The organism is Nocardia abscessus NBRC 100374 (assembly GCF_000308455.1).
Taxonomy (GTDB): domain Bacteria; phylum Actinomycetota; class Actinomycetes; order Mycobacteriales; family Mycobacteriaceae; genus Nocardia; species Nocardia abscessus.
The window spans coordinates 1-55419 of the sequence record NZ_BAFP01000019.1; the positions used below are offsets into that span (position 1 = coordinate 1).

48 protein-coding genes and 1 pseudogene are annotated in these 55419 nt (G+C 68.9%); 33 read left to right on the forward strand and 16 right to left on the reverse strand.

Translation table 11 applies throughout. The annotated features are described in order from the left end of the window. The first annotated feature begins 682 nt into the window (after positions 1-682). The gene (locus ON19_RS39905) at positions 683-2392 is read left to right on the forward strand and encodes a glycoside hydrolase domain-containing protein (protein ID WP_083899107.1); all 1710 of its coding nucleotides are present in this window, start codon (positions 683-685) and stop codon (positions 2390-2392) included. Positions 2393-2507: 115 nt separating this feature from the next. Here the strand turns inward: ON19_RS39905 and ON19_RS03190 are convergent, their stop codons facing one another. Next, entirely contained in the window at positions 2508-2933 is a 426-nt protein-coding gene (locus ON19_RS03190) for an HIT family protein (protein WP_043686439.1), read from the reverse strand. Between the two features lie 50 nt (positions 2934-2983). Further along, positions 2984-3361, reverse strand: a complete 378-nt coding sequence (locus tag ON19_RS03195) for a PH domain-containing protein (protein WP_043686442.1) — start codon at positions 3359-3361, stop codon at positions 2984-2986. 180 nt (positions 3362-3541) lie between these two features. Here ON19_RS03195 and purD point away from each other — a divergent pair, with 180 nt between their 5' ends. Then, positions 3542-4813 (forward strand): phosphoribosylamine--glycine ligase, encoded by a 1272-nt coding sequence (gene purD / locus ON19_RS03200; protein WP_043686446.1) that lies wholly within the window; start codon positions 3542-3544, stop codon positions 4811-4813. Positions 4814-4921: 108 nt separating this feature from the next. On the opposite strand, the gene ON19_RS03205 is transcribed toward purD, so the two are convergent. Then, positions 4922-5905 (reverse strand): M23 family metallopeptidase, encoded by a 984-nt coding sequence (locus ON19_RS03205; RefSeq protein ID WP_043686558.1) that lies wholly within the window; start codon positions 5903-5905, stop codon positions 4922-4924. Between the two features lie 53 nt (positions 5906-5958). On the opposite strand from ON19_RS03205, the gene ON19_RS03210 reads away from it, so the two are divergent. From ON19_RS03210 to purB, 3 genes are all read left to right on the forward strand, one after another. Beyond that, positions 5959-7128 carry a pyridoxal phosphate-dependent aminotransferase gene (locus ON19_RS03210; protein ID WP_086006585.1) on the forward strand — a complete coding sequence of 390 codons (1170 nt, stop codon included), beginning with the start codon at positions 5959-5961 and terminating at the stop codon, positions 7126-7128. 128 nt (positions 7129-7256) lie between these two features. Next, positions 7257-7955, forward strand: coding sequence for a TetR/AcrR family transcriptional regulator (locus ON19_RS03215; protein ID WP_043686453.1), 699 nt, complete (start codon positions 7257-7259; stop codon positions 7953-7955). A 6-nt stretch (positions 7956-7961) separates the two neighbouring features. Continuing rightward, complete coding sequence (purB, locus tag ON19_RS03220; RefSeq protein ID WP_043686458.1) at positions 7962-9383, forward strand: adenylosuccinate lyase; 1422 nt, start codon at positions 7962-7964, stop codon at positions 9381-9383. A 199-nt stretch (positions 9384-9582) separates the two neighbouring features. Here purB and ON19_RS41610 read toward each other — a convergent pair whose 3' ends face one another. Beyond that, positions 9583-9882 (reverse strand): hypothetical protein, encoded by a 300-nt coding sequence (locus ON19_RS41610; RefSeq protein WP_157229575.1) that lies wholly within the window; start codon positions 9880-9882, stop codon positions 9583-9585. A gap of 9 nt (positions 9883-9891) precedes the next feature. Then, on the reverse strand, positions 9892-10368 hold the full coding sequence (locus ON19_RS41615; RefSeq protein WP_157229576.1) for a hypothetical protein: 477 nt from the start codon (positions 10366-10368) through the stop codon (positions 9892-9894). 801 nt (positions 10369-11169) lie between these two features. Here ON19_RS41615 and ON19_RS43550 point away from each other — a divergent pair. From ON19_RS43550 to ON19_RS03240, 4 genes are all read left to right on the forward strand, one after another. Then, positions 11170-11382, forward strand: coding sequence for a hypothetical protein (locus ON19_RS43550; RefSeq protein WP_227954589.1), 213 nt, complete (start codon positions 11170-11172; stop codon positions 11380-11382). Continuing rightward, entirely contained in the window at positions 11363-11896 is a 534-nt protein-coding gene (locus tag ON19_RS03230; protein WP_043686461.1) for a DUF6879 family protein, read from the forward strand. Before ON19_RS43550 ends, ON19_RS03230 begins: the two co-directional genes overlap by 20 nt. Then, entirely contained in the window at positions 11893-12750 is an 858-nt protein-coding gene (locus ON19_RS03235; RefSeq protein ID WP_043686465.1) for a helix-turn-helix domain-containing protein, read from the forward strand. The genes ON19_RS03230 and ON19_RS03235 overlap by 4 nt, the downstream gene beginning before the upstream one ends. A 141-nt stretch (positions 12751-12891) precedes the next feature. Continuing rightward, positions 12892-13314, forward strand: a complete 423-nt coding sequence (locus ON19_RS03240; protein ID WP_043686468.1) for an HIT family protein — start codon at positions 12892-12894, stop codon at positions 13312-13314. Between the two features lie 259 nt (positions 13315-13573). On the opposite strand, the gene ON19_RS03245 is transcribed toward ON19_RS03240, so the two are convergent. Further along, the gene (locus ON19_RS03245; RefSeq protein ID WP_043686471.1) at positions 13574-14662 is read right to left on the reverse strand and encodes an alkene reductase; all 1089 of its coding nucleotides are present in this window, start codon (positions 14660-14662) and stop codon (positions 13574-13576) included. Positions 14663-14708: 46 nt separating this feature from the next. On the opposite strand from ON19_RS03245, the gene ON19_RS03250 reads away from it, so the two are divergent. The 3 genes from ON19_RS03250 to ON19_RS03260 all read left to right on the forward strand — a co-directional run bounded on the left by ON19_RS03250 (position 14709) and on the right by ON19_RS03260 (position 18109). Continuing rightward, a complete protein-coding gene (locus ON19_RS03250) occupies positions 14709-15080 on the forward strand; it encodes a MerR family transcriptional regulator (RefSeq protein WP_043686475.1) in 372 nt (123 codons plus the stop codon). A 10-nt stretch (positions 15081-15090) separates the two neighbouring features. Beyond that, positions 15091-17253, forward strand: coding sequence for a S9 family peptidase (locus ON19_RS03255; protein WP_227954590.1), 2163 nt, complete (start codon positions 15091-15093; stop codon positions 17251-17253). Positions 17254-17407: 154 nt separating this feature from the next. Then, positions 17408-18109 carry a DUF2334 domain-containing protein gene (locus ON19_RS03260; protein WP_043686563.1) on the forward strand — a complete coding sequence of 234 codons (702 nt, stop codon included), beginning with the start codon at positions 17408-17410 and terminating at the stop codon, positions 18107-18109. A 114-nt stretch (positions 18110-18223) separates the two neighbouring features. On the opposite strand, the gene gad is transcribed toward ON19_RS03260, so the two are convergent. Beyond that, entirely contained in the window at positions 18224-19621 is a 1398-nt protein-coding gene (gad, locus tag ON19_RS03265; protein ID WP_043686477.1) for a glutamate decarboxylase, read from the reverse strand. A 212-nt stretch (positions 19622-19833) separates the two neighbouring features. Here gad and ON19_RS03270 point away from each other — a divergent pair, with 212 nt between their 5' ends. Then, positions 19834-21189, forward strand: coding sequence for a dipeptidase (locus ON19_RS03270; RefSeq protein WP_043686479.1), 1356 nt, complete (start codon positions 19834-19836; stop codon positions 21187-21189). Between the two features lie 2 nt (positions 21190-21191). Here ON19_RS03270 and ON19_RS03275 read toward each other — a convergent pair whose 3' ends face one another. Then, positions 21192-21836: an MBL fold metallo-hydrolase gene (locus ON19_RS03275; RefSeq protein ID WP_043686483.1), complete on the reverse strand. Its 645-nt coding sequence runs from the start codon at positions 21834-21836 to the stop codon at positions 21192-21194. A gap of 131 nt (positions 21837-21967) precedes the next feature. Between ON19_RS03275 and purS the strand changes: the two genes are divergently transcribed. Both purS and purQ read left to right on the forward strand, forming a co-directional pair. Continuing rightward, the gene (gene purS / locus ON19_RS03280; RefSeq protein ID WP_043686485.1) at positions 21968-22204 is read left to right on the forward strand and encodes a phosphoribosylformylglycinamidine synthase subunit PurS; all 237 of its coding nucleotides are present in this window, start codon (positions 21968-21970) and stop codon (positions 22202-22204) included. Continuing rightward, positions 22201-22878, forward strand: a complete 678-nt coding sequence (gene purQ / locus ON19_RS03285) for a phosphoribosylformylglycinamidine synthase subunit PurQ (RefSeq protein WP_043686488.1) — start codon at positions 22201-22203, stop codon at positions 22876-22878. Before purS ends, purQ begins: the two co-directional genes overlap by 4 nt. 141 nt (positions 22879-23019) lie before the next feature. Here purQ and ON19_RS03290 read toward each other — a convergent pair whose 3' ends face one another. Further along, complete coding sequence (locus ON19_RS03290) at positions 23020-24096, reverse strand: substrate-binding domain-containing protein (RefSeq protein ID WP_043686491.1); 1077 nt, start codon at positions 24094-24096, stop codon at positions 23020-23022. Between the two features lie 49 nt (positions 24097-24145). Here ON19_RS03290 and ON19_RS03295 point away from each other — a divergent pair, with 49 nt between their 5' ends. Together ON19_RS03295 and ON19_RS03300 are read left to right on the forward strand one after the other, a co-directional pair. Next, on the forward strand, positions 24146-24577 hold the full coding sequence (locus ON19_RS03295) for a MarR family winged helix-turn-helix transcriptional regulator (protein WP_043686496.1): 432 nt from the start codon (positions 24146-24148) through the stop codon (positions 24575-24577). Positions 24578-24816: 239 nt separating this feature from the next. Next, positions 24817-26115, forward strand: coding sequence for a M18 family aminopeptidase (locus ON19_RS03300; protein WP_043686499.1), 1299 nt, complete (start codon positions 24817-24819; stop codon positions 26113-26115). Here ON19_RS03300 and ON19_RS03305 read toward each other — a convergent pair. Then, complete coding sequence (locus ON19_RS03305; RefSeq protein ID WP_227954591.1) at positions 26064-27377, reverse strand: glycosyltransferase 87 family protein; 1314 nt, start codon at positions 27375-27377, stop codon at positions 26064-26066. The two genes, ON19_RS03300 and ON19_RS03305, sit on opposite strands and share 52 nt — an antisense overlap. A 127-nt stretch (positions 27378-27504) precedes the next feature. Between ON19_RS03305 and purL the strand changes: the two genes are divergently transcribed. Next, a complete protein-coding gene (purL, locus tag ON19_RS03310; RefSeq protein WP_043686502.1) occupies positions 27505-29799 on the forward strand; it encodes a phosphoribosylformylglycinamidine synthase subunit PurL in 2295 nt (764 codons plus the stop codon). Between the two features lie 62 nt (positions 29800-29861). Here purL and ON19_RS03315 read toward each other — a convergent pair whose 3' ends face one another. Next, entirely contained in the window at positions 29862-30152 is a 291-nt protein-coding gene (locus ON19_RS03315) for a YiaA/YiaB family inner membrane protein (protein ID WP_043686506.1), read from the reverse strand. A 190-nt stretch (positions 30153-30342) separates the two neighbouring features. Between ON19_RS03315 and ON19_RS03320 the strand changes: the two genes are divergently transcribed. From ON19_RS03320 to ON19_RS03335, 4 genes are all read left to right on the forward strand, one after another. Next, positions 30343-32076: an alpha/beta hydrolase gene (locus ON19_RS03320; protein WP_043686567.1), complete on the forward strand. Its 1734-nt coding sequence runs from the start codon at positions 30343-30345 to the stop codon at positions 32074-32076. A gap of 32 nt (positions 32077-32108) precedes the next feature. After that, positions 32109-32753: a CPBP family intramembrane glutamic endopeptidase gene (locus ON19_RS03325; RefSeq protein ID WP_227954592.1), complete on the forward strand. Its 645-nt coding sequence runs from the start codon at positions 32109-32111 to the stop codon at positions 32751-32753. A 256-nt stretch (positions 32754-33009) separates the two neighbouring features. Continuing rightward, positions 33010-34464, forward strand: a complete 1455-nt coding sequence (locus ON19_RS03330) for a serine hydrolase domain-containing protein (protein ID WP_043686572.1) — start codon at positions 33010-33012, stop codon at positions 34462-34464. Positions 34465-34596: 132 nt separating this feature from the next. Next, a complete protein-coding gene (locus ON19_RS03335) occupies positions 34597-34959 on the forward strand; it encodes a sterol carrier family protein (RefSeq protein ID WP_083899108.1) in 363 nt (120 codons plus the stop codon). Positions 34960-35154: 195 nt separating this feature from the next. Here ON19_RS03335 and ON19_RS03340 read toward each other — a convergent pair whose 3' ends face one another. Beyond that, entirely contained in the window at positions 35155-36423 is a 1269-nt protein-coding gene (locus ON19_RS03340) for a YhgE/Pip domain-containing protein (RefSeq protein ID WP_043686513.1), read from the reverse strand. Positions 36424-36638: 215 nt separating this feature from the next. Here ON19_RS03340 and purF point away from each other — a divergent pair, with 215 nt between their 5' ends. The 6 genes from purF to purM all read left to right on the forward strand — a co-directional run bounded on the left by purF (position 36639) and on the right by purM (position 45178). After that, entirely contained in the window at positions 36639-38228 is a 1590-nt protein-coding gene (purF, locus tag ON19_RS03345; protein WP_043686516.1) for an amidophosphoribosyltransferase, read from the forward strand. A gap of 265 nt (positions 38229-38493) precedes the next feature. Then, the gene (locus tag ON19_RS03350) at positions 38494-40107 is read left to right on the forward strand and encodes an ABC transporter substrate-binding protein (protein ID WP_083899109.1); all 1614 of its coding nucleotides are present in this window, start codon (positions 38494-38496) and stop codon (positions 40105-40107) included. Between the two features lie 119 nt (positions 40108-40226). Further along, complete coding sequence (locus tag ON19_RS03355; RefSeq protein ID WP_043686579.1) at positions 40227-41243, forward strand: ABC transporter permease; 1017 nt, start codon at positions 40227-40229, stop codon at positions 41241-41243. Then, the gene (locus ON19_RS03360; RefSeq protein WP_083899110.1) at positions 41243-42286 is read left to right on the forward strand and encodes an ABC transporter permease; all 1044 of its coding nucleotides are present in this window, start codon (positions 41243-41245) and stop codon (positions 42284-42286) included. The genes ON19_RS03355 and ON19_RS03360 overlap by 1 nt, the downstream gene beginning before the upstream one ends. Then, a complete protein-coding gene (locus ON19_RS03365) occupies positions 42279-43970 on the forward strand; it encodes an ABC transporter ATP-binding protein (RefSeq protein WP_051168487.1) in 1692 nt (563 codons plus the stop codon). Before ON19_RS03360 ends, ON19_RS03365 begins: the two co-directional genes overlap by 8 nt. A gap of 131 nt (positions 43971-44101) precedes the next feature. Next, a complete protein-coding gene (purM, locus tag ON19_RS03370) occupies positions 44102-45178 on the forward strand; it encodes a phosphoribosylformylglycinamidine cyclo-ligase (RefSeq protein ID WP_043686520.1) in 1077 nt (358 codons plus the stop codon). Between the two features lie 148 nt (positions 45179-45326). On the opposite strand, the gene ON19_RS03375 is transcribed toward purM, so the two are convergent. The 4 genes from ON19_RS03375 to ygfZ form a co-directional block, all read right to left on the reverse strand. Further along, the gene (locus tag ON19_RS03375) at positions 45327-45536 is read right to left on the reverse strand and encodes a DUF3073 domain-containing protein (protein WP_043686525.1); all 210 of its coding nucleotides are present in this window, start codon (positions 45534-45536) and stop codon (positions 45327-45329) included. 174 nt (positions 45537-45710) lie between these two features. Next, positions 45711-46664, reverse strand: coding sequence for an asparaginase (locus ON19_RS03380; protein WP_043686529.1), 954 nt, complete (start codon positions 46662-46664; stop codon positions 45711-45713). After that, entirely contained in the window at positions 46661-47377 is a 717-nt protein-coding gene (locus ON19_RS03385) for an MOSC domain-containing protein (protein ID WP_043686532.1), read from the reverse strand. The genes ON19_RS03380 and ON19_RS03385 overlap by 4 nt, the downstream gene beginning before the upstream one ends. 101 nt (positions 47378-47478) lie before the next feature. After that, positions 47479-48594 carry a CAF17-like 4Fe-4S cluster assembly/insertion protein YgfZ gene (ygfZ, locus tag ON19_RS03390; protein WP_043686588.1) on the reverse strand — a complete coding sequence of 372 codons (1116 nt, stop codon included), beginning with the start codon at positions 48592-48594 and terminating at the stop codon, positions 47479-47481. 182 nt (positions 48595-48776) lie between these two features. Between ygfZ and ON19_RS03395 the strand changes: the two genes are divergently transcribed. The 5 genes and pseudogenes from ON19_RS03395 to ON19_RS03415 all read left to right on the forward strand — a co-directional run. After that, positions 48777-49697: an aminodeoxychorismate lyase gene (locus ON19_RS03395; RefSeq protein ID WP_043686536.1), complete on the forward strand. Its 921-nt coding sequence runs from the start codon at positions 48777-48779 to the stop codon at positions 49695-49697. Between the two features lie 388 nt (positions 49698-50085). Continuing rightward, positions 50086-51579, forward strand: a complete 1494-nt coding sequence (locus tag ON19_RS03400) for a cytochrome ubiquinol oxidase subunit I (protein WP_043686540.1) — start codon at positions 50086-50088, stop codon at positions 51577-51579. A 9-nt stretch (positions 51580-51588) separates the two neighbouring features. Beyond that, positions 51589-52620 (forward strand): cytochrome d ubiquinol oxidase subunit II, encoded by a 1032-nt coding sequence (gene cydB, locus ON19_RS03405; RefSeq protein WP_043686544.1) that lies wholly within the window; start codon positions 51589-51591, stop codon positions 52618-52620. 4 nt (positions 52621-52624) lie between these two features. Next, a complete protein-coding gene (cydD, locus tag ON19_RS03410) occupies positions 52625-54424 on the forward strand; it encodes a thiol reductant ABC exporter subunit CydD (protein WP_083899112.1) in 1800 nt (599 codons plus the stop codon). A gap of 378 nt (positions 54425-54802) precedes the next feature. After that, a pseudogene (locus ON19_RS03415) lies at positions 54803-55419 on the forward strand (ABC transporter ATP-binding protein); the annotation flags it as partial.

The following is a 55419-nucleotide window of genomic DNA, read 5'->3' on the forward strand; positions in this document are numbered from 1 at the left end:
AGACAGGGGGCTGTTCGGGCGCTGTGCGTCGACCACTGGTAGGGCCGTGTCAAGTCAGCTGGATGATGTCGGCTGGATCATCGTGCGACCGGTGGGATCCGTTGCGAGCGTGGTGCGGCGCGCTGGGCCCGAGGGTGGCTGGGCGCCTCGGTCGTGTGGAGGGCTCGGGTGGGAAGTCTCACGTTCGGCAGTCGGCGAGGGCCGAGGTGGTTCGCATGAACCGCTCCCGCTGTCGGTGGGCCAATCCAGGGCTGCGGCTCGGGGCGGTGGGCAGCTGTTGCCGTGTACGGCGAACGGCGTGCCGTCGAATGGGTTCCCTCGAATTCCATAGGTGCTTCGATGAATTCGTCACGGTATCCCGACCGGAATGGCGGAGCGAAGCGGCCGACCAGTATGGCGGGCGGTAGCGAACTACCAGCAGATCTGATTACCGACCGACGAGCATGTTTTCGGATGCGAGTCTGTTTGTAGTCTGGTGTGCGCAAACAGGTCTCGCGATGGCCTGTTCTGGTCACGCGCAAACACCGGATGAGCTACAAACGAAACATACTGGCATACTTCGCGCATACGCGGGAAAATCAACTGTGTCGGGTTCTCCATCTGCCGAAAGTTGCTGAGATGTACGAATACAACGCGTTGCCACCGACCGATACGCGGGCTCGTACGAACCAGGGGGTGCGCGATGACTGAGCTGATCGACTTCTCCGCCGCGCTCATCGAGCCGCAAGCGATCAAGGACGCCGGATACGCGGGCGTCATAGGCTACTTCAGCGATTCCCGTCCGGGCACGAATTTCGGTGCGAAGCCGCTGCGGCGGGATTACTGCGACAGATTGCGCGCCATCGGACTGGAAATAGTGACCAATTACCAGTACGGCAAGGGCGAGACGTCGGACTGGAAAGGCGGTTACGACGCGGGTGTGCATCATGCGCGGATCGCGCTCGATTACCACTTCGCGGCCGGTGGCCCCGGCTTCCGTCCGCTGTATGCCCCCGTTGACGCGAATCCGTCGCTGAACGAGTGGAATTCGCTGATCGCACCGTTTCTGCGGGGCTGGGCATCGGTCGTCGGGTTGGAATGGACCGGCATGTACGGCAATGCCCGATGCATCGAGTGGGCGCTCGAGGACGGCGTCGCCACCTGGTTCTGGCAACACAACTGGTCCGGCGATGCCTCGATCAACGGCGACCATCCGGCCGCGCACCTCCATCAGATCCGCATCGACCGCGATTGGGTCGCCGGCGTCGTGGTGGATGTCAACAAAGTTCTCGCCGACGACTACGGCCAGTGGTCGAAGGCCGTCCCGAATCAAGGGGGAACGATGCAGAAGCCGGACTACGTCGAATTGGACCGAATGGGCAACTCCGCGTCCAGCCGTCACGGGGCGCGCATCGAGAACTTCCTGCTGCACACCCAGGAAGGCAACGGAACGGCCGAGAGCCTGGCCAACTATCTGAACAATCCGGCGAATGGGGTGAGCTACCACTACACGGTGCGCGATCGTGTGGTGGTCGACGTGGTCGACACCGATCTGGCCAGCTGGTCGGTGCTGGACGCGAACCCGTTCACGATCAATCTCTGCTTCGCGGGCAGCCGCGTGGCGTGGAGCCGGAACGACTGGCTGCGCATCCGCGACGACATTCGGATCGCGGCCTGGCTCGCGGTGCAGGACGCGCGCAAATATGGGTTCGACACGCATGTCATCGCGCCGCCTTACCAGCGGCGCCAGGGCATCTCCGACCACAAGTACGTCACCGAGTGTCTCGGCATCGGCACGCACACCGACGTCGGGCCGAATTTCCCCTGGGACGTGTTCGCCGACGACGTGCGCGGCTTCGCCACCGGCGAGCCGGGCGGGTCGGAGCCGAACGCCATCAATGATTGCGCGGCCGCGAATCCGTGGCTCGGCGTCCGGATCACGGAGGGCGAGATCACGACGCCCGACGGCGCGGGCCGCTTCGCCCAATTCGAACACGGATACATCTATTGGCATCCGGACACCGGTGCGCACGCCATCCCGGAGACGCTGTGGGGAAAATTCGAGGAATTGGGCTGGGAGGCCGGTCCGCTCGGCTACCCGATCACCGATCGCGCCGTCCTGTCCGAGAACGGCCAGGTGGCGGGTGAGGCGCAAGGCTTCCAGGGCGGCGCGCTCTACCGGCGGCAATCGAGCGCCAGCGTGTACTGGGTGCACGGCGCGATCCGCGACCGCTGGAACCGCTCGGGTTACGAGACCGGGCCGCTGGGCTGGCCGATGAGCGACGAGATCCCCTGGGACACCGGCGCCTACCAAGATTTCGAGCACGGCCGGATCTATTGGACACCCAGCCAGACTTTGGCCACGGTCGCGGTCGGCGGAGTCGATACACCGCTGCGCGACGTTGCGAGCTGACCGCGATAGAAAAGAGAAGTAAGGGTCGACCGCGACGAGCGGCGACCCTTACCGGAACCGAGGCGACTACTGATTTCGTACGAACTGGTATGGCCTGAAGACTCGGAGAGGCGGGCTAGTCGGGAACGTTGGCGCTGTGGCCGAGCTCGCGCAGCGCCTGCTTGATCTTGGCCTGGGCCTCGTTCAGGGACTCGGGGCTCGGATTCGGGTCGGCGCCGGAGATGTCGAAGTCGCCGAGCGAGAAGGCCGGGAACACGTGCACGTGCAGGTGCGGCACTTCCAGTCCGGCGATCAGCAGACCGGCCCGCGGGGCGTCCCAGGCCGCGCGCACGGCCTGGCCGATCTTCTGGGCGACGGCGGTCAACCTGGCGAAGGTGTCGCCGTCGACGTCCTGCCAGTGGTCGATCTCCTTGCGAGGCACCACGAGCGTGTGACCGGGTGTGACCGGGGCGATGGTGAGGAACCCGACGAACTCGTCGTCCTCCCAGACGAAACGGCCCGGAAGCTGACCGGCGATGATCGCGCTGAAGACAGAAGCCATGTTCCGCAGCGTAGACCGGCCGGTGCGCCGAGGCGCCGGACCGGCCCGCGCTACACCGCGACGAAGTGCGACAGAATGCCCTGCACCTCGTAGATGTCCACCTGCCGGTTGAACCGCTTCAACAGGGGCTCGGTGGTGCCCGCGATCCAGATGGCCAGCTCGGCGTCCAGATCGAAGGTGCCCGCGGTCTCCACCGAGAAATGGGTGATCGCGCGATAGGGAACGCTGTGGTAGCTCACCTTGCGGCCGGTGACGCCCTGTTTGTCGATCAGGATCAGGCGGCGGTTGGTGAACAGCATCGCGTCGCGGACCAGCAAGTACGCTGCGTAGACCTGTTCGCCGTTGCCCAGGAGCTTGGCGTACTCCTGTTGCGCCTGGCCCGGCTCGATCCGGCCGGCGTTGCCCATCAGTCCGTCGATCAGACCCATTTGTCAGCACTTCCTTCGGTGCTCCGGTGGCAGGAGCGCTCACGCCCCCGCGCATGCCGGAAAGGACACAGTGGTCGGGTGTGGGCCCGATGCGCCCACACCCGTTGTCTCCATTCATCATCCCCTTCCCGCGCACCGGCAGCGGCGAAGACGGACAACGGCTCGTTTAGGCTGTCTGCCGTGCGTGTACTCGTCATCGGTTCCGGAGCCCGTGAACATGCCCTCGTCCTGGCGCTGCGCCGGGACCCCGCGGTGACCGCGCTCTTCGCCGCTCCCGGCAATGCCGGGATCGCCCAGCACGCGCAGGTGCACCCGGTCGACCCGTGCGCCGCCGAGGACGTGGTCGCGCTGGCCACCGAGGTGGACGCCGACCTGGTGGTGATCGGCCCCGAAGTCCCGCTGGTGCTCGGCGTCGCCGACGCGGTGCGCGTGGCGGGCATCGCCTGTTTCGGCCCGTCGGCCGCCGCCGCCCGGATCGAGGGCTCCAAGGCCTTCGCCAAGGACGTGATGGCCGCCGCGGGTGTGCGCACCGCGCACAGCGAGGTCGTGGACAACCCCGCCGAGCTGGACGACGCGCTCGACCGGTTCGGCCCCACCTGGGTGGTGAAGGACGACGGGCTCGCCGCGGGCAAGGGTGTGGTGGTGACCGCCGACCGCTCCGCCGCGCGCGACCACGGCGCCGAACTGCTCGAGCAGGGCCACCCGGTGCTGCTGGAATCGTTCCTGGACGGCCCCGAAGTGTCGCTGTTCTGCCTGGTGGACGGCGAGACGGTGGTTCCGCTGTTGCCCGCGCAGGACCACAAGCGCGTCGGTGACGGCGACACCGGACCCAACACCGGCGGCATGGGCGCCTACACCCCGCTGCCCTGGCTGCCCGAATCGACCGTCACCGCGATCGTCGAGGATGTGGTGAAACCCGTTGCCGCCGAATTGGTGCGGCGCGGCAGCGGATTCTCGGGCCTGCTCTACGCCGGGCTGGCGATCGGCGCGGCCGGTCCCGCCGTGGTCGAATTCAATTGCCGTTTCGGCGATCCCGAGACGCAGGCGGTGCTCGCGCTGCTGGACAGCCCGATCGGCGAGCTGCTGCACGCCACGGCCACCGGCACGCTGGCCCAGGTCGCCCCGCCGCGCTGGCGCGACGGCTCGGCGATCACCGTGGTGCTCGCCGCGGAGAACTACCCGGGCCGCCCGCGGCTCGGCGACGCCATCTCGGGCGCGGGCGAGGGAGCGTTGGACGAGCACGCGACGGTCCTGCACGCCGGCACCGCGCAGCGCGAAGACGGCGCCCTGGTCTCCGCGGGCGGACGGGTGCTGAACGTGGTCGGCGTCGGCGCCGACCTCGTCGAGGCGCGTACGCGCGCCTACGACCGCATCGCCGCGATCAAACTGCCGGGCAGCCACTACCGCACGGACATCGGCTTGGCCGCCGTCGAGGACCGCATCGAGGTCTGAGCGCCGGGACGGGCCGCCCAGCGGCTGAGCGCGCCCGTCGATGCGATCCTCGGCAGTACGCCGCACGGGGTTCCCGCAGCTCCGGGAACCCGCCGCGTGCGTTCCGGCTCAGCCGAAAGTGAGTCCGCGCAGCGCCAGCCACTGCTGCGGGTCCACGTGCTGTCCGCCGACGATCACCTCGAAGTGCAGGTGCGGGCCGGTCGAGTCGCCGCGGTTGCCCATGCGGGCGATCTGCATTCCCGCGGGCACCCGCTCGCCGACCGAGACGAAGAAGTCGTACATGTGCCCGTAGACGGTGATGCTGCCGTCGTCGTGGCGGATCCGTACCCACAGCCCGAAGCCTTGCGCCGGTCCCGCGTCGATGACCGTGCCGTTGGCGACCGCGTAGATCGGGGTGCCGAGCGGACCCGCGATATCGATGCCGTTGTGGAACGTGCCCCAGCGGGACCCGAAGCCCGAGGTGAAGATGCCGCGGGCGGGCAGGGCGAAGCCGGTGGTGCCCGGGATGGTCCCCGGCTGCACCGGAGCGGTTCCGGTCATCCACGGCTGACGCTCGCCCGCGACGGCGGCGGCAGCCTCGGCCTTGGCGCGGTCCAGCGTCGCGCGCGCGGCAGCCGCGACCACCGCTTGCTCGCGCAGCCGTTCACCGTTGGCGATCGCGTTCAGCAACCGGGTCACCGAGGGCGGGGTGTTCTGCATCTGGAGCGGATACGCGACGGCGACGCGCTGTGCGCGATCCGGAGCCGGAGTGCGATCGGTGACCGTTCCGGCGAAGGACGTGTCGCCCGCGGCGAACACCGCGGCCGCGGTGAGCCCGGCCAAGAGCACCTTGTGCTTGCGCGCCAGCGCGAGCAACTCGTCGCCGGTGGGTTTTCGCCGCCACAGGTCGCGGGCGTCCGGCCTGCGCCCCCACCAGGCCCGCAGGTCGCGGCGGCGTGCCCACAGGGCGCGCGGATCGATCCTGCCGCCGCGCCCGAACAGCTGCTTGCGCGCCCGTCGCGGCAAGCGCGCGCGCCAATCGCGCGGAATGACGCCGATGCCGCCAACTCCGCGCACTCGGTCGAGCCCGTCTCGTCGAGACCTATCGAGCATCAGGCCGACCATAACCGCGACTGTGCGGTTGCGCGTGCTCTACCGTCTGTCGAGTGTCCAGAGAATCCCGCCGGTCGACCATTCCACCTTTCTACGTGATGGATGTCTGGAAAGCCGCCGCGGAACGCGCCCGGACCCACGGTGATGTGCTCGTTCTCGCTGCGGGGCAGCCGTCGACGCCCGCGCCCGCGCCGGTCCTGCGCGCGACCCGGCTGGCCATCGAGTCCGAATTGCTCGGTTACACGGAGACTTTCGGCATCCTGGCGATCCGGGAAGCGATCGCCGAACACCATCGGGAAACCTACGGTTACCACGTCGCGCCGGACGACGTGGTGGTGACGACCGGCTCGTCCGGCGCGTTCTCGCTGATCTTCCTCGCCGCGTTCGACCCGGGCGACACCGTGGTGGTCGCGCGCCCCGGTTATCCGGCCTATCGCAACACGCTCGCCGCGCTCGGCTGCCGGGTGCGCGAGCTGGACTGCGGCGCCGCGACCAGGTTCCAGCCCACCGTCGCGATGCTCGACGCACTCCCCGAGCCGCCCGCCGGTCTGGTCGTGGCCAGCCCGGCCAACCCCACCGGCACCATGATCGCCCCGGACGAGCTCGCCGCCGTGGCCCGCTGGTGCGAGGAGCACGGCACCCTGCTGATCTCCGACGAGATCTACCACGGCATCACCTACGACAGCGCGGGCGCCGACAGCGCGACCTCCTCGGCGTGGGAGACCTCGCGGGAATCCGTCGTGATCGGCTCGGTCTCCAAGTACTTCTCCATGACGGGCTGGCGGCTGGGTTGGATGCTGGTGCCGACGGGGCTGCGGCCTGCCCTGCAGCGATTGGCCTCGAACCTGACGGTGTGCCCACCCGCCATTTCGCAGTACGCCGCGCTGCACGCTTTCGGGGCGGAGGCCAAGGAAGAACTCGACGGGCACGTGCGGCGGTACGCGGTGAACCGGCGGTTGCTGCTCGATGGACTGCCGAAGCTGGGCATCAGCGACCTCGCCCCGGCCGACGGCGCCTTCTACGCCTATGCCGACATCGGTCACCTCACCGACGACTCCCGGGCCTGGTGCGCCGACGTGCTCAACCACACGGGCGTCGCGCTCGCGCCGGGGGTGGATTTCGACACCGTCAACGGACACCGGACGGTTCGTTTCTCCTTCGCCGGAGCCACCGCCGACATCGAGGCGGCGCTGCTGCGTCTAGGGCACTATCTAGGTGTATGAAAGCCCTGCCGGGCAAGAACTTTCCGCAGTTCGGCACCCTGGCCGCGCGGATGCGGTAAAACAACGATGGTTGCTTTTCCTCGCTGATTTCCCCTGGAAGAACTGATGACGACTGGCACGATGGCACGGTGATCACCGCGACGACCCCGAAAGGCGAACGGCGTCGCCAGGCTTTGATAGCCGCCGCTGCCGAACTCCTGCTCGAAGGCGGGTTCGAGGCGGTGCGGCATCGTTCGGTTGCGACGCGCGCTGATCTGCCCCTGGCGTCGACCACCTACTACTTCGAATCCCTCGACGACCTGATCGCGCGGGCGGTCGAGTTCAGCGGCAACGCCGAGCTGGACGCGATGCGCAGGCGGGTCGGCGAGGTGAGCCACCGTCGCCGCGGCGCGGAGGCGACCGTCGACCTGGTACTCGACCTGCTGGTGGGGGCCGACGGCGCCGACGAAGGCGCACGCGGGCAGCTGATCGCCCGCTACGAGCGTTCGGTCGCCTCGGCGCGGCACCCGGAATTGCGCGAAGTGCAGTTACGGCTGCGCGCCCAGCTGGACGAACTGCTCGCCGACGTGCTGCGCCGGTCGGACCGGATGGTGCGGCCCGAACAACTGCGCAGGCTGGTCGCCGTGGTGGACGGAGCGGTGGTCGCCGCGCTCACCGAGATGGACCCCGAACCGCGGCGGATGGCCCGGGGTGCCCTGCTCGAGGTGATCGACATCGTCGCGCCGCCCGCACGGGGATCGGCCCCCGAGACGGCGGCCTACGTGACCACGGACGGCCCCGTGCGCGCCACACCTGCGCAAGTGGACCGCTACCGGGCACTAGACTGACCCGACGTGAGTCTTGTCCCCAATGTCCTCGCCACCCGTTACGCCAGCCCGGAGCTGGTGCACCTGTGGTCGCCGGAGCACAAGGTCGTGCTCGAGCGGCGACTGTGGCTGGAGGTGTTGCGGGCGCAGGCGGAGCTGGGCGTAGCGGTGCCGGACGGGGTGGTCGCGGACTACGAGCGGGTGCTCGACGAGGTCGACCTCGCCTCGATCGCCGAACGCGAGCGGGTCACCCGGCACGACGTGAAGGCGCGGATCGAGGAATTCAACGCGCTGGCCGGGCACGAGCACGTGCACAAGGGCATGACCAGCCGCGACCTCACCGAGAACGTGGAGCAGCTGCAGATCCGGCTCTCGCTCGAGCACGTGCACGCGCACGGCGTCGCGATCGCCGCGCGGCTGGCCGAGCGCGCCGCCGAGTACCAGGCACTCGTGATGGCGGGCCGCTCGCACAACGTCGCGGCGCAGGCCACCACGCTCGGCAAGCGGTTCGCCTCCGCGGCCGACGAACTGCTGATCGCGCTGTCCCGGCTGCGTGAACTCATCGACCGTTATCCGCTGCGCGGGATCAAGGGCCCGATGGGCACCGCGCAGGACATGCTCGACCTGCTCGGCGGCGACCCGGCCAAGCTCGCCCGGCTGGAGCAGCAGGTGGCCAGGCATCTGGGCTTCGCGACCGTGCTCACCAGCGTCGGCCAGGTCTATCCGCGATCGCTGGACCACGACGTGCTCTCCGCTCTGGTGCAGGTGGGCGCGGGCCCGTCCTCGTTCGCGCACACCATCCGGCTGATGGCCGGGCACGAGCTGGTCACCGAGGGCTTCCAGCCCGGGCAGGTGGGCAGCTCGGCGATGCCGCACAAGATGAACACCCGCTCCTGCGAACGGGTCAACGGCTTGCAGGTGGTGCTGCGCGGTTACGCCTCGATGGCGGCCGAGCTGGCGGGCGCCCAGTGGAACGAGGGCGACGTGTTCTGCTCGGTGGTCCGCCGCGTCGCGCTGCCGGACGCGTTCTTCGCCCTCGACGGGATGATGGAGACCTTCCTCACCGTCCTGGCCGAGTTCGGCGCCTACCCGGCCGTCATCGCCCGCGAACTGGACCGGTACCTGCCCTTCCTCGCCACCACCCGCATCCTCATGGCGGCCGTGCGCGCCGGCGTCGGACGGGAGACCGCGCACGAGGTCATCAAGGAGCACGCCGTCGCGGTCGCGCTGGCCATGCGCGAGCAGGGCCGCGAACCCGACCTGTTGGACCGTCTCGCCACCGACGCGCGCCTCCCGCTCGATCGCGCCGCCCTCGACGCGGCGCTGGCCGACAAGTCCGCCTTCGTCGGCGCCGCCGAAGCCCAGGTCGCCGACGTCATCGGCCAGGTGCAGAAACTCGTCGACCGCCACCCGGAGGCGGCGCGGTATTCGCCGTCGCCGATCTTGTAGCGGAACTGAGGCTTCTGCGGCGAAGCGGCTCGTCATTCCGCGAAACCGTGCGTTCAACGGCCACAGCGCATACTCAGCGACGTCCACAGACAACGACACGGTCGCCGCAACCTCTCCAACCGAGAGTGCTGCGACGACCGTGTGAATCCGAGGGATCGCGGGTGGGGGCTCTTTTTGCGTTTCCGGGATCTTTACCGGGTCAGAACACGCCCAGCTTCGTGCACATCCAGGTCAGCGCTTCCTCGCGATCGGTTCCCGGAATGGTCCGAGTCGCGTACTTCGGCTTGCTGACCCAGCGCCGCGCACCCCAACCGGACACAGGCCGGACAGTCCACCAGCCGACCTCGCGATGCAGCGTGTATCCGCCACCCGTGTCGTCTGGGTGCAACTGCCGTCGCGGGCGGGGGCGAGACAATGCCCTCGCGACACCGATCACCCGATCTCGTACAGTGACCGGACCGTCGTACTCGGCGTAACGTCGCCCATTCGGCAAACCCATGTCATCCCTCTATCCGCAGTCCACCGCGCTGACAACACGCTCTTGGGAGGTGGTCTCGATCGGACCATACGGCCTGCCCTGGATCGTACCGCTCACCGAGGAGTACATCCGCCAGAGTCCGGGGACGCATGGCGCGGTAGCGGTGTAGGTCTGGCGTGACCACGGCACCAGACTGGTCTTCACATGCTGGCCGACGAACTCCCACGAGCCAGAGGAGTTCCGTCGTTGCAGGCTCAGGTAGTAGTTGTGCGTCAGCGCCGGGTCCCCACCATCGGTAGGCCGATCGCACTGTGCCCACCCATCGGCGTGTACCTCGGGCCGTACGATCGTCGGCTTGGAGAAGCTGAATCCGTTGTCGCAGAGGGTCTTCTTCGCCTGTGTGACCGATGGTCCGCCGGGACTGGCATTGACGACGTTGCCACCTGTGAGGGCGAACGCGCCCGCAGCGCTGAGGACAACTACGAGTCTAAATATGCTGTTGTGCACTAGATTCCCCTTTTTTGCCTGAGCGTCTGCTCCGCTCAGTACTCCCGTGATGTGTCCGGCTTCATGCGTCCGGCGCTGATCAGCGTTTGGCGCGCCGCTTCCTTGCGTGGGCACTCCGTGGCGCGGCAGCCGCGGTGCTGCTGCATGGTCGCGTGGGCTTCTTCGGCGCTGAAGGGCCACACGGGGGCTGCATGAGGCCAGCCCGTCGGCCCCCGTTGGCTGGCTCTCCACTCGGCTTGGACGCGATCGACGATGTCTTGGACGTTCCCCTGCTCCGATGGATCGACGTCGTCTTGCCACCAATTGAAACCCATTGCCGTATTAGTCCTCATGTCATTTATGGGTTGGGAGTCACCGGAGCCGGAGGAGCCGGCACCCCGGCTCCGGGACGATTCTGGGGCCTCCGCCCATTCACGGAGGGCTGCGAAGTATTCCGCCGACATTCCGGCGGGCAGCCGCGATGGTGTGACACTCGCCGCCGGGGGCTCTGTGAATTGATGAGGGCTCCGGCACCGCCCCGACGGCGAGTGCTCGGATTCGACGTTAGGGAGCGACATCCGCCAGGTCTACGAACTTGCGCAAACTTGCGCGCATTCGACCAACAGGGTGCATGTCGCGCAAGCGTGGCGGATCATGAGTTATGTCGGTGCAAGCATGCACAAACATGTAGGGAGGGACTTGATCATGAACTTACGATTTCTCGGCAAAGGTGGCTCCGATAAGACAGGGTGCCCATCCTTGTACGCGACTGCCCAAGGAAGTTACCTCGTCCAGGGATGGCGGACCGGGGAGCCTGAGATAGTGGAGATTCCGCACCTGTTGACCGGCTTCGCTGAGCCGGACACGTTCATCGGCGCGACGATGATCGACACAGGCAGGGGGACGTTCAGGTTGACTGGTCGCCCCATCACCGACCATGAAACTCTGAGTCAGCTGGTGCTGGAGGACAACGAAACAGCCATCGAAGTGCCGAAGGCTGAAAGGAACTACTACGGTGGAACTTCGCTCGGATGATCGTTGGCTGGAGCTATTCGAGGGCGCCCAGCGTTCAGCGTTTCACCTGGAAGTCCGGGATTCCTACGCCGAGCCGGAGGAGTCTGCACCGCTGCGGCGGTTCCTCGCAGGCGAACCGGAGCCGCCAGACGGCTACGACAAGAACGACTGGATCGAACTGATTGCAGCACTCGCCGATCGCGGGGTCACGATGAGCCGCATCCGGGTGGTAACCGAACCCCTTTCCGGCTATCAACGGTGGTTGCTGTCCGTGGCTGGAAGTAGCGTGCGTGCCGGCGAGGACATTCGTTATGTTCTCAGGCATCTCGCGGGAGAGGTGCCTCCCGATGACTGGTGGTTGGTCGATGACGAGCTGGTGGCGTTCAACCTCGTCGACGCCATCGGCCAGCCGGCCGGCGCGGCAGTGACCAACGATCCCGGCGTCGCGGCATATTGCCGGCTCGTCAGGCAAAGGCTCTGGGATCTGGCCATCCCGTATACCGAGTTCGCCGCTTCGGTCAGCATCCAGCGGTGACTGATTCTGTTCAAGACGCGAGGGAAGCTCTCGGCCAGAGGCTTCGGGAAATCCGGCGTGATGCCGGTATCAGCGGCCGAGAGCTTGCCTCCCGCGAGGGCTGGCACGAGTCGAAGGTTTCCCGCATCGAGCACGGGAGGAACACGCCTTCGAGCGACGATATCCGTGCCTACTGCAACCACTGTCGGGCGCACGAACAGCTGCCCGACCTGCTTGCCACGCTGCACAATATCGACGCCGCATATCTCGAGTACCGTCGTCTACTCAGCGCAGGGGTCAAGCGCGGACAGCAGTTGTATGCCAAGCTCGAAGCGGAAGCGAAGCTGATTCGCACTTACGATCCGCAGATCATTCCCGGCCTGCTGCAAACCGCCGAGTACGCCGAGGCCAAGCTGCGCAGTGTCATCGAGTTCTACCACCTGCCCAACGACCTCGACGCAGGCGTGTCTAAACGTATCGAGCGGCAACAAGTCCTGTACCGCAGGGATCACCGATTCCACTTCGTCATCAGCGAGCGGTCCCTCTACACAACCGTTGGCGATGACGATGTGATGCGCGGCCAACTCGATCGATTGCACTCGATTATCGGCATGCCGCGAGTCACGTTCGGGATCGTGCCGCTGACAGCCGAGGCCAAGGTTGTCCTGGAGAATTTCACCATGTTCGACAACCGGATGGTCAAAGTCGAAGGGCACACGGCCGAGCTGACCATCGCTCAGCCACGGGAAGTCGCACTGTATGGGCGCGCATTCGACGTCTTGTCCCATCAGTCCGTGACCGGCAAGCAGGCGCGCTATCTGATCACTTCAGCCCTTGAACGACGCACCGGAGCTGCCCGACCGGGCCGAGCATGAAAGAGCATCCGCGGCAGCGGGCGGTGGCGAAGCCGCACGCCTTGGCCTCGACCGGTGTCGATGCGACTGCCGCTGGCCCGGCACCTGTGAGGACGACAAACACGCGCGGCGCCGCGCTGGGGAGCGCATAGGCTGCGGCTTATGAATCCCTACACGATTTTCGCCGATATCGTTGCTGGGCGGGCCCCGTCGAGCAAGGTCTACGAGGACGACGATGTCGTGGCGTTCATGGACACCAGGCCGATGACGCCGGGGCATCTGCTGGTGGTGCCGAAGGTGGCGGCGCGCAGTCTCGCCGAGCTGGATCCCGTCATCGGGGGGAAATTGTTCCAGGTGGGGCAGCGGCTGGCGGCGGCGCTGCGGACCAGTGAGGTGGGGTGTGACGGGGTCAATTTCTTTCTGGCGGACGGGGTGACGGCCGGGCAGGAGGTCTTCCACGTGCATCTGCACGTCATCCCGCGTACTCCGGGCGATGGGTTCGGGCTGCGCGGCCGTCCGACCAGTCCGCGGCGGGAGGATCTGGACTATCTCGCCGGATCAATCCGGGGTGCGCTGAAGGATTGAGCCCGTATCGCTGCGTTCCACACCGTATTCGCACGGGCAAGTGGCAGGTCTGCCAGCCGCGGCGCACCGCAACTTGCGAATAGCGGCGGCGAACCGCCGGGCCGGGGACCCGGGAAGCCGAGCACCCGGCCCGGGGACGATCGACATGTCCTGGGCACGCCTGAGCGCGGCGACGAAACCGCGCCGATCCGGGCCACGCGCATGTCGTCACCCACGGAGACGGCGGTGACGGTGCAGGAGATCGCCGAGCGGCGACTACCTAGTCGCGCACCAATTCGGCCGCCGTCCAGTTCGGGTAGTCGCTGTAACCCTCGGCGGTGCGGCCGTACAGCAGCTCTTCGCGGAGGGGAGCCAGCGGCAGGTCGTAGCGGATGCGGTGTACGAGATCGGGATTGGCGATGAACGACCGGCCGAACGAGACCAGGTCGGCCAGCCCCGCCTGCAGCACCTGTTCCGCGCCCGCCGCCGTGGTCGGCGCGCGATTCTCGCCGATGTTCGCGATCAGCGTGCCGTGCCAGCGCGGCCGCAGGTCGTGCAGCGCCCGGTAGTGGTCGTTGTCGGTGAGGTGCAGGTAGGCCAGGCCGCGCCGGTCGAGTTCGGTGACGAGTGCGCGGTAGAGCGGGGCTGGATCGGCCTCGGACATGTTGAACTGCGGGTTGCCCGGCGAGAGCCGGATGGCGGTGCGGTGGGCGCCGATCGCCTCGGTCACCGCGTCCACCACCGCCAGGGGCAGCCGCATGCGGTTGACGATCGAACCGCCGTACTCGTCGTCGCGCAGGTTGGTGTTGTCGGCGAGGAACTGGTGCGGGAGATAGCTGTTGGCGGCGTGGATCTCGACTCCGGCGAAGCCGGCGGCCACGGCATTGCGCGCGGCGGCGGCGTAATGGCGCACGGCGGCGGCGATATCGGCGTGGTCGAGCGCGGCGGGCGTGATCGGATCGGCCTTGCCGCCCGCGATGAGATGCACCCGGTCCTCGTCGACTACCGCCGACGGTCCGGCGGGCCAGGACCCATCGATCCGCGCGAGCGGGTGGCCCTTGCGTCCGCCGTGCATGAGCTGCGCGAAGATCCGTCCGCCCCGCGCGTGCACGGCCTCGGTGACCCGGCGCCAGGCCTCGACGTGCGCGGACGTCTGCAATCCGGGCACCCACGCTTCGCTCTGTCCGGTCGAATGCGGCCAGATGCCCTCGGTGACGATGAGCCCGGCCGTCGCGCGCTGGGCGTAGTAGTCGGCGACATCGCTGGTCGGCGAGCCGTCGGGCAGCGAGCGCAACCGGGTCATCGGCGACATGACGATCCGGTTGGGCAGGTCGAGCGGGTGGTTGCGGTATTCGGTCAACAGCAGCATGGCTGTACCGTAAAACCTGACATCGATGTTAGGTCAAGGAGCGAGTGTGCGGATCGGTGAACTGGCCGAGCGAACCGGCGTGAGCGTCCGGTCGCTGCGGTACTACGAGGCAAGGGGTCTGCTGGCCGCGCAGCGGACCTCCGGCGGCCAGCGGGAGTACCCGGAGGCGGCGGTTGACCGGGTCAGGCGCATCCAGGAGATGTTCGCGGCGGGCCTGCACAGCGACACGATCGGCGAACTGCTGCCGTGCATCCACGACGTCGACGGCACCCCCAACGCCCGCGCAACGCCGTTCCTGGTGGAAAAGCTCACCGAGGAGCGCGCCAGGATCGATCAGGCGATGCGCGATCTGCGCCGGACCAGTGACGTGCTCGACGGCATCATCCGAGCTGCGGGCGGCGCGGCCACCGAACAGTAGGGTGTACGCCATGGCTCTCGACAGCTCAACGATCTCCGAACCCGGTAGCGGCGCGGTGGCGCCGCCGGTCGCCAAGACGGTGCCCAGCGAGCGGATACACCACGGCGACGTCTTCGTCGACGAGTACGAGTGGCTGCGGGAGAAGGAGAATCCCGACGTCATCGCCTACCTGGAGGCGGAGAACGCCTACACCGAGGCGCAGACCGAGCACCTCGGCACGTTGCGCGAGACGATCTTCGACGAGATCAAGGCGCGCACCCAGGAGACCGACCTCTCGGTACCCACCCGCCTCGGCGACTACTGGTACTACTCGCGCAGCTTCGAGGGCAAGCAGTACGGCGTGCACTGCCGGTGCCCGATCGCCGCGGGCATCGACGCCTGGACCCCGCCGCAGCTCGAGGCCGAGACCGAGGTCCCGGGCGAGGAAGTGCTGCTGGACAGCAACGAGCTGGCCGAGGGCCACGATTTCTTCGCGCTCGGCGCGTTCTCGATCAGCCATGACGGCACCCTGCTCGCCTACTCGGTGGACAACGTCGGCGACGAGCGGTACGTGCTGCGCTTCAAGGACCTGCGCACCGGGGAACTGCTCGGCGACGAGATCGCGGGCACCGCTCCTGGCGCGACCTGGTCGCTGGACGGCAGCCACGTCTTCTATCAGACCGTCGACGAGTCCTGGCGGCCCGACACGGTGTGGCGGCACCGGCTCGGCAGCACCGATCCCGACGTCAAGGTGTTCCACGAGCCGGACGAGCGCTATTGGGTGAGCATCGGCGCGACCCGCTCGGAGAAATACCTGATGATCTGGGTCGGTTCCAAGATCACCAGCGAAGGCTGGGTGCTGGAATCCGACGATCCCGAGGGCGAGTTCCGCGTCCTGCTGCCCCGCCGGGAGGGCGTCGAGTACTCCGCCGAGCACGCGGTGATCGGCGGCGCGGACCGGTTCCTGATCCTGCACAACGACGTGGTGGACGGCGTCAAGGCGGAGAACTTCGTGCTCGCCGAAGCGCCGGTCGATGATCCGTCGAACCTGACCCAGCTGATCGGGCATCGCGACGACGTGCGGCTCGAGGACATCGACGCGTTCGGCGACCACCTGGTGCTCAGCTACCGGCGCGAGGCGCTCACCCGGATCGCGGTATGGCCGCTGACCGAGTCGGGCTACGGCGAGCGATGCGAACTCGACTTCGATCTGGAACTCTTCGCGGTCGGCGTCGGCTCCAATCCGGAGTGGGCCCAGCCGACCTTGCGCATCGGGCTGACCTCGTTCATCACGCCGATGCAGGTGTTCGACTACGTCCCGGCCACCGGTGAGCTGCTGTTGCGCAAGGAACAGCCCGTGCTCGGCGGCTACGACGCGAACGATTACGAACAGCAGCGGGACTGGGCGGTCGCCGAGGACGGCACCCGGATTCCGATCTCGCTGGTGCGCAAGAAGACGACGGCCGCCGACGGGCCGAAGCCGTTGCTGCTCTACGGCTACGGCTCCTACGAGGCGAGCATCGACCCGTCCTTCTCGGTCGCCCGCCTGTCGCTGCTGGACCGCGGCATGGTCTTCGCGGTCGCGCACGTGCGCGGCGGCGGTGAGATGGGCAGGCTCTGGTACGAGCACGGCAAGACGCTCACCAAGAAGAACACCTTCACCGACTTCGTGGCCGCCGCACGGCATCTGATCGCCACCGGGGCCACCGCCGCGGACCGGATGATCGCCGACGGCGGCAGTGCGGGCGGCTTGCTGGTCGGCGCGGTGGCGAACCTCGCCCCCGAGTTGTTCGCGGGCATCCTGGCCAACGTGCCGTTCGTCGATCCGCTCACCTCGATCCTGGACCCGTCGCTCCCGCTGACCGTCATCGAGTGGGACGAGTGGGGCAACCCGCTGGCGGACAAGGACGTCTACGAGTACATGAAGTCCTACTCGCCGTATGAGAACGTCGCGGCCGAGGACTACCCGGCGATCCTGGCCATCACCAGCCTGAACGACACTCGCGTGCTCTACGTCGAGCCGGCGAAGTGGATCGCCAAGCTGCGCGCTACCGCGACCGGCGACGCGCCGCTGCTGCTGAAGACCGAGATGAGCGCGGGTCACGGCGGAGTCAGCGGACGCTACGAGAAGTGGCGGGAAGTGGCCTTCGAACACGCCTGGGTACTCGACACGGTCGGTCTCGCCGACGCGTAGCGGACCGGGATCGCTGCCGGTCGAACCGGTGGCGTGCGGATGACGGCGGCGCGCCGCGGGCGGGGCGAGGGCTCGACACAGGCGTGACGGAGTGTTCGCCACCTGGTCACGCGGCCTGCATGTCGAGGACATGTGCGGCTGGCACCGTAGGTTCATGAACGCTGAGCTGATCGTCTCCATTTCCGGGATCAAGGACACCACCCGGGACACGGCGATGGAGTTCGCCGAACAGATGGATCGGCGCGGCGTGCCGCTCTCGCTGCTGGTCGCGCCGCGGCTGAAGGGCAAGTACCGGTTGCTCGACGACCCGGCGACGCAGGCCTGGCTGCGCGGGCGGCGGGCTCGCGGCGACGCGATCGTGCTGCACGGCTACGACCAGGCTGCCACCAAGCGGCGGCGCGCCGAGTTCGCCGCGCTGCCCGGGCACGAGGCGAAGCTGCGGTTGACCGCGGCGGACCGGGTGCTGGAGCAGGTCGACCTGCGCACCCGGCTGTTCGCCGCCCCGCGCTGGGATGCCTCGGCGGGCGCGCTCGCCGTGCTGCCCGAGGTCGGGTTCCGGTTGGCGCTCGGTCTCACCTCGATCGTCGACCTGGAGCGCAATGTGGCGCAGAAGTCCAGGGTGTACGGCATCGGCGAAGGATTCCGCGCGGAGCCGTGGTGGTGCCGGGCCCTGGTCATGGGCGCCGCGCGCACGGCGCGTCGCGGCGGGGTGCTGCGGCTGGCCGTGTCCGCCGCCCAGCTGGCGCGTTCCGGCCCGAGGCAGGCCATGCTCGACGCCGTCGACTTGGCGCAGTACCACGGGGCGGCAGGCACGACCTACCGGTGGGAGCCCTTCCCTGTCGTTCGAGCCGCATGACTGACGCCGCGGCGCACGGTGTGTCGGCACCGTCGCCCGCGGCCGGTCGGGACCGCTTTCGCGCGACCGATCGGCGCCGCCGCCCGCGAATGGCGTAGCCGGGCGGCGGCGCTGTCACGACCGGGACGCGGCGATCGTCGTCTGCGGTACGGCAGGCGACGCGCTGTGTGTGAAGCCGCCCGCCTCCTCGCGCGTGAGCGAGGTGGAGAACGGTCGCTGCCGCAGCTGTCGCATGCAGCGGGCGAGATCGGCGAGCAGCAGGTCGGCCATGTCGATGGTGAAGCCGTGGCGCAGTACCGCGCGCATGACGGTCTCGTCGCCCCGGTCGGCGGGCAGCGGATACGCCGCGATCAGCCACCCTCGGGAGCGCAGCCGGTCGGAGAGGTCGTAGAGGTTCCAGCCGGGATCCCCGCTCAGCCGCCAGCACACCGCCGTGATGCCACGCTGTGGGTCACCGTCGTGGATCAACTCGAAGACTTCGAGCCCGCGCAATCCCGCGGCCAGGTGCTGCGCCACCCGATAGATCGCGGACTGCACCCTCGCATAGCCGGCGCGCCCCAACCGGATGAATTCGTAGTACTGGGTGATCGCCTGCCCGCCGGGCCGGGAGAAGTTCAGGTTGAAGGTGGCCATGCTGCCGCCGAGATAGTCGACGTCGAAGATCAACTCCTCGGGCAGGTCGGCGGCGTCGCGCCAGATCGCCCAGCCCGCGCCGAGCGGCGCCAGCCCGGTCTTGTGACCCGAGGCGTTGATCGACTTCACCCGGGGCAGGCGGAAGTCCCAGACCAGATCCGGTGCGGTGAAGGGGGCGAGGAAACCGCCGCTCGCCGCGTCGACGTGGATCGGGATGTCCCAGCCCTTCTCGCGCTGCAACGCGTCCAGCGCCGCGCTGACGCGGGCGACGTCTTCGAACAGTCCGGTGTAGGTCTGGCCGAACGTGGGGACGACCATCATGGTGTTCGCGTCGCAATGCTCCGCTAGATCGTCGGGGTGCATGGTGAGCCGGTCGCCGCGCAGCGGGATCTGCCGGATCTCCACATCGAAGTAGCGTGCGAATTTCTCCCAGCAGACCTGTACCGGACCGCAGACGAAATTGGGCGTGCCGGTGCCGCCGCCCTTGCGCCAGCGGAACTTTGCCGCGAGGCCGCCGAGCATGGCCGCCTCGCTGGACCCGATGGTCGAGGTGCCGTGCGTGGTGGCCGGGTCCGGCGCGTGCCACAGGTCGGCGACCATCCGGACGGCGCGGCGCTCCAGTTCGGCCGTCTGCGGGTACTCGTCCTTGTCGACGATGTTCTTGTCCAGGCATTCGGACATCAGCCTGCGTGCCTGATCGTCCACCCACGTGGTGCAGAAGGTGGCCAGGTTCATCCTGGACACGCCGTCGAGCATCAGCTCGTCGTGCACGATCTCGTAAGCGACCTGGGGAAACATCTCGTGCGCCGGAAAACCGCCCCGCGGCGCGGACCGGCTGAGTCCCGGCAGGGCGAACAGGTCATCGGCTCCTTCGGACATGACAACGGCCTCCCGGTTGGACTGGTGTGCGGGTGTGCCCTAGGAGAATGCCAATAGTTTGCTCAGCAGTCTCGATTCCCAGCTTGGCACACCCTTCCCGTCGCCGGACGCACTTCGCGCATACCTCGGATTCCGCGCTGCGGGCAGTGCGGGCGCGAAGACCCGACCGGCGGTGCGAACTTCGCTCGCGGCGCGGGCGATAGGGTGAGGGAATGGCGGAGGATGTACGGGTGGCGGAATTGCGCGGTGCCGTGGCGGGGCTGATGGGCCAAGCGAAAAGAGATCTGGCGCAGCTTGTTTCGTTTCGTTCGGTGGCCGATCCACGGCAGTATCCGATCGAGGAGTGCGACATGGCGGCGCAGTGGGTGGCCGACGCGTTCGTCGCCGCCGGACTTACCGCGGTCGGTCTGCACGAAACGCCGGACGGCACCAAGGCCGTCGTCGCGTCGCGGCCTGCGCCCGATGGCGCGCCGACGGTGTTGCTCTACTGTCACTACGACGTCCAGCCGCCGATGGACGAGGCGGCATGGCGCACCCCGCCCTGGGAGCTGACGGAGCGGGACGGGCGCTGGTACGGACGCGGCAGCGCGGACTGCAAGGGCAACATCGTCATGCACCTGACGGCGCTGCGGGCGCTGGGTCCGGACTTGCCGCTGGGCGTCACCGTCGTCGCGGAGGGCTCCGAGGAGCAGAGCACCGGGGGACTGGCGCAGTTCGTCGAAGCCAACCCGGACCTGTTGCGTGCGGACGCGATCGTGATCGGCGACTGCGGCAACTTCGCCGCGGGCGTGCCGACCCTCACGCAGACGTTGCGCGGCGGGGTGAACGTGCTGGTCACCGTCGAAACCCTGGCGAGCTCACTGCATTCCGGAATGTTCGGCGGCCCGGCCCCCGACGCGCTCGCCGCGCTGATCCGGCTGCTGGCCTCGCTGCGCGACGAGCGCGGCAACACCACGATCGACGGGCTGCCCAACGATCAGGTGTGGACCGGTGTGCAGTATCCGAGCGAACAGTTCCACGCCGACGCGCGCGTCCTGCGCGGCGTCGACCTCATCGGTGACGGCACCGTCGCCGACATGCTCTGGGCGCGACCGGCGCTGACGGTGCTCGGCATCGACGCGCCCCCCGTGGTCGGATCCGCCGCCGCGATCCCGCCGATCGCGCGGGCCCGCCTCAACCTGCGCATCCCGCCGGGCACCGACCCGCAGCAGGCGCATCGGGCGCTCGTCGCGCACCTGGAGGCGCACACGCCGTGGCATGCCACGCTGACCGTCGAACTGGAAGGCACCGGCGCACCCTTCCGATCCCCGACCGGCGGACCGGCGCGCGCCGCGATGGAGGCGGCCCTGGCCGCGTCCTACGGCCGCCCGGCGACCACCCAGGGACAGGGTGGCTCGATCCCGCTGTGCAACGTCTTCGCGACCACCTTCCCGGACGCGGAGATCATGTTGCTCGGGGTCGAGGAACCGAAAGCCCTCATCCACGCGCCCAACGAGAGCGTCGATCCGAAAGAGATCGAGCACATGGCGTTGGCCGAGGCGCTTTTCCTCGCGACCTATACCGGATAGCCCTACAGTTCGGCGGCGTCCTCCGGCTCGAGCACCCGGAATTCGGTTCCGGCGGGGGCCATCTCGCTGAGGCGTCCGAAATAGATGCCCTGCGCTTCGCGCTGGATGATGCCGAAATGGATCGGCAGCGCGACCCGCGGGGCGACCGCGCGCAGGTAATCGACCGCCTCGCTGATCCGCATCCAAGGAGCCGCGGCCGGGGTGGCCAGCACACCGACCCGGACCGGCGGCACCCACAGCGAGTCACCGGGATGCACCAGCTGAGCCGGGTCGTCCGGTGTGCCCAGCTGGAAGACGGTGTTGTCGATCACGGGAATCTCCGGGTGGATGACGGCGTGCCTGCCCCCGCCGCCGACGATCTGGAGACCGCCGAGGGTGAGTACGTTGCCCGCGCGCACCGCCTCCCACGGCTCACCGCGCTGCTGGGCGGTCTGTGGATCCGACAGCAACCGCGCGCCGGGATTCGCGTCGATGAGCGCCTCGATCCGGTTCGGGTCGATGTGGTCGGGATGCTGATGGGTGACCGCGATCGCGTCCAGGCCGGTGAGGCCCTCGAAGCCGTGCGAGAAGGTGCCCGGGTCGAACAGGATCTTCTTGCCGTGCAACTCGACGAGGAGGCAGGAGTGACCGAAGTGGGCTATGCGCATGCCGCCATGCTATCCACGCCCGGTGTGTTCTCCGCGACAACGCCGAGGTCTTGGCCGACCCCGCGGATGCCGCGTCCGACCAGCACAACTACGCTGCTGAGGTAACCCCACAACCACATGAGGAGCAACGCGTGGCACGAGTCGTGGTCGAGGTGATGCCGAAGGCCGAGATCCTGGATCCGCAGGGGCAGGCCATCGTCGGCGCGCTTCCGCGCCTGGGATTCGAGGGCGTCTCGGACGTGCGGCAGGGCAAGCGATTCGAACTCGACGTCGACGACAGCGTCGATGACGCCGCGCTCGAGCGGATCGCCGAATCGCTGCTGTGCAACACGGTGATCGAGGAGTGGAAGGTGGTTCGCGTCTCATGACCGCGCGGATCGGGGTGATCACGTTTCCCGGCACGCTCGACGACGTCGACGCGGCCAGGGCGGTGCGCCTGGCCGGCGCGGAGGCGGTCACCCTGTGGCACGCCGACGCCGATCTGAAGAGCGTCGACGCGGTGATCGTGCCCGGCGGCTTCTCCTACGGCGACTACCTGCGTGCCGGGGCCATCGCCCGGTTCGCCCCGGTGATGGGCGAGGTCGTGCGCGCGGCGGGCGCCGGGCTGCCGGTGCTGGGCATCTGCAACGGCTTCCAAGTGCTGTGCGAGGCCGGGTTGCTGCCCGGCGCGCTGACCCGCAACGAGGGACTGCACTTCATCTGCCGGGACGAGTGGCTCACCGTGGATTCGGTGTCGACGGCGTGGACCTCCCGCTTCGAGCCGGGCGCTCAGATCCTCATCCCGCTCAAGTCCGGTGAGGGGCGCTACCAGGCGTCGGAGGCCGTGCTGGACGAACTGGAGGGCGAGGGCCGGGTGGTCTTCCGCTACGCCAGCGGCAACCCGAACGGCTCGCAGCGCCGTATCGCGGGCATCGCCTCGGCCAACGGTCGCGTCGTCGGCTTGATGCCCCACCCCGAACACGCCACCGAGCCGCTGACCGGCCCGAGCGACGACGGGCTCGGCCTGTTCCTCTCGGTACTGGACACGCTGGTAGGGGTCTGATCTTCCAGCCGGGCACGTTGGTAGTCGAGTCAGGACATAGTGCACGCGGTTTGTAGTGGCTCGGCCGCGAATTGACCGGTGAACAGTGGTTCTTTGTCGTGCGGGTTTGCTCGAACGCGAGTTGGCCGCGGGGGCGTCGGTTCAGCTGATGCGGTCGACGATGTCGAAGTCCACGCCTTGCGCGCGGGCGAGGTAGCCGCGCTGGATCGCCTGGTTGCCTCGGAAACTTCTGATGCCGGAAGGCGTTTCGAGGATCAGGCCGTGATCGAGGGCGTCGAGGATCTCGGGCACGCGCAGTGAGCCGACCGTCCGTGCGAGCGCGCCCAGCGTGTGGACGGCTTCGTAGGTGGCGTTGCTGAAGCTGGTCAAGGCGGGGGCGAACGCGCCGTACCGCGCGCGGTAGCGGGCCAGGCGGTCGCGTCCGTCGGCGGTGCGGCCGTCGAGGAAGAAGCTGGACGCCACGAAGAAGTCGTGGTTGGCCTCCGGGCCCGCCGCCAGCAGCACGTTCTCGTCGGCGGCCGGACTGACCCGCAGCTGGCTCGCCGCGCGGCCGGTGGCCGCGTACTGCCGGTTGAAGCGGGCGACATCGGCGCCGACCATCAGGATCACCACTCCGTCGGCCAGGTCGAGTGCCGGATGGGTGAGGAAGCCGGAGAAATCCGCGCATCCCAGCGGCACGAACTGTTCCAGCACGATCGCGGCCGGATCGGGCAGGCTCGCGCGAATCGCCTTGGCGGACTTGCGCGGCCAGATGTAGTCGTTGCCGATGACGGCCCAGCGTCGCACGCCGTACTCGCGTTGGAGCCAGTGCACGGCGGGCACGGTCTGCCCCGCCGGATGCTCGCCGAGCATCAGCACGCCGGGCAGTTCGTCGGTCAGGCCCTCGTGGCTGGTGGCGTACAGGTACGGCGCCCGGCCGGCGCAGGCGCGCGCCACGGCCCGGCGGACCGCGGAGGTGTGCCACCCGGTGATGGCGTGCACCATGCCGGTGGACAGCAGCGCGGAGACTTCGGCGGCGACTTCGAGCGGCGGCCGCCCGCCGTCGATATTCGTGGTACGAATTTCCCGCCCCAGAATTCCGGTACTGCGGTTGATTTCATCGACCGCGAGCGTTATCGCCGCATCGCAGGACGGCGCGACGATACCGCCCGGACCCTGCCGCGGAACTATGTTGAGGACCTCGATCGTGCCGTCGGGGCTCTCGATCGACGTCGACATTCGGTACTCTTCTTCTCGTTCGAGCGAAATTCACGGCAGGCGGGAAATAATGACGTCCATTGTAAGCGGAAATTCGACGCTGCATGGCGCGCTGCGTGCCGCGGAGCGTGGTTGGGTGCGGCACTTGGACGTGGCACTGTGCGCCAGGCAACTCTCGCCGGATCAGTGGTCGATGCTGTCGAATCTGTGTGGCGACGCGGGGATCACGATGACCGAGCTGGCGGCCAGGTCGCAGCTGGCGCCGTCCTCGGCCACCAGGCACGCCGACTATCTGGCCGAGCGCGGCCTGATCTTCCGGCTCGCCGCGCAGGATGATCGGCGCCGCATCCTGATCGGCCTCAGCAAGCTCGGGGCCGACCTGGTCGCCGAGGTGCGCGCGGAGGAGGCGCACGCCGAGCAGGAGTTGCGCGGGCGCATCGGAGCGCGCCGATATACCGAACTCATGCGATTGCTCGACTTGGTTTCCATCGCCTCGGAGTAAATACTCCGAAGTACCGGACATTCATCCGATGAATGCCGCGAACATCCGATTCGTGATCGGTCGGCAAACCATTCTCGGCGTTATGTCCCGACGGGAATCGGCGGGCGCCGCGGAGGGATCTCGGCGGGCGGATTCTCGGCGATCACGGTATCGGCTACACCGTCTCGACCGATATTCGCCTCGCGTGGCTACCCGGCCGTGACAGGGCGGTCGCGGCCGGCTTGCCTAGGATCGCAGGCATGCCCGTCTCCACCACCGCAGCCACAGCCGCAGGGCTGTGCGCGTTCATCGATGCGTCTCCGTCACCGTTCCACGTCTGCCGCACGGTCGCTGCGGAACTGGACGCGCGCGGATTCACCCGGCTCGCCGAGCCGGAGCCCTGGCCTGCGGACAGCGCGGGCAGGCACTATGTGATCCGCGGGGGATCGCTGGTCGCCTGGGCCACCGGGGAGCGCGCGAGCGCGACTCCGTTCCGCGTCGTCGGAGCGCATACCGACAGCCCCAACCTGCGGGTGAAGCAGCACCCGGACCTGACGTCGGCGGGCTGGCAGTTGGTCGGCTTGGAGCCATACGGCGGCGCGTGGCTGAACTCCTGGCTGGACCGAGAGCTCGGCATCTCCGGGCGCCTGAGCGTGCGCGACGGAAACGCGGTGCGCGAGAGCGTGGTTCGCATCGACGAGCCGATCCTGCGGGTACCGCAGCTGGCCATCCACCTGTCCGAGGACCGCAGGGGCGTCACCCTGGATCCGCAGCGGCACGTCAACGCGGTCTGGGGTGTGGGGTACGAGGCGGCCGCGTTCGTCGATTTCGTGGCCGATCGGGCCGAGGTCGATCCCGGCGACGTGCTCGGCTGGGAGCTGATGACCCACGACCTCACGCCGAGCAGGCTGATCGGGCGCGACCAGGATCTGGTCAGCGCGCCGCGCCTGGACAACCAGGGAACCTGCTACGCGGGCCTGCGGGCGTTCCTCGCCGCGCTCGACGAGCCCGGTGCGGCCATCCCGGTGCTGGCCATGTTCGACCACGAGGAGGTCGGCAGTCAGTCCGATCGTGGCGCGCAGTCGGATCTGCTGCCCGCGGTGCTGGAACGCATCGTGCTCGCGCGCGGCGGCGGCCGGGCCGATTACCTTGCCGCGCTGGCCGGTTCGGTGTGCGCGTCGGGTGACATGGCGCACGCCACGCACCCGAACTATCCGGAGCGGCACGAGCCCGCGCACCGGATCGAGGTCAACGGCGGACCGGTGCTGAAGGTCAACCAGAATCTGCGCTACGCGACCGACGCCACCGGCGCGGGCGCGTTCGCGCTGGCCTGCGCGCAGGCCGGAGTCCCGTTGCAGCGCTACGTGCATCGCGCCGACCTGCCCTGCGGCTCCACGATCGGGCCGATGACCGCGGCGCGGACCGGCATGCCGACCGTCGACGTGGGCGCGCCGCAGCTGGCGATGCATTCGGCGCGCGAGTTGATGGGCGCGCTCGACGTCCCGGCCTACGCGGCGGCGCTGGCCGCCTTCCTCACACCCGAGACCACCGGGCGGTAGGTGACCACCGCCACGACGAACACGGCGAGCGTGACCAGCACGTAACTGCTTCCGATGATCTGCTGCCACCAGGCCCAATCCAGCTCGCGGTCGCGCGAGTGCGGCAGCAGCCAGTGCGGGCCGATCAGGAACAGCACGCAGCCCGCCGCGACCGCGCCGATCACGCGCGGGCTGCGCGCGCCGCGCACCATCACCTCGGCGATGACCACCAGCACCGGCGCGATCCACACCCAGTGATGCGACCAGGACACCGGCGAGACCAGCAGCACCGCCGCGGCGTTCACCAGCAGCGCGGCCACGGTCGCGCCCGCGTCGATCAGCCTGCGCATCCACACCGCGGCCAGCGCCACGGCCAGCACCGACAGCGTGATCCACAACAGGGTCGCCACCGTGTCGTCGACGCCCAAGCGGAATGCCATGCCCTTGATGGACTGGTTGCCCGCGAAGTAAGGGGGTCCGATCCGGCCGGTGTCGGCCAGCGTGTGGAACCAGTAGTCCACGGAATCGGCGGGGAACAGCAGGAATCCGAGCCCCACCGCCGCGATCGCGGACACCACCAGCGTGCCCGCGGCCTTCCAGTCCTTGCGCAGCACGAAGTACAGCAGGTATCCGGCCGGGATCAGCTTCACCGACACGGCGATGCCGATCAGCATGCCGCGCGGCCAGAACGGCTTGCGCACCAGGCAGTCCAGGGTGATCGCGGCCATCAGCACCAGGTTGATCTGGCCGAAACCGAACGTCTGGCGGATCGGTTCGAAGAATTGCGCCACCGCGACAGCGCTGATGACCAGGGTGAGCACCGCAGGGCGGGACAGCTCGGGACGCAGGCGCGCCAGCACCAGCCACAGCGAGATGCCCAGGCTCGCCACGGAGGTGGCGACCACCAGCACCTCGGCGAGCAGCAGCGGCATCAGGGCCAGCGGCGCGAAGAACAACGCGGCCAACGGCGGATAGGTGAACGGCAGCCCGATGCCCTCGACCGGCGGCATCGGACCGTACAGATCGCCCCCGTCCAACCACACGCGGGCGCCGTTGCGATAGACCTGCAAGTCGATGTAGCCGTGCCACCAGTGCGCCAGCAGCGAAACGAGTGCCGACACCGCGAACAACGCGATCGCAGCAATCAGCCAGCGCACTTGCGGGGCCCACGGGTTCGGCGACGCGAGGCCGGGCGCGGTTCCGGGCTCCCCGATCCGGGTCGACGCGGTGTCCGTGGTGATCGATCTCCCACCCGGATTCGCGGCTCCCGATCCTTCGTTCACCGGCTCAGAGTAGCCGGTGCGTAGGGCCCGTACCCACTGCCTCTAGACTTACACCAGGCTTCTCGCCGCCACCCAGTGACAACGCTCGTCGCTTCACAATGCCCGGCCGAAAGGACCCTGGTACTCCGTGACTCCGCAGGTCGACACCGTCAGCGCAGCCGCAGCAAACCCCGACGTGCCGCAACCCTATAAAGAACTCGGCCTCAAAGACGACGAGTACGCCCGCATCAAGGAGATCCTCGGGCGCAGGCCGACCGACGCCGAACTGGCGATGTACTCGGTGATGTGGAGCGAGCACTGCTCCTACAAGTCCTCGAAGGTGCACCTGCGCTACTTCGGCCAGACCACCACCGACGAGATGCGCAAGTCCATGCTGGCAGGCATCGGCGAGAACGCGGGCGTCGTCGACATCGGCGACGGCTGGGCGGTCACCTTCAAGGTCGAAAGCCACAACCATCCCTCCTACGTCGAGCCGTATCAGGGCGCGGCCACCGGGGTCGGTGGCATCGTGCGCGACATCATGGCGATGGGCGCGCGGCCGATCGCGGTGATGGACCAGCTGCGCTTCGGCGCGGCCGACGCGGCCGACACCCGTCGCGTGGTGGACGGCGTGGTGCGCGGCGTCGGCGGGTACGGCAACTCGCTCGGCCTGCCGAACGTCGGCGGCGAGACCGTGTTCGACGCCTCCTACCAGGGCAACCCGCTGGTGAACGCGCTGTGCGCCGGTGTGATGCGGGTCGAGGACCTGCATCTGGCCTTCGCCTCCGGCACCGGCAACAAGATCGTGCTGTTCGGCGCGCGCACCGGCCTGGACGGCATCGGCGGCGTCTCGGTGCTGGCCTCGGACACCTTCTCCGGTGACGAGTCCGGCGCGGGCCGCAAGAAGCTGCCCTCGGTGCAGGTCGGCGACCCGTTCACCGAGAAGGTGCTCATCGAGTGCTGTCTCGAGCTGTACGCGGCGCAGCTGGTGGTGGGCATCCAGGACCTCGGCGGCGCCGGATTGTCCTGCGCCACTTCCGAACTCGCGGCGGCCGGCGACGGCGGCATGCACATCGAGCTGGACAAGGTGCCGCTGCGCGCGGCCAACATGACGCCCGCCGAGGTGCTCTCCAGCGAGTCGCAGGAGCGCATGTGCGCGGTGGTCACCCCCGAGAACGTGGACGCGTTCATGGCCGTGTGCCGCAGGTGGGACGTGCTGGCCACGGTGATCGGCGAGGTCACCGACGGTGACCGGCTGGTGGTCACCTGGCACGGCGACACCGTGGTGGACGTGCCGCCGCGCACCGTCGCGCACGAGGGCCCGGTGTACGAGCGCCCGGTCGCGCGCCCCGACGAGCAGGACGCGCTGATCGCGGACACTCCGGATCGGCTGGCCCGGCCGAAGACCGCGGACGAGCTGCGCGCCACGCTGCTGCAGATGATCTCCAGCCCGCAGCTGTGCAGCCGCAAATGGATCACCGAGCAGTACGACCGCTACGTGCGCGGCAACACCGTGCTCGCCGACCAGGCCGACGCGGGCGTCATCCGGATCGATGAGGCGACCGGCCGCGGCATCGCGCTGGCCACCGACGCGTCCGGCCGCTACACCAAACTGGACCCCTACGCCGGTGCGCAACTGGCGCTGGCGGAGGCCTTCCGCAACGTGGCCACCACCGGCGCGACGCCGAAGGCGGTCACCAACTGCCTGAACTTCGGTTCCCCGGAGGACCCCGGTGTGATGTGGCAGTTCCAGCAGGCGGTGCGCGGACTGGCGGACGGCTGCGTGGCGCTGGGCATTCCGGTCACCGGCGGCAACGTCAGCTTCTACAACCAGACCGGCCAGACCGCGATCCTGCCCACCCCGGTGGTCGGCGTGCTCGGCGTGATCGAGGACGTGCACCGCCGCATCCCGACCGGGATCGGCCTGGAACCGGGCGAGACGCTGATCCTGCTCGGTGAGACCCGCGACGAGTTCGGCGGTTCGATCTGGTCCCAGGTGGCGCACGATCATCTCGGCGGCGTACCGCCGAAGGTCGACTTCGCCCGCGAGCAATTGCTCGCCGAGGTGCTGACCGCCGGTTCGCGCGACGGCATGATCAGCGCCGCGCACGACCTCTCCGAAGGCGGTCTCGCGCAGGCTGTCGTGGAAGCCGTGCTCGCCGGTGAGACCGGTTGCCGCATCCTGCTTCCCGAGGACGCCGACCCGTTCGTCACGCTGTTCTCCGAGTCGGCGGGCCGGGTGCTGGTCGCCGTTCCGCGCTCGGAGGAGACCAGGTTCACCCGCATGTGCACCGCCCGCGAACTGCCGTGGGTGCGCATCGGCGTGGTCGATCAGGGCTCGGATTCGGTCGAGGTACAGGGCCAGTTCTCGATCCCGATGGACGAGTTGCGTGCCGCGCACGAGGGCACGCTGCCGAGGCTGTTCGGCGCGGGCGCCGTCTGAGACGAACGCCCACCTGGGCGGGCCTGGACCCCTCGTTGCCGGGCCCGCCCAGGTGAGCGCGATCAGGCGACGGTATTGAACGGGTCGTGCTCGGCGAGCAGCTTGTCCATCCGCGCCTGGTCGATGCGACCGTGGATGGTCGCCGCCTCGTGCTGGTCGCGAACCACCTTCGCCAGCGTGAACGTGCTCGTGACCAGGAAGAGCACGGACATCCCGAGGAACCCGCGCTGCCAGATGTCCAGCGGCAGTGCGCAGGTCCCCATGCCCACTCCGACGAAGCTGATGCCGAAGGCGATCGCGGCCTGCGCGACGTAAGCACCGCTGGCCTTCGGGCGCGTGGTCGATGTGCTCATGGACAAGAAGTCTCCGGGCGGCGCGGCCCGAGCGCCCCGGTACAACTACTCATGCGGGATGGGTAGTTGCCATTCGCGACGGACGTTCGATTACCGGACTGTCGGCGCCGGCGGTGTGATCTGCGTCGACCGCGCCCGCGTCAGCCGGGCGACGCGCCGGATCGTCGGAGGCGACCGCCATACTGATCGAATGCTGAAGACCGCCGGCGCCATGCGGCGGCTGCGCACGCGCGCGGTCGTGGTGGTCCGGCGCGTCGAGGACGTCATCGACCTCAACTACGTCGGCTTGGTGGTCGCGACCGTGTTCTTCGCCCTGTCGGTGACGCCGTCACTGCTGCCGCGCGACTGGCTGTTCCAGGGGTTGATCAGCGGGATCAACGCCGCGCTCGGGTACGGCGTCGGCTGCCTGCTGGAGTGGCTGTTCCGGCTCTGGGTGCGGCCGCGGCTGAAGATCGCCTCCCCGCCCGCCTGGGTGCGTTACGCGGTCAAGTCCGCCGTGCTGTTCACGGCCGCGCTGAGCGCCGCGCTGATGCTGGTGCAGTCGGCGCGCTGGCAGCGGGAGATCACGGCGTTGATGGGCATGGAGGGCACCACCACGCCCGCCTATCTGCGCACCGGTCTGCTCAGCCTGGCGGTCGGCGCCGCGGCGGTCGCGGTGTATCGGACGGTGCGGGAGATCATCCTGTTCCTGGCCCGTCTGCTCAACCGGTGGGTGCGCGTGCCGCGCGAGCTGGCGCCGGCCGCCGGGTTCCTGGTGCTGGTGGTGTTGGCGGTGACGATCTTCAACGGCGTCGCCACGCGGGCGTTCTTCGCCGTGGCCAATTCGGCCTTCAGCGTGCGCAACGACCACACCTCGGCGAACGCGGTCCAGCCGCAGCAACCGGAGCGCTCCGGCAGTCCCACGTCGATGGCGAAATGGGAGACCCTCGGGTTCGAGGGGCGCTGGTTCGTCTCGCACGGCCCCACGGCGAGCCGGATCACCGCGGTCACCGGCCGCCCGGCCAAGGAGCCAATCCGGGCCTACGTCGGCTTGGAATCGGTCGAGGGCGACGAGGAACCGGCCGAGCTGGCGGTGTCGGAGTTGGAGCGCGCCGGGGCATTCGACCGCAAGGCCGTCGTCGTGGTCACCACCACCGGGACCGGATGGGTGAACACACTGGCCGCGAGCGCCATCGAGTACATGTACGACGGCGACACCGCGATCGTCGCCACGCAGTACTCCTACCTGCCGAGCGTGCTGTCGTTCCTGGCCGACCGCACCAAGGCCGCCGCGGCGGGCAAGGACCTGTTCGACGCGGTGCACGAGCATTGGGCCGCGCGCCCACCGCAGGCGCGACCCAAGCTGCTGGTGTACGGGGAGAGCCTCGGCTCGCAGGGCTCCGAGGCGGCGTTCGACGGTCTCGCCGACCTGCGGGCCAAGGTCGACGGCGCGCTGTGGGTCGGCCCGCCCAACTCGAACCGGCTGTGGCAGCAGTTCGTCGCGCGCCGCGACCCGGGTTCGCGTGAGGTCGAGCCGCTGTACGCGGATGGGCTGGTGGTCCGGTTCGCCTCCGACAGCGCCGACCTGGCCCGGCCCTCGACGGAGTGGCGGCCCCCGCGCATCGCCTATCTGCAGCACGCCTCCGACCCGATCGTCTGGTGGTCGCCGGATCTGATCTTCTCGCAACCGGATTGGCTGTCCGAGTCGCGCGGCTCGGATGTCTCCTCCCAGATGCGGTGGTGGCCGTTCGTCACGTTCTGGCAGGTGGCCGCCGACCTGACCAACGCGCAAGCCGTCACCGACGGGCACGGGCACCGCTACGGCAGCCTGGTGCTGGACGGCTGGGCGGCCATCGCGGCGCCGCCGGACTGGACCGCGGAGCGTTCCGAACGGATCCGCTTCGAAGTGGAGACCGCGGAGGATTACGAGCGGACGACCAAGTGAGCCCAGGAAGCGCCGCGAGAACGACTGTGGCCGTGGCGCTTCCCTTGATCTGGAGCAATGCGGCGCTGCCCCGCCTCGGTCTCGGCGTGCGCGGGCGGACCGCCGCCAACGCCGGTTTCGCCACCGCGTACGCGCTCGCACTGCGCGACGAGCCGGTTGGATGCTCGGTGCGCGGCGTGCGCTACGGGTTGCTCGCGGCCTCGGTCGTCGTGGCCGGATACACAGTGGCCCTTGCTGTTCCGTCGCTGCGGTGGCAGCTGGCCGAGCTCGCCGACCGCGGGCCCGAGGTGTCGACGGTGGAATGGGTCGCGGTGCACATCCCCGTCGGCACCGTCTACAGCGAGGAACTCGTCTTCCGCGGCACGCTGGATCCGCTGCTGGACACGGTTTTCGGCACGCGAGCGGGGATATTGCTCGGCGCGGTGACCTTCGGCCTCTGGCATATCGCCCCCGCGCGGGCCGTGGGTGACAGTGTTTCCGCCACCGTCGCGGTGACCACGGCGGGCGGCCTCGTGTTCGGTTGGCTGCGCCGCCGCACCGGGGGTGTTGTCGCCTCCGCGCTGCTGCATCTGGCCATGAACGCCGGTGGGGCGATCGCGCCACGCCTGGCCCGCCGTCTCGAGCCTTCCGTGCGCGCACCTCGGGGAACGCGGCGCGCTGGGGACAGCTGTGCATAGTTCCACAGACCGGCTTCCGGCAGCACTCGTCACGGCCTGAGAGTGACGGCCGAACACCGGCGCTGATCGAACTCCGCCCATGCGCCGTCGGCTTTTCTCGTCGCAGCTCGGTCCGCGCCTGACCGGTGCTCAGACGCGCTTCTTCGGAACACGCACTGACCGCGGCAAATCACGGTTGCGCACCTTGTTCCCATATGAGTACAGTGTGCGCATACAGCGCACACTGTGCGCACCGGTTGAGAACGGAAGCGAAGCGATGTCGAACACGATGAACTGGGACGAGACGGGCGCATGGCAGGTGCGTGGAGACTGGGGCAGCACGGATTCGGCCGGGCGCCGGTTCTCCGTGGCGCGCTGGCAGGCGAGGTTGGACAGGTTGCTCGCCGAACACCACGTGCCGGGCGCGGCGCTGGCTGTGCTGGTGGACGGACAGATCTACGAGATCGCCGGCGGCGTCCTGCACCGGGGGACGCGAGTGCCGGTCACCACCGACTCGGTGTTCCTCTGCGGCTCGATCGCCAAGGTGTACACCGCGACGCTGATCATGCGGCTCGTCGACGCGGGCGAGCTCGATCTCGACGCTCCGGTGGTGGACGTCCTGCCGGAGTTCGCCACCCCCGACAAGCGGGCGACGGCGACGATCACCATCAGGCAGCTGCTCAGCCACACCGGCGGTGTCACAAACGATTTCAACCACGACACCGGCCGCGGCGACGATTGCCTCGCCGCATACGTCGAGGCGGCACGGGACGTGGCGCTGGATTGCCCGCCCGGCACGGCGATGTCCTACGGCAGCCTCGGCTACGTGGTGCTGGGTCGCGTCGTGGAAGTGCTCACCGGGAAGACCTGGGACGAAGCGGTGCACGACATGCTCGCCGTCCCGCTCGGGCTCGACCGGCTCGTGACACTGCCCGAGCAGGCGCTGAAATTCCGGGTCGCGATGAGTCACCTCGGGGCGGCGGGCGTCGATCCCGACCCCGCGCCGGAGTGGGATGTGATGCCGCGCAGTGTCGCGCCGGCGGCCCGGGTGATCACGTCGGCGGGCGACATGGTCCGCTTCGCCCGCATGCATCTCGACGGCGGGCGCGCCGCGGACGGCGCCGAGGTCCTGTCCGCCGCAGCGGTCGCCGCGATGCAGCGGCGCGAGGTCGACGTCCCGGACAAGTGGACGGTCAGCGCCGACGGCTGGGGTCTGGGATGGACTCTCTACGACTGGGACGGCGTCAAGGGATTCGGCCACGACGGCGCGGCCATCGGTCAGTACGCGTATCTGCGTGCGGTGCCGGGAGCGGGAGTCGCGGTGGCGCTGCTCACCAACGGCGGCGGCGCCCGCCCGCTCTGCTCGGCGCTGTTCGGCGAACTGCTCGCCGAACTGGCGGACGTTCGGGTGCCGGACGCGTTCGGCCCGGCCGACCCGCCGGTCGCGGTGGACATCGCCCCGTTCGTCGGCACCTACCGGCGCGCGGGCGTGGTGATCACCGTCAGCAAACGGGACGACGGCACCGGTCACATGCGCTACGAGTTCGTCGACGGAATGGCGGGCCTGTCACCCGCGCTGAGCATGGATCTGACCCCCGTCGGTCCCACCGTATTCGCCGCCTCGGGCGCCGGCCCGTCCTTCAGCGAGGACTACATGCCCGTCGTCTTCGCCACCCTCGCCGACGGCACCGAGTGCTGCTACGTCGGCATGCGCGCTACACCGAAGGCGTGACACCGGTCCACCTCGCCCGGTCGCTCGGACTTCCGCGCTCTTCGAAGGCGCCCGGCGACCGAGCGGAGCGCGCCGAGTGGGGGAAGTAGGGTCGGGAACGTGGCAGGACGAGGGACGGTCGATCCCGCGCAGATGCGGGCGGCGGTGGCGGTGGTGAGCGAGTGGTTGCGGGACGAATCGGTCGATGCCCCTGCGCGTCCCGAACTCGCTGCGGCGGTGCGGACGACGGCGCGGTCACTGGCAGCCTCCGCGCCCGGGCATTCGGTCGAGCTCCGGGTGCCGCCATTCGTCGCGGTGCAGTGCATCGAGGGTCCGCGGCACACCAGGGGCACCCCGCCGAACGTCGTCGAGACCGACGCCCGCACCTGGCTGCTGCTGTCCACCGGCCTGCTCGAGTTCGACGCCGCCCTCGCCTCCGGCGCGGTCAGCGCCTCCGGCACCCGCGCGGCCGAGATCGCCCATTGGCTACCGATCGTCCGGGCGACGACCGACTGACATCGCGCGCAGACGAACGACGTGGCCGGACCCGCCCGCCACAGGGACGCACTGCCTTTCGGTGAACGGCGGCGCACTGCCATCAGTGAGCGAACGGCATCGCCTTCGGTGAACGACGCGAGATCCATGCACAGGGGTTCGGCGGGCGCGTTCGCCCATGCAACCCGATGCCTGCCGTTCCGGCGGGCGAACGACTCACACCTGGACGATATTGCGGCGCTCCAGCCCCTTGCGGTCGTAGAAGCGGGTGACCGCCGCGCCGAAGACCAGCCCGATCGCGAGTCCGAGGACCGCCATCCACACGCCGCGAGTGAGTCCCGCCTCGAACTTCGCGTCGAAATAGAGGATCGACCGCACACCGAGGAACACCTGGTGCATCGGTTCGAAGGAGGCGAGCCAGCCGAAGTACCGCGGAGTCGCCTCGATCGGCACGGTGCCGCCGGAGGACGGCAAACCCAGGATGACGAACAGGATCAGGTTCACCAGCAAGCCCGCCGAGCCGATCGCCGCCAGCATGGACAGCCCGGTCACGCCGACGGCGGTCATCGCGAGCGCGCTGTAGAGGTACAGCGCGAGCGGATTGCCGATCGGCATGTCCAGCAGCTTGCCGACGACCAGGAACACCGCGGCGACGATGTTCGCCGCCAGCACGAACACGCCCCACTTGATCAACAGCGTCTTGAAACGCGAGATCGGCGTGGGCGGGTAGTGCACGTACCACGGCCCGTACTCGGTGGGCACGAAGCCGAGCTGCGCATCGATCATCGTGTGGATGACCATCGCGCCGACCACCCCGGCCAACAGCAGCAGCAGGGCGTAGAAGAACGCGGTCAAGCCTTGGCCGCTACCGTGCGGCAGTGGGTGATACTGCTGCTCGACCACCTCGACCGGCGACGCCAGCGCGACCTTGGTCGCGCCGGTCAGCTCGGGCGCGGGCGGGCCGCCGGGGCGCGGGGCGAGCTGCGCGTTCACCTGGTCGAGCAACTGCTTTCCGACCTGCTTGTTCACCTCGGTCAGCGCCTCGTTGCCGACCCGGAGCATGATCTGGGTGCCGAACGCGCCGGTGCGCGGGTTCGTCTGCAGTGTGATGGTCGGCCGCTGGATATCGCCCGGTATGACACTGCCCACACCCAGATTGCCGAGCCGCTTGCTGAAATCGCCCGGGATGACGATCGCGCCGTAGACCTGTCCGGACTGCATCTGTCGCTCGGACTCGCTGATGCCGACCACGCGCAGGTCGACCTTGTCCGAGGGCACCCCCGAGGCCAGTGCTTCGGTGATCTGGTTGCCGAAATTGACCTGCTGCTTGCTGTCCCCGCTGCCGATGGTGTCGCCGACGTCCTGGTTGACCAGGGCGATCGGGAAATCGTGCAGGTTCTTCTCCGGATCGACGACATAGTCGAGGTACATGATGCCCAGCAGCGCGGTGAGCAGGCTCAGCACAACCAGCGGAAAGAGCACCATCCGCGACCATGGCCTGCGCCCCGCGCGCGCTCCCGACTCGGTCTTGCTCACGTCGTCCGTAGTCGTCACGGTGCGCACCGTAACAGCTGCGGGCGCCGGAAATAGTCCGGTTCGGTCACCCCGGATTGCTACCCGGATGCGGCGGCGTGCGAGTGCCCCGCCGTCCACCCGTAGAATGAAATTTGCCCCCAGCCCGCCCGAACAGGGAGCAAACGGTGACCAACGCCGAACTGCCGGTCGACAGCATTTCCGCCACCTCGTGTCCCGCCCCGGACGTCGACGAGAACGAGCCGCGCGAGGAGTGCGGAGTGTTCGGAGTCTGGGCGCCGAGTGAAGAAGTGGCGAAGCTCACGTATTACGGGCTCTATGCCTTGCAACACCGTGGGCAGGAGGCGGCAGGCATCGCGGTGTCGGACGGTTCGCAGATCCTCGTCTTCAAGGACCTGGGTCTGGTCAGCCAGGTGTTCGACGAGCAGACGCTGGCGGCCATGCCGGGTCACATCGCCGTCGGTCACTGTCGTTACTCCACCACGGGTGGCGTGACCTGGGAGAACGCCCAGCCCATCTTCCGCACCACCGCCGTCGGTTCCGGACTGGCTCTGGGGCACAACGGCAACCTGGTCAATACCGCCGAATTGGCGGGCCGCGCACGCGAACTCGGCTTGCTCGCCTCCGTTCGCGGCGGGCGCCCGCAGCCCGCCGCGGCAACCTCCGACTCCGACGTGGTCACCGCGCTGCTCGCGCACGCCGCCGCCGATTCCAGCATCGAGCAGGCCGCGATGCAGCTGCTGCCCACTTTGCGGGGCGCGTTCTGCCTGACCTTCATGGACGAGCACACCCTCTACGCCGCGCGCGACCCGCACGGGGTGCGCCCGCTGTGCCTGGGCAGGCTGGAGCGTGGCTGGGTCGTTGCCAGCGAGACCGCCGCGCTGGACATCGTCGGCGCGGCGTTCGTCCGTGAGATCGAACCCGGCGAACTGCTGGCGATCGACGCCGACGGCGTGCGCTCGATGCGCTTCGCCAACCCCGAGCCCAAGGGTTGTGTCTTCGAGTACGTGTATCTGGCTCGGCCCGACAGCACCATCGCCGGACGGTCGGTGCATGCCACCCGGGTCGAGATCGGCCGTCGCCTGGCGAAGGAGCATCCGGTCGAGGCCGATTTGGTGATCCCGGTGCCGGAGTCCGGCACGCCCGCCGCCGTGGGCTACGCGCAGGGTTCGGGGGTGCCCTACGGCCAGGGCCTGATGAAGAACGCCTACGTCGGGCGCACATTCATCCAGCCGAGCCAGACCATCCGGCAGCTGGGCATCCGGCTCAAGCTCAATCCGCTGCGCGAGGTCATCCGGGGCAAGCGCCTGATCGTCGTGGACGACTCGATCGTGCGCGGCAATACCCAGCGCGCGCTGATCCGCATGCTGCGCGAGGCGGGAGCGTTGGAGATCCACGTGCGGATCGCCTCGCCGCCGGTGAAGTGGCCGTGCTTCTACGGCATCGACTTCGCCTCACGGGCGGAGCTGATCGCCAACGGCGCGGGGACCGAAGGTGACGTCGCCGACATGGTCGAGGGCGTGCGCCGTTCGATCGGCGCCGACACGCTCGGCTACATCTCCTTGGACGGCATGATCGCCGCGACCGAGCAGCCGCGCTCGCGGCTGTGCGCCGCGTGCTTCGACGGCGACTATCCGATCCCGCTGCCCACCGAGGCCGCCATCGGGAAGAACGTGCTCGAGGGCATGCTCACCGGCCAGTCCGAGGCAGAGCTGTTGGGTAAGAACGCGAATGCGAGCGCACTGAGCCGTCCGTAACCCTTTCGCGGGTACCGCCATCCGGTGTCGCACACCGTGATCTGGCGTGCTCGAGACATCACAAACGCCAATTCTGGACGTATGACCGGTTTTCCCGGCGTCGGAGGCGTCGCGCATAACACCTGCTGACGACGCCGCGGATTTTCTTCGGAAACGTAACGTGCCGAAAATGCTTCGTAGGTACGGTGCCGATCAGATCGGAAGTTCACCCGTGTCCGCACCGGGCCAGGAGAACGCGGTGCGGCGCTCGAGAAGTGGGGCCGTGATGAGGAATTCGAGGGTTGGCCGACGCGCCGGGACGCAAACCATCGCCACCGTCGGCTTACTGGCGCTGGCGGCGTCGGTGCTGGCGGGCTGCGGTTCCGGACGAACCGGGGAGGGAGGCGACGGCGCCGGGCTGGTGGCGGGCACCACCGACAAGATCTTCTCGCTCGATCCGGCGGCCGCTTACGACAACGGCTCGCTGGTCGCCGAGACACAGATCTACCAATACCTGCTCAACTTCGCGCCCGGTGACGCGACGCCGAAGCCGGATGCGGCGCAGAAGTGCGAGTTCACCGCGCCGACGGTGTACACCTGCACGTTGAAGGACGGCCTGAAGTTCGCCAACGGTAACCCGCTCACCGCGACCAGCGTGAAGTTCTCCTTCGACCGGATGCTGCGGATCAACGACCCGAACGGGCCCGCGTCCCTGCTCGGCAACCTGGAAAAGACCGATGTGGTGGACGCGCGCACCGTCGCGTTCACGCTGAAGGTGGCCGACGACCAGACCTTCCCCGCGATCCTGCCCACCCAGGCGGGTCCGATCGTCGACGAGAAGGTCTACGCGCCGGACAAGGTGATGCCGGACGAGGACGTGGTGCAAGCCAAGGGCTACTCCGGTCCGTACACCATCGCCGCTTACGACAAGAACAAGCTGGTCGAATACCAGGCGTTCGCCGACTACAACGGCATCCTCGGCACTCCGAAGACCGAGACCGTGTCGACGAAGTACTACGCCACCACCGACAACATGAAGCTGGACCTGCAGAACGGGTCGCTCGATGTCGGCTACCGGTCGTTCACGCCCACCGACGTCGAATCGCTGCGCAACGACGGCAGAGTCGCTGTGCACGAGGGGCCCGGTGGCGAACTGCGCTACATCGTGTTCAACCTGAACACCATGCCGGGCGGCACGCCGGAACAGAAACTGGCCGTGCGCAAGGCGGTCGCGTCCACCGTCGACCGGACCGCGCTGGCCGACAGCGTCTACAAGAAGACGTATCTGCCCGCGTATTCGTCCGTGCCGCAGGGCATGCCGGGCGCGGCGGAGCCGTTCAAGGACATCTACGGAGCCCAGCCGAACAAGGACCAGGCGGCGAAGTTCCTCGCCGACGCGGGGGTGACGACGCCGGTAGAGCTGAAACTCCAGTACAACCCCGATCACTACGGTTCCAGCAGCTCCGAGGAGTACGCGGCGATCAAGTCGCAGCTGGAGGCCACGGGTTTGTTCCGAGTCGACCTGCAATCCACCGAATGGGTGACCTACCAGCGCGAACGGGCGCGCGACGCGTACCCGGTCTACCAATTCGGTTGGTTCCCGGACTTCCCGGACCCGGACAACTACCTCTCGCCGTTCTTCGGTCCGAACAACTTCCTGCAATCGCATTTCGAGAACCCCGGCATCTCCGCACAGCTGATCGCACAGGCGACGCAGCCGGACAAGGACAAGCGGCTCGCGCAGATCGGTCAGGTGCAGCGTGACCTCGCGCAGAACTTCCTGCCGATCGTCCCGCTGCTGTCCGGCAAGCAGATCGCGGTCGCGGCCGCGGGTGTGCAAGGCGTGCAGCAGACGCTCGATTCGTCGTTCAAGTTCCGCTATACGGTGCTGAGCAAGTGAGTTCCGGCGACGCAGCCGGTGCCGGGACGACTACGGCGCCGGAGAACGTGCGCACACCGGTCCCGGCCCGGCGGTTCTGGCTGCTGCGAAGGAACAAGGGCCGCGACGATTCCCGTCACCTGGCGCTGTTGCGCTACCTGGGCGTTCGCCTGCTGCTGATTCCGGTGACCGCGTTGATCCTGGTGACGGTCGTGTTCTTCCTGATGCGCGTGGTCGGCGACCCGATCAGCGCGGCGATGGGCGGGCGTATGACCCAGGAACAGATCGAGGCGCGCAAGGAGGCGGCCGGGCTCAACCGGCCGGTGCTGGCCCAGTATTGGGACTACCTTTCCGGACTGCTGCGCGGGGATCTCGGCCGCTCGCAGGACAACCGGGAGATCAGCGAGGTGGTGCTCACCTACGGCGCGGCTTCGCTGGAGCTGGTGTGCTGGGCGTTGGTCGTCGCGTTCGCGATCGGCGTCCCGCTGGGCAGATACGCCGCGACCCACCGGGATTCGGCCGCCGACACCACGTTGCGGCTGCTGGCCATCCTGTTCTACGCCGCGCCGGTGTTCTTCGTCGGCCTGCTGTTGAAGCTGGTCTTCGCCGTGCAACTGGGCTGGCTGCCGGTCGCGGGACGGGCGAGCACCAACGTGGAACTGCGGCTGCAGCACGTTTCGCCGAAGACGAACATCATGGTGATCGACGCGATCCTCTACGGCGACCCCGGATATCTGCTCGACGTGCTGAAACACGCGGTGCTCCCGGCCATCGCGCTCGGCCTGCTCACCGCGGGCATCTTCCTGCGGCTGGTGCGGATCAACCTGATCCAGACCCTCCGCGCCGACTACGTGGACGCGGCACGGGCGCGCGGCCTGTCCCGGCGCGTGGTGACCGGGCGGCATGCCTTCCGCAACGCGATGATCCCGATCGTCACGGTGATGGGCATGCAGATCGCCATGATGCTCGGCGCCTCGGTGCTCACCGAGACCACATTCGAGTGGAAGGGCCTCGGCTACCAGTTCGCGCAGTACCTCTCGGCCCGCGACTTCATCGCCGTGCAGGGCATCGTCGCGTTCATCGCGCTCATCGTGGCGGTGCTGAGCTTCGTGGTGGACGTGCTGGTGGCGCTGATCGATCCGAGGGTGAGGTTCTGATGACCGCTCCGGAACTGCTGAACGAACCGCTGGTCACGCCACCGGCGGCACGCCGGGGTGTGCCCGGCCTGCGACTGTTCGCCATGACCGCGGGCTTGCAGCGCGCGACGCTGATCTTCGGGCTCGGCCTGGTCGGCGTCTTCGTGGTCGCCGCCGTCTTCGCCCCGTTCATCGCGCCGTACGGATTCGCCCAGAGCGCCGCCGACGGAGTCGATTTCGCCCGGCAGCAGGCGCCGTCGGCCGAGCACTGGTTCGGCACCTCGGTGCGCGGGGAGGACGTGTTCTCCCGGGTGATCTACGGTGCGCGGACCGCACTGTGGGTGATCGCGATCTCGCTGGTGCTCTCGTTGCTGATCGGGGTGCCGCTCGGGCTGCTGTCCGGCTATCTCGGCCGGTGGCCGGACCGATTGCTGGTGCTGTTCATGGACGCGATGTACGCGTTCCCGACGCTGCTGCTGGCGATCGTGGTGTCCATCGTGGTCGCGGGCGGGCGCTCCACCAGTCTGGGCGGTGTGCTGTCCGCGGCGGTCGCCATCACGGCGGTGTTCGTGCCGCAGTACTTCCGGGTGGTGCGCAACGCGACCGTGGCGGTGAAGCAGGAGCCGTACGTGGACGCCGCCCGGGTGACCGGCGCGTCCACCACGCGAATCCTGTTCCGGCACATCCTGGCCAACGTCACCCAGTCGCTGCCGGTGATCGTGACGCTCAACGGGTCGGAGGCCATCCTCACCCTGGCCGGCCTCGGGTTCCTCGGTTTCGGCATCGAACCGACCCAGGCCGCGGAGTGGGGCTTCGACCTGAACAAAGCGCTGTCGGACGTCTCCAACGGCATCTGGTGGACCGGCGTCTTCCCCGGCGTCGCCATCGTGCTGGTGGTGCTCGGCATGACCCTGGTCGGCGAGAGTCTCAACGAAGTGTTCAACCCGATCCTGCGCACCCGCCGTGCGGCGGCGGTGGCGGTCCCGGCGGCTGCCGTCACCGAAGTCGTTCCCGGCGGGCAGAAAGCCGCGCACGCCGACGGGAAGGACACGGCCGATGTCTGAGCCGATCGCGACAGATCGTCCTCGCCCCGCTCTGTCCATCGAATCGCTGTCGGTCACCTTCGCCACCGACGCGGGGCCGGTGCACGCGGTCACCGACGTCTCCTACGAGGTCTATCCCGGGGAGGTGCTGGCCATCGTCGGGGAATCCGGCTCGGGCAAGTCGGTGAGTTCGCGCACGGCGATGGGATTGCTGCCGGAGACCGCGACGGTGCGCGGTCTGGTCACCTTGGGCACCGAGCAGGTCACCGCGATGAGCGAGAAGCAGCTCACCGCACTGCGCGGCGGCGCGATCTCGATGGTGTTCCAGGAACCCGGTCTGGCGCTCGATCCGCTGTTCACCGTCGGCTTCCAGATCGGCGAGGCGCTGCGGGCGCACACGAAGCTGAGCAAGAAGGCCGCGAAGGCCCGCGCGGTGGAACTGTTGCGCCTGGTCGGGCTGCCCGATCCGGAGCACCGGGTGGACTACTACCCGCACCAGCTCTCCGGCGGGCAGAAACAACGCGTGGTGATCGCCATCGCCATCGCCTGCGAGCCGAAGGTGATCATCGCCGACGAGCCGACCACGGCGCTGGACGTCACCGTGCAGGCCGAGATCCTCGCCCTGCTGCGGGACCTGCGCGACCGCACCGGCAGCGCGATCGTGCTGATCACCCACAACATGGGCGTGGTCGCCGATATCGCCGACCGCGTGGTGGTGATGCGGGACGGCGCGGTGGTCGAGCAGGCGCCGGTGGACGAGCTGTTCGCGCGGCCCGCCGCGGACTACACCCGTGCCCTGCTGGCCGCGGTGCCCCATCTGGGCACCGAGCAGCTCGAGCACGGCCCGTCCGACAGCGCCCGCACCGAGGGCGATCCGGTGCTGGAGGTCCGTGACCTGGTGGTCGAATTCCCCGGCCCGTTCGGCCGGCCACGGTTGCGCGCGGTGGACGGGGTGAGCCTGCGCATCGGGCACGGCGAGACCCTCGGCCTGGTCGGCGAGTCCGGATCGGGCAAGTCCACCATCGGCCGCTGCGTTGCGGCGCTGCAACGGCCGACTTCAGGGATGGTGCGGGTACGTGGCCAGGACATTGCTGGGCTGTCCCCGCGCAAGCTGCGGCCGATCCGGCGGCGCTTCGGCTTCGTCTTCCAGGACCCGGCCAGTTCGCTGAACCCCCGGCTGACCGTGGGCGAGTGCGTGGCCGAACCGCTCATCGTGCACAAGGCCGGAAGTTCCGCGCAGATCCGCGCCAGAGTGCGCCGACTGCTCGACGACGTGCGTTTGCCCGCGGGCACCGAACGCAGGTACCCGCACGAGCTGTCCGGCGGGCAGCGTCAGCGCGCCAGCCTGGCCCGAGCCCTGGTGCTCGACCCGGACCTGCTGGTCGCCGACGAGCCGACCAGCGCGCTGGACGTCTCGGTACAGGCGGCGGTGCTGGAGCTGTTCGGTCAGCTCCAGCGCGAATGCGGCTGGGCGTGCCTGTTCATCAGCCACGACCTGGCGGTGGTCGACCAGCTCGCCGACCGGATCATGGTGTTGCGCGACGGTGCGGTGGTCGAACAGGGTGATCGTGATCGCATCCTGCGCGCGCCGCGGGAGGAGTACACGCGGCGCCTGGTAGCGGCGGTGCCGGTGCCCGACCCGGTGCGGCAGCGCCATCGCCGGGCCCGGACGGCCGGGTTGTTCGACGGGAACGAGATGGACTGATGGTCCCCCTGTACGGCTCGCGCTGCCCTATTGTCAAGAGGGCGAGCCAACACCGGTGCGGGGTCGTTATCCGGCTCCGGTAGCGTGAGCAGGCATCTATCCGCCGATTCGGTTTGGAGCTTTCCCCGAAGATGACTGAACAGACCCCCAGTGGTGGTGCCTCGTACGCCGCGGCAGGCGTGGACATCGAGGCAGGTGACCGCGCAGTCGAGTTGTTCGGGCCATTGGCGAAGAAGGCGACCCGGCCCGAGGTCCAAGGCGGCCTCGGCGGTTTCGCCGGGCTGTTCGCGTTGAAGGGCGGCTACCGGGAACCGCTGCTGGCGGCCTCCACCGATGGCGTCGGCACCAAGATCGCGGTGGCGCAGGCGATGGACAAGCACGACACCGTCGGCCTCGACCTGGTCGCCATGGTGGTGGACGATCTCGTGGTCTGCGGCGCCGAGCCGCTGTTCCTGCAGGACTACATCGCCATCGGCAAGGTCGTGCCGGAGAAGGTCGCCGAACTGGTCTCCGGTATCGCGGAGGGCTGTGTGCGCGCCGGTTGCGCGCTGCTCGGCGGCGAGACCGCGGAGCATCCCGGACTGATGGACCCCGACGACTACGACCTGTCCGCGACCGGCATCGGCGTGGTCGAGGCAGACGCGGTGCTCGGTCCCGACCGGGTTCGTCCCGGCGACGTGGTGATCGCCATGGGGTCCTCCGGACTGCACTCCAACGGCTACAGCCTGGCCCGCAAGGTACTGCTCGACATCGACCGCATGTCGCTCACCGGCCACGTCGAGGAATTCGGCCGCACCCTGGGCGAGGAACTGCTCGAGCCGACCCGGATCTACGCCAAGGACTGCCTGGCGCTGATCGCCGAGACCGACGTGCGCACCTTCGCCCACGTCACCGGTGGTGGCCTGGCGGCCAACCTGGCCCGGGTATTGCCCGCCGGGATGGTGGCCGAGCTGGATCGCGGCACCTGGAACCCGGCGCCGGTGTTCAAGATGATCGCCCAGCGCGGCCGGGTGGAGCGGGTCGAGATGGAGAAGACGTTCAACATGGGCGTCGGCATGGTCGCCGTCGTCGCTCCGGAGGACGTGGACCGGGCGCTGGCGGTGCTGACCGCGCGGCACATCGAGTGCTGGACGCTGGGCACGGTCAAGAAGGCCAAGGACGCCGACGCCGTGCGCGCCGTCCTGGTCGGGGACCATCCGCGGTTCTGACCGCGGCGAAGACACGTCAGAGTCCCGCATCCTCATTCGATGCGGGACTCTGGTGTGTTGCAAGCCTTTTCGGCGCCAGTGACGTCAACCCGCGACAACGATCGAAGGGGGAGGCCCGTCGGCCTCCCCCTTCAGACGTGAATCCGAGTCAGCGGCGCCAGTCGTCGTAGTCGTCCTCGTCCCAGCGGGACAAGGAGTCGTCCGCGTCGTGCTCATCGGACAGCACACCACCACTCCGCTGGGAGTTGGGGCTTCCCGAAAGCTCGCGCTGAAGGCTCGCGAAGTCGGTCGACGGCGAGCTGTACTTGAGCTCGCGTGCGACCTTGGTCTGCTTTGCCTTAGCCCGGCCACGGCCCATGGCTGACCCCCTCGCGTCACAGCGGGGCGGCCTGGGGTTTGGTGGCGGCCCCGTTCGAATTAATACTCTTCCTGACAGACACTTTAGCGTGTGTCCGGCGGTCTCGCTTCCAGGAGTGGGTGAAGAACTCCGGAACTGGGCCGTTTGCCCGCTTGTCGCCCCGGCGTGGAATAGCTAGACGACCCCGGGTATCGCGCGAATCACACCGACTCGAGCGCCGCCGCCGAGCACCGCGGGGGCCGCCAGCTCCGCTTGCGCATCGGTCCACTCGATCCCCATCCGATGCAGAATCGCCAGCGTCAGCGGCATTCGCGCACGATCGTGGCCGTCGTCGATCTTGTACGCGAAAGCCGATCCGTCCGGCAGGGCGCCGGCGTGCACGCCGTCCGCGCCGATCTTGCACACCAGGCCGGGGGTGGCCCGCATGACGAGCAGATCGGGGGCGTTCGTGCCGGAAATCACTCGCGGATGGGCGCGGATCGCGTCGGCGACCCGGCGTTCGGGGGCGCCGGGCGCGGCCGTCGCCATCGTCGAGAACACCCGCGCGAGGTTGATCAACGAGACCGGGATGATCGGCAGTCCACAGCCGTCGATGCCGAGATCGGCTTCCGGCTCACCGGTCAGATCGGCCACCGTCGCGATCACCGCGCGCTGCAGCGGATGCGCCTGGTCTTGGTAGCCCTCGGTGGGCCAGCCGTTGACCGCGCAGGTCGCGAGCATCGCCGCGTGCTTGCCCGAGCAGTTCATGTAGAGCGGGTGCGGCGGCTGTCCGCCTGCGAGCAGCGCGGCGCGGGCGCGCTCGTCGTAGGGCAGATCGGCCGGGCACGCGAGGGCAGTGTCGGCGAACCCGAAGCGGTCCAGCAACCTGCGCACCAGGGCGATGTGGTCCGGTTCGCCGTAGTGCGACGCGGTGGCGACGGCCAGTTCGGCGTCATCGAGGGGCTCGAAACCGTTGCGCAACAGGGTGATCGCCTGCATCGGCTTGTTCGTCGAGCGCGGGAAGATCGGCAGGTGCACTTCGCCGAGCTCGCGGGTGGGCTCGCCCGCGGCGTCGAGCACCACCGCCGAGCCGCGGTGCACGCATTCGCGGAAGCCCGAGCGGACGACTTCGACCAGTTCCACACTCACAGTCGCGCTCCCGTGCCGAGGTCGTCGGCGTCCGCCGTCGTGTCCCGGTTCGCGGCGGCGCGCGTCGCGTTGACATGTCGGCGCGCGTGCCGTTCGACCTGCATGCGCACGTCGGCGGAAACGGTCGGCTCGTCGGCGAGCAGGATGGCCAGCAGGTCGAGATCGGTGCCGGTGAACACGTCGCGAACGGTGACGCCGTGCTCGGGGACGTGCACCACCGAGATCCGGTCGCCCGCCCCGATCGTTCCCTCGGTGAGCACCCGCAGGTAGGTGCCGGTGTCGCTGCGCAATGCGAACCGCTTCACCCACTGGCGCTCACCGCTCCAGTGCTGAAACGTCGCGCACGGCACGCGCGGTGCGCTGACCTCGAGCAAGGTGTCGCCGATCGACCAGCGCGCGCCGATCACCGAATCGCTGACCGGAAGCCCACTGACACGCAGGTTTTCGCCGAACCACCCGGCGGGCAGTTCGCGACCGAGTTCCGTGCCCCAGCGGCGGGCGTCCTCGTCGGCGTAGACATAGACGGCCTGGTGCGCGCCACCGTGGTGCTTGGTGTCGCAGACGTGGTCGCCGGCCAAACCGAGTGCGCGCACCGCGACCCGCCCCGCTACCGGCCGCTTGTCGATGGCGGTCCGGCCGACCCGTCCCGGCACCTCGAGGTCGGCGTGCACGACGCAGGTGGCGAGGACCTCGCCGGAATCACCGACGCGCATGGGCAGCGCTCCTCTCGTCACGAATGGGGAGCTCGGCGCTGAGCGAGGGCAAGGGTCTCGGCTCCGGAACGTCCCATGCCGGATGGTGGTTCGTCAACGGGTCAGCGCCCGCGCAGCCGGTCGACCGCGATCCGGCCTGCCTGCGGCTCGTCGTCGGCGGGCACCGAGTCGGGATCGATGGACGCCGCGACCGAGCCCGCGGCCAGCGCGGTGTCGGCCGGAACCGCGCGCTTGACCAGGGCGAGGGCGATCGGGCCGAGTTCGTAGTGGTCCACGACCGTGCCGAGCCTGCCCACCGTGCGCCCGCCCGCGGTGATGTCGTCGCCGGTGGCGGGGCGCTCGTCCGCCGAGCCGTCCAGGTGCAGCAACACCAGGTGCCGCGGCGGCTTGCCGAGGTTGTGCACCCTGGCCACGGTCTCCTGGCCGCGATAGCAACCCTTGTCCAGGTGCACGGCCCCGTGTTCGGTCACGCCGCCGATCCAGCGGACCTCGTGCGGGATGGTCCGCTCGTCGGTGTCCGGACCGATCCGCGGGCGGACGGCCGCCACGCGCAGCGCCTCGAACGCCCACATCCCGGCGGGCACGGCGCCCGCCGCGGTGAGCCGGGTCCACAGATCGGTGAGTTGACTGCGGGGGATGACCAGGTCGAAGGAGTCGGCCGTCGGCCACGGCATCCGGCGCAGGAAACCGCCGCCGGGCAGCGGCGCCGCCTCGTACACGCCGGGCAGGGCAGTGATGCCGAGGGTTTCGGTCAGGCCGGCGACGCCCGATCCCAGCAGGCTCAGCACCGCGTGATCCTCGGCGCCGACCGGCTTGGCGTCGGCCCAGAAGACCATCCTCTGCAGGAACGCCAGCAGGTCGGGTCCGCGCTCGGCCTCGGTATCGATCCAGACGGTGCCGTCGAGTTCGGTGAGCACGAAGTGATGCTGCACCCGGCCGTTCAGATCGAGATCGAGGTTCTCCGCGGACTGGCCGTCGCCGAGAGCGGCGACGTGCTGACTGGAGATGGTGTGCAACCAGGTGAGCCGCTCCGCGCCGGTGATGCGCAGGACGAAGCGATGCGAACGGTCGACGATCGCGGCGCGGTCCACCGCCGCGCGCTGTTCGCCGAACGGATCGCCGTAATGCCAGGCGACGGCGGCATCTGGTGAACCAGCCGCTCCCGCGACGGCTCCCGACACACTGAGCAAGGGGCTGGGCGCTACGACCACGGACACCTCTCCCACTCTAGGCGGGGCGGCCGCGCGGTGCGCGAACCGGGCTGCCACGCCCGAGTCCGGCATAGCGGATCGGCATTGTGCGAGCATTCCGACCGGCGCTGCGGTCAACCTTGACAAAAGGTCTTGCGAAAGCGGCCGTGACGTAGGCATTGTCCGCTCCTACCGCCTACGCTCGTCGCATGGTGGATCGAGTTCTGGTAACTCTCGATGGCGCGGTGCATGATGCGGATGCGCCGTTGTTGTTTGCGGACGATATCGGCGTATTGCGTGGCGACGGAGTTTTCGAAACGGTGCTCGTGCGCGCGGGAGTCGCGTGCGCGATCGAATTTCATCTAGGCAGACTGCGCCGCTCCGCGCAGGCGCTCGATCTGCCCGAGCCGGAGCTGGGCAAATGGCGCGAGGCGGTGGAGACCGCCGCCAAGGAGTGGGGCAGCGATCGCGAAGGGGTGCTGCGGCTGGTGCTGACCCGCGGCCGCGACTCCGAGCTGGCCGGCACGCCCGACAAGGTCAAGACCGGCGATCTCGCCGCCGCCGTGCCGGTGCCGACGGCCTTCGTGCTGGTGGCGCCGGTGCCCGAGCGCGTGGAGAAGGCCCGCACCGAAGGCGTCGCCGTGGTGACCCTGTCGCGCGGCATCTCGGTCGACCTCGCGCAGGCGGCGCCGTGGCAGTTGCTCGGGGCCAAGACGCTGTCCTATGCCACCAATATGGCCGCCCTGCGGTTCGCCGCGCGGATGGGCGCGGACGACGTGATCTTCACCAGCACGGAGAACCGGGTTTTGGAAGGCCCGCGGTCCAGCGTGGTGATCGCGCGCGACAAGCAGTTGATCACCCCGCCCGCGAAGAACGGGGTGCTGCCCGGCGTCACCCAGCGCGCGCTGTTCGCCGAGGCGGAGAAGGCGGGCTGGCGGTGCCGCTACGAGTCGCTGTTCACCGCCGATCTGCTCACCTGCGACAGCGTCTGGATGCTGTCGAGCATCTCGCTGGCGGCGCGGGTCAATTCGCTGGACGGGCTGCGGATGTCGGCGCCGGACAACGCCGCGGAGATCATCGAGTTGGTCGATCGCGGAATCGAGCGGGCAGGCGCCATCGGCGACTGGTGACTGTGCCGCCTCTCCGGGTATTCAGGCCGTACTAGTGAGTGCTGCTCGGGTTGGTCGCAGGTCCTGCGTTGGGTGCCGGTCGAGTTCTGGGCGTACCCGGTGAGTTACCCATGTGCTCGCGAGATCAGTTGTCGCGTCGGCGTGGGCGGGTAGTGGCGTTGGCGAGGTCGGTTGTCGCGTTGGCGTGGGGGCGGACGGCGATGACCTCTCGCTGATTGGTGCCACGCCGTGATCTCCGTCCTATTCGGCGGGGAGCGGGGCGGCCATGAGCACGCGAAACCGGTGAAACGGCCCGGAAACGCCCTGGTCCAGTGGCCCAGGACGCATTGCCGCGAGCCTTCTCCGACGTACTCTTACTACGACACGTCGTAGATAACAGGAGGTCGGCTTGAACGCCTTGGACATCTCCCGATGGCAGTTCGGCATCACGACGGTGTATCACTTCCTTCTGGTGCCGCTGACCATCGGTCTCGCCCCGCTGGTCGCGGCCATGCAGACGGCGTGGGTCGTCACCGGCAAGCAGCACTGGCTGCGGCTGACCAAGTTCTTCGGCAAGCTGTTCCTGATCAATTTCGCGCTCGGCGTGGCGACCGGCATCGTGCAGGAGTTCCAGTTCGGCATGAACTGGAGCGAGTACTCCCGGTTCGTCGGTGACGTCTTCGGCGCCCCGCTCGCGCTGGAAGGCCTGATCGCCTTCTTCATGGAGTCGACCTTCCTCGGCCTGTGGATCTTCGGCTGGACCAGATTGCCGAAACTGCTGCACCTCGGCGCGATCTGGATGGTCGCGATCGGCGTGAACGCCTCGGCGTACTTCATCGTCGCGGCCAACTCGTTCATGCAGCATCCGGTCGGCGCCCGCTACAACCCGGAAACCGGTCGCGCGGAGCTGGAGAGCATCGTGGAGGTGCTCACCAACAACACATTGCTGGCGGCCTTCCCGCACGTGGTGGCCGGCTCCTTCCTCACGGCAGGCACTTTCGTCGCAGGCATCGCCGGGTGGTGGATGGTGCGCAACGCCCGCAGCGGCGACGAGGCGAAACTCGCCGAGGCGCGAGCGATGTGGCGGCCCGCCGCGCGGGCGGGCATCGTCGTGATGATCGTGTCGCTGGCCGGGCTGGTCTACACCGGTGACGTGCAGGGCAAGTTGATGTTCGAGCAGCAGCCGATGAAGATGGCATCGGCGGAATCGCTCTGCCACACCGCGCTCGACCCGGACTTCTCCGTGCTCACCGTCGGCACGCACAACAACTGCGACAGCGTGACGCACGTGCTCGAAGTGCCCTACGTGCTGCCCTGGCTGGCCGAGGGCCAGTTCACCGGTGTGACGCTGGACGGCGTCGTCGACCTGCAGAAGGCTTACAACGAGAAGTTCGGCGTCGGTGACTACCGGCCGAACCTGTTCGTCACCTACTGGTCGTTCCGCGCCATGATCGGCCTGTCGGCCGGTTCGGCGCTGCTCGCGCTGGCCGGGCTGTGGCTCACCCGCCGCGGCCGGGTACCGGACCAGCGCTGGTTCTCGTGGCTGAGCCTGCTGGTCATCCCGACGCCGTTCCTGGCCAACAGCGCCGGATGGGTGTTCACCGAGATGGGGCGTCAGCCCTGGGTCGTCGTGCCCAATCCCACCGGCGACCCGAACCTGCGTCTCACCGTGCAGCAGGGCGTGTCGAACCACTCGCCGGGCGTGGTGCTGTTCTCGCTGATCGTCTTCACGCTGCTGTACGGCGCGCTCGCGATCGTGTGGTTCTACCTGATGCGCCGGTACGTGATCCACGGACCCGATCCGGCGGCACCCGCGGCGACCGAGCCGCACGACACGGACGCGGACTCGGGCGGGCGCCGCGCCGAAGAACCCGCCGTCGAACAACTTTCGTTCGCCTACTAGGAGCCGGCGATGAGTCTGCAAGAAATCTGGTTCGTCTCGATCGGCGTGCTGTTCACCGGCTACTTCGTGCTGGAGGGCTTCGACTTCGGGGTCGGCATGCTCATGCCGATCCTCGGCAAGGGGTCCGACGCGCGCAGGCGCGCGGTGCTCAACACGATCGGGCCGGTGTGGGACGCCAACGAGGTCTGGCTGATCACCGCGGGCGCCGCGATGTTCGCCGCGTTCCCGGAGTGGTACGCCAGCTTGTTCTCCGGCTTCTATCTGGCGTTGCTGCTGGTGCTCGTCGCGCTCATCCTGCGGATCTGCGCCATCGAGTACCGCGGCAAGATCGACGACCCGCGCTGGCGGGCCCGCTGCGATATCGGCATCGGCATCGGTTCCTGGGTTCCGGCGCTGGCTTGGGGCTGGATGTTCGCCAATGTGGTGCACGGGGTTCCGCTGAACGAGAAGAAGCAGTTCGCGGGCTCGGTGGCGGATCTGTTCGGACCCTACGCAGTGCTCGGCGGGTTGGCGACCGGACTGCTGTTCGCGCTGCACGGGGCGATGTTCCTGGTGCTCAAGACCGCGGGCGTGGTGCGCGACGACGCCCGGCGCACCGCCCGGCTGCTGCTGGTCCCGACCGTGCTCGTGGTCGGCGGATTCGGATTGTGGACCCAGCTGTCCTACGGGACCGGCTGGACCTGGTTCCCGCTGGCACTGGCCGTGGCCGGGCTGGTCGTCGCGACGGCGGCCGATTTCGCGCACCGCGACGGATGGGCGTTCACCGGCACCACGCTGACCGTCGCGGCGGCCACCGCGCTGCTGTTCGGGTCGCTGTTCCCCAACGTGCTTCCCTCGACCATCGATGCGGCCTTCGACCTGACGATCCACAACGCGTCCTCGACGCCGTACACGCTGAAGGTGATGAGCTGGGCCGCGGCGCTGGTCACGCCGGTCGTGCTGGTGTACCAGGGCTGGACGTACTGGGTGTTCCGCAAGCGGATCTCCGTCGATCAGATTCCGGCCCCGGTCGGGCTGCCGCTGCGGCACGGGCAGGATTGATGCCATGGCCCGTCCGCCGATCGATCCGCGCCTGTGGCGGTACGCCCGCTCGGCGCGCAGCTACCTCGCGCTGAGCGTAGCGCTGTCGCTGGTCGTCACCGCCGCGATCGTGGTGGCGGCGGTGATGATCGGACGGGTGCTGGCCGGCGTGATCACCGACCCGGCTCTGCGGACCCTCGGCGCGTGGACGGTCGAACTGGTCGTGCTCGCGCTCGCGATCGCGGGCCGGGTGCTCGCCACCTGGTCGCAGTCCCGGCTGGCCCACCGGGCGGGCGCGAGCGTGGTGGCGGAACTGGAGAGCGCGGTGCTCGGTGCGGGCGCGCGGCTGTCCCCCCGCGAACTGGACACGCGCCGAACGGAGTTGGCGGTGGTCGTCGGCACGGGATTGTCGGGGCTGCGCGGCTATCTCGTGGGCTACGTGCCCGCACTGCTGCTGGCGGTGCTGGTGCCGCCGATCGTGCTCGCCGTCATCGCGGCGCACGATCTCACCTCCGGCGTGATCGTGGTGATCACGTTGCCGCTCATCCCGATCTTCATGATCCTCATCGGTCTGCTGACCCAGGGGCGCGCCGAGGCCACGCTCGCGGCGACCACCCGGCTGTCGGACCAATTGCTCGACCTGTTCGCGGGCATGCCGACGTTGCGCGCGCTCGGACGGGAGACGGGCGTCGCGGAACCGGAAACCCCGTCGCAGGGCGGCGCCGGGCACGCGCTCACCATGCAGCACCGCGTGCGCGATCTCGGTGACGCGCTGCGGCAGCGCACCATGCGCGCTCTCCGCATGGCCTTCCTGTCCTCGATGGTGCTGGAGATGCTCGCCACGCTGAGCGTGGCCCTGATCGCGGTGTCCATCGGGTTGCGGTTGGTGTTCGGCGAGATGAGCCTCTACGCGGGCTTGGTGGCGCTGGTGCTCGCGCCCGAGGTGTACCTGCCGCTGCGCATGGTCGGCGAACGGTTCCATGCCGCTCAGGACGGTATGGCAGCCGCGGACAAGGCGTTCGCGGTGCTCGAGTCCACCCCAGGCGAGCAGGCGGGGTCCGGCCTGGACGAGTCGTCGCGTGTCCAAGCGACCGATCTCTCTCCCGCACCGGTGCGCCACGACCTCGCCGCCCCCGGAACGGTCGAAGTTCGCGGGCTCTCGGTTCGGGCGCGGGACGGGTTCGCGCCCGCGGATCTGTCGGCGACCTTGCGGCCCGGCTCCCTCACAGTGCTCGCCGGTCCCAACGGAAGCGGCAAATCGACCGCGGTGCAGGCGATCCTGGGTTTGATCACGCCCGACCGAGGCGCCGTGATCATCGACGGTGTCGACGTCCGTGCACTGGACCCGGACCGATGGTGGGCGCGCGTGGCCTGGCTGCCGCAGCGGCCGGTGCTGGTGCCGGGCACGTTGCGGGACAATCTCGAACTGCTCGGTGCGCGAACGGTGGACCACGCCGCTCGCGGCCCGGTCCGCGTCGTCGACGATCTCGAAGCCGCGTGCGTGGCCACCGGTTTCGACGCCGTACTCGATGATCTGCCCGAGCGCTGGGACACCGTGGTCGGCCCCGGCGGCATCGGCCTGTCGCTCGGCCAGCGCCAACGCCTCGCGCTGACCAGAGTGCTGGCCGCCGATCGCCCGATCCTGCTGCTCGACGAGCCGACCGCGCACCTCGACGCCGCCGCCGAAGCCACCGTGCTGGCCGCCCTCCAGGTTCGCGCTCGCGCGGGCGCGACCGTCGTCGTCATCGGCCATCGCCCCACCGTCCTGGCCGCCGCCGACCACGTCGTCCAGGTCCGCGCCGACCGAGCGGAGGTCCTGCGGTGAGCGCCGGGACGTGCGGGCGCATGACCCCGCCCGGAGGGAACGGCGGCAGCCGATGGTCGACGATGGCGCGACCGATTCGGCGCGCCGACATGGCCGCGTCGCATACCCCCCCTCGCCCGGGCGCGACCGTCGTCGTCATCGGCCATCGCCGCACCGTCCAGGTCCGCGCCGACCGAGCGGAGGTCCTGCGGTGAGCGCCGGGACGTGCGGGCACACGACCCCGCCTAGAGGGAACGGCGGCAGCCGGTGGTCGGCGATGGCGGGACCGATTCGGCGCGCCGACATGGCCGCGTCGCATACCTGCGGCGCGCGCGAGGACCGGCCGGGTGGCCAAGGTTCGCGAGCCGATACGAGGGTCGGGCGAGAGGAGCGATCGCGATGACGCGAGCCGTTGCGCGCGACACCGGCTCCACGGTGTTCGGTGATCTGCGCCGGATGTGGGCGCTGCTCGAATTGTCTCGCCTACGTGTCGCGGTCGCGATCGGCTGGGGCGTGCTGGCGCTGGGCAGCGGGCTCGGGCTCGCCGCGCTGGCGGCGTGGCTGATCGCGCGGGCCTGGCAGATGCCGCCGGTGCTCGACCTGAGCATCGCCGTCGTGGCGGTGCGCGCCCTCGGCATCTCGCGCGGTCTGTGCCGGTACCTGGAACGTCTCGCCACGCACGACGTCGCCCTGCGAGCCATGACCACGGCGCGAACCACGGTCTACCGAACGCTGGCCCGGTCGGATTTCTGGCTGCGCCGACCAGGGGGATCGCGCAGCGGTGACGACCGGCCGGTTGCCCGGCCCGGGGAAACGAAGCCGCCGCGCCGCGGTGATCTTTTGGTCCGGATCGGCAGCGACATTGATGACCTGGGTGCCGTGGTGGTCCGCGTGTTCGTGCCGGTCGCCGTCGCGGTCGTCCTCTCGATCGCGGCGGTCGCGCTCCTGGCCACGATTTCACCGCCCGCGGCCGTGCTCCTGGCGGGTGCGCTGGCGCTGTCCGGCGTCGTCGCGCC

Bases quoted from the DNA above. Each gene is read 5' to 3' on its own strand.
- ON19_RS03320 (WP_043686567.1), top strand. From the start codon at position 30,343: ATGCTGAAGACCGCCGGCGCCATGCGGCGGCTGCGCACGCGCGCGGTC.
- ON19_RS03260 (WP_043686563.1), top strand. From the start codon at position 17,408: ATGAACGCTGAGCTGATCGTCTCCATTTCCGGGATCAAGGACACCACC.
- ON19_RS03190 (WP_043686439.1), bottom strand. From the start codon at position 2,933: ATGGCTTCTGTCTTCAGCGCGATCATCGCCGGTCAGCTTCCGGGCCGT.
- purQ (WP_043686488.1), top strand. From the start codon at position 22,201: ATGACCGCGCGGATCGGGGTGATCACGTTTCCCGGCACGCTCGACGAC.
- ON19_RS03295 (WP_043686496.1), top strand. From the start codon at position 24,146: ATGACGTCCATTGTAAGCGGAAATTCGACGCTGCATGGCGCGCTGCGT.
- ON19_RS03360 (WP_083899110.1), top strand. From the start codon at position 41,243: ATGACCGCTCCGGAACTGCTGAACGAACCGCTGGTCACGCCACCGGCG.
- ON19_RS03395 (WP_043686536.1), top strand. From the start codon at position 48,777: ATGGTGGATCGAGTTCTGGTAACTCTCGATGGCGCGGTGCATGATGCG.
- ON19_RS03300 (WP_043686499.1), top strand. From the start codon at position 24,817: ATGCCCGTCTCCACCACCGCAGCCACAGCCGCAGGGCTGTGCGCGTTC.
- ON19_RS03375 (WP_043686525.1), bottom strand. From the start codon at position 45,536: ATGGGCCGTGGCCGGGCTAAGGCAAAGCAGACCAAGGTCGCACGCGAG.
- ON19_RS03340 (WP_043686513.1), bottom strand. From the start codon at position 36,423: ATGGTGCTCTTTCCGCTGGTTGTGCTGAGCCTGCTCACCGCGCTGCTG.
- ON19_RS03245 (WP_043686471.1), bottom strand. From the start codon at position 14,662: ATGCTGCTGTTGACCGAATACCGCAACCACCCGCTCGACCTGCCCAAC.
- ON19_RS39905 (WP_083899107.1), top strand. From the start codon at position 683: ATGACTGAGCTGATCGACTTCTCCGCCGCGCTCATCGAGCCGCAAGCG.
- ON19_RS03365 (WP_051168487.1), top strand. From the start codon at position 42,279: ATGTCTGAGCCGATCGCGACAGATCGTCCTCGCCCCGCTCTGTCCATC.
- ON19_RS03290 (WP_043686491.1), bottom strand. From the start codon at position 24,096: ATGTCGACGTCGATCGAGAGCCCCGACGGCACGATCGAGGTCCTCAAC.
- gad (WP_043686477.1), bottom strand. From the start codon at position 19,621: ATGTCCGAAGGAGCCGATGACCTGTTCGCCCTGCCGGGACTCAGCCGG.
- cydB (WP_043686544.1), top strand. From the start codon at position 51,589: ATGAGTCTGCAAGAAATCTGGTTCGTCTCGATCGGCGTGCTGTTCACC.
- ON19_RS03385 (WP_043686532.1), bottom strand. From the start codon at position 47,377: ATGCGCGTCGGTGATTCCGGCGAGGTCCTCGCCACCTGCGTCGTGCAC.
- ON19_RS03240 (WP_043686468.1), top strand. From the start codon at position 12,892: ATGAATCCCTACACGATTTTCGCCGATATCGTTGCTGGGCGGGCCCCG.
- ON19_RS03255 (WP_227954590.1), top strand. From the start codon at position 15,091: ATGGCTCTCGACAGCTCAACGATCTCCGAACCCGGTAGCGGCGCGGTG.
- ON19_RS03270 (WP_043686479.1), top strand. From the start codon at position 19,834: ATGGCGGAGGATGTACGGGTGGCGGAATTGCGCGGTGCCGTGGCGGGG.
- ON19_RS03335 (WP_083899108.1), top strand. From the start codon at position 34,597: ATGCGGGCGGCGGTGGCGGTGGTGAGCGAGTGGTTGCGGGACGAATCG.
- purM (WP_043686520.1), top strand. From the start codon at position 44,102: ATGACTGAACAGACCCCCAGTGGTGGTGCCTCGTACGCCGCGGCAGGC.
- ON19_RS03350 (WP_083899109.1), top strand. From the start codon at position 38,494: ATGAGGAATTCGAGGGTTGGCCGACGCGCCGGGACGCAAACCATCGCC.
- ON19_RS03275 (WP_043686483.1), bottom strand. From the start codon at position 21,836: ATGCGCATAGCCCACTTCGGTCACTCCTGCCTCCTCGTCGAGTTGCAC.
- ON19_RS03205 (WP_043686558.1), bottom strand. From the start codon at position 5,905: ATGCTCGATAGGTCTCGACGAGACGGGCTCGACCGAGTGCGCGGAGTT.
- ON19_RS41610 (WP_157229575.1), bottom strand. From the start codon at position 9,882: ATGGGTTTGCCGAATGGGCGACGTTACGCCGAGTACGACGGTCCGGTC.
- cydD (WP_083899112.1), top strand. From the start codon at position 52,625: ATGGCCCGTCCGCCGATCGATCCGCGCCTGTGGCGGTACGCCCGCTCG.
- ON19_RS03195 (WP_043686442.1), bottom strand. From the start codon at position 3,361: ATGGGTCTGATCGACGGACTGATGGGCAACGCCGGCCGGATCGAGCCG.
- ON19_RS03315 (WP_043686506.1), bottom strand. From the start codon at position 30,152: ATGAGCACATCGACCACGCGCCCGAAGGCCAGCGGTGCTTACGTCGCG.
- ON19_RS03330 (WP_043686572.1), top strand. From the start codon at position 33,010: ATGTCGAACACGATGAACTGGGACGAGACGGGCGCATGGCAGGTGCGT.